A 50,575-nucleotide genomic window follows, 5' to 3' on the forward strand; every position below is an offset into this window, starting at 1 on the left:
CCGCCACCCGTGTTCGGATCCGACGGCGGCGGGCCGCCACCCGTGTTCGGATCCGACGGCGGCGGGCCGCCACCCGTGTTCGGATCCGATGGCGGCGGGCCCGGAAGGGAGACGCAGTTCGACCTGCCGGACTCGGCCGCGCCGTTGATCGCGGTCACGCAGAACTCGAAGTTCCAGTAGCCGGGGAACAGGAAAGCGATGCCCCGGCCGGTGTCCTCGGTGACGTACTCGTCGGACGTGAAGGCGCCGCCCTCGGTGACGTTCCGTACCCAGACTCGGTATCCGGCGGTCTCCTTCGAGCCCTTCCAGTCCAGCTGGACGGTCGTGGCATCGACGGCCCTGATCTTGAGGTCCGTCGGCGTGGGCGGCGTGCCTGCACCGACGGTGACCGAGCGGGCCACGCCGGGCATGCCGCCGCCCGCCCCGTTCCAGGTGACCACCGCGACGAGGTAGTGGTGGCCGGGTTTCAGATCGTCGATGTGCGCCGACCTCCCCTTGACCGCCGTGCCCTGGAAGAACGCGCCGGGGGTGTCCTTGTCCCAAAGGATGATCTCGTAGCGGTCGATCGTGTCCGTGTACGGGCCCTTCGGGGCGTCCCAGGACACGTCGACGCCTGTGGCGGTGGGACGGCTGACGATCTTCTCGGGTGGGGCCGCGGTCCTGGGGTCCGCGACCGCGCTGACCGTCGGAGACCACGCGGACGTGCCGTCGTCACCGTTGTCGGTGCGGACCTGGTACTCCCACTTCCAACCGTCCATGGTCCAGGTCGTGTCGAAACGGTTCGTCGCGACCGGCAGCTCGCTCCACACGGCGTTGCCCGCGATCCGGCTGCGGACGGTGTAGCCGTGGGCGCCGAAGACCGGCTGCCAGGTCACCTTGATCCCGCTCGGGACGGCCTCGGCGACGAGACCGGACACGGCGGGCGTCGGCCGGGCCGGGACCGTACGGGGAGCGTCGGGGACGAAGCTTCCGATCCCGAAGCGCCGGTGCAGGGTCTGCTCGAAGGCCCGCGCTATCTGGAACTCGCCCAGGGCGTTGGGGTGCAGACCGTCGTACGCCGCCGGACACGCCTTGGGGGCACAGTCGTACGAGCCTGCCCAGCCGACCGACTCCACCGGGGAGGTGAGGGTGCTCCAGGACGGGATCGCCCTGGCGAGCATGTCGTTGTATGTGGCGGTCGTGACGGGCAGGTCCTCACGGCCCCCGATGGCGGACCGCTGGGGGACGTTGGCCACGGCGAACCGCAGGTCGGGTTTGGCGGCGCGCGCGTTGTCGACCAGGGTCTTCACGCTGTCGAGCGTGCCCTGGGCGCCGCTGACGAACCACCCCATGTCGTTGAACCCGAGGCCGACGAGCAGCAGATCGGGCCTGTACTGCGTGACCATCGAGCCGATCAGCTTCTTGTCCTGGGCCGCCTGGCGCCCCCAGACCGCGAAGTGGTCGCTGTCGAAGCCCTCGTCCACCCCGGCGGCGTACCGGCCCGAGACGGGCAGGTTCTCGCCGGAGGGGTGGGTGGGCTCGCCCTGGAGCGGCGGCACGGGGGGACCGACGGGGTCGGAATGGCTCTTGGTCCCCTTGTACGGGCCGACGAAATCGACCTCGACGCGCTGGCTCCTGAACCACTGCCACAGCCGGTAGCGCCAGGTCCAGTCGCCTTCGTCACCCTGGGACATGGAGTCGCCCACGACCATCACCCGCAGGGGCGTGGCGGTCCCGCCGATCCCGCGGAGCCGTTCGAGGGCCTCCAGGAGCTTCGGGCCCATGCCCTCCATGCTGCCGGCCATGAACGTGAGCACGTCGCCGAAGGCCTTGATCCTGGTGGCGAAGTGCCGCAGGGAGACCTGCACCCGCGTGATCAGGGAGGTGGTGCCGGCAGCGGCCCAGTTCATCAGCTGTCCGGCGAAGGCCCCGCCGACCGCGCCCCACATCGCGACGGCCAACGCCTCCTTCCAGACCTCGGCCTCGCCGAGCGACCTGCCGTCGAAGTAGGCGTTCATCAGCTCGCCGACGAGCGCGCCGAGCGCGCCGCCCACGGCTCCGCACACCGGGGCGGCCGCGGGCGCCCCCACGTTGAAGGCGAGCAGGCACACCGCCGAGGACGCGATGGTGATGCCCAGAGAGACGCCGGCGGCGATCCACTTCTGCCACCAGTTCGCCGCGGTGCCGATGTCGCCCGCCGGGGCAATCAGTACGAGGCTGTCGTCGACGGCGTACACCTGCCCGTCGAAGTCGGGGCCTCCTCCCTGGGGCGGGTAAACCCCTACGCTGTCGCGCTGGGCGCGCTTGGTGAACGACTCCGCCAGGCTCATTCCCGCGCGCTGGTCGGCACGCGTCTCCTCGACCAGCGTCCTGGTCAGGTCGCGCGCCTGTTGGCGGCGTTCCGGCACGTGGAAGTCGAAGGCCATGACGAGGTCGTCGTCGCTCTTCGCGAGCGGGCGAAGGGCCCCCGCGTCCTGCGCGCAGCCCATGCGCAGGGTCACGGGCCCACCGTCGCCGGAATCGGCGGTGAAGGAAGTGGCGTGCGTGGCGCACGCCTTGACCGGCGCGGCCTCGGTGCCCCGGGCCGCGGCGGGTTCGGCGGCCGTGGTGAACATCAACGCCAGTGAGACCAGCAGAACCAGTAATCCTTCGCTCACAGAGCGTCGCGCCCAGCGTCTCTTCCGTAACGCTCCTGAAGTGCGCACGTCGGCGCTCCCTTCGAATTCCTTGAGGCGGACTCCTACAGGCGCGTGAACAGCGCTTTTCACGGGCGCCGCCCGGCCGCGGGTCCTGTATCGACAACGCTGTCGATCTTTCCGCGAGAGCGGGCCGCCTCACAACGAGCTCCGAGTGCAAGAATGAGGGCAGCACCGGGCGCGCTCAGACCTCCAGGAAGCGCGAGAGCGCCTCCTTCAGGACCTCCGCCCCGACCCTCTGGTCAGGCTTCAGAGAGATCGACCGCAGGCTGTCCGCTCAGGTCACGCGCGGGGCTTCTTCCGGTACGCGGCCAGCAGGAGGAGGGTTGTCCGCAGGCTCAGATCCAAGCCAACTTCCCCTTGGTCGGAACAGAGTGAGTCGGAGGCCAGTTCCGCGGCCGGCCCCGGCAACGGCGTCGCAGGGAACCCCGCCGTGAAACTCTTCGAAAGTCCCGCTGGGCGAGGACTTCCTCGCCCAGACACTGCACCGCGAACTCCGCCACGTACCCGGCGCCCTCGATGTAGCCGGACTGATGGCCTGGGACGACCTCCCAACATCCTCGGCAGCCACCGGCTGGAACCGCCGCTCATGCGGCTGTCCCGTGACGGAGAGACGCTGCTGGTCGGCGGCTACACCCCGCCGGTGGCCACGCGCCGCCACACGGTGTGGCACCGCCGCACCCGCTCCCTGCACGTCACCTGCGGCCTGCAGACCCACACCGCGACCGGACCTGATGGCGTGGTTGTCCGAGCAGCTGATCACGATCACGTGTCCGAGATCACGGGGAAACTTCGTCGCCACCGTCGCCCCGTACATCGGTCAATCCGTCCTGCGCGACCGCATCAGAGGATTCGCCGATGGGCGGCCGTCCAGCCCTTCGCCGGGCCGTGAGGGACTCCCAATCTCATCGACATTGATCAAGCCGCAGGGCTATGCAGTGACTCCCGAAGCCGTCCCGTCCGGGAGATCGTGATGCCGGTCCAGGACAAACCGGTCGCCGCAACCTCGGGGGACCGGCCCCGATCGCTGTCTTCGACATACCGGGGATCAGCGAAGCCGCCTACTCCGCTAGCATAGTCGAGCTCATGACAATAATCTTTAAATATACAAATCGGCTTAAAAATTGAAATCTAGGATAATGCGAGATTCCTCGCGAATAGGTGACAGCCTTCGGGCGGTTCCATGGCGTCAACCACGCAGCATGTTGCGGGTCGTCGTGACCGTGGTGGGCCTTGGATTGCTTATCGCACTGGAGATCGCCTCGCGTCGATACGGCGAGCGGGGGCCGATCACCGACCAGGTGCGAGAGGTGATCTTCGCCCCCAGGTCGGGAACCGTGCTGTACGCCAGCATGGCGTTGATGATGGTGGTGCTCACCTGGCGCCAGCGGCTCATCGCGCTCGGCGCGGCGATCGGCATCGACGTCGTCTTCTGGCTCGTGCGACGGGCTGTCGGCGCCGAGATGATGTTCGGCAACGGCGCATTGTGCGTGACATTGGCCTGCGGTGTCATCGCCGTCACGCGCCGAACCGGCCAGGACCGTGTCCTGCTGCTGAAAGGCGTGGGACTGGCCCTGCTACTGGTGGCCGGCCGCAAGACCGGCTACGCCTGGCTGCTGATCACGTCCAAGACCCGCCCGACGGTGTTGGACCAGTACGTGGCCACCGCCGATCACGCCTTGGGCAACCCGTCGTGGCTGGCGGGCCGGATCGTCGCGGCCACCGGCACGGTCGGCGCCCACATTCTCGAATGGGTCTACATCCAGCTCGCGGTTGCGGCGGTCGCGGTTGCGCTGTATCAACTGCGCCATGTGGCGGTCGAGCGCCGCTTCCCGGGCCATCATCTGGTGCGCACGTTCCTGGTCATCGGCCTGCTGGGGCCCGGCATCTACATGATCTTCCCGGTGGTCGGACCAGTCTTCGCCTACGGTGCCGACGGGGGGCACTGGGCCGTGGCCAACCTGTGGCCGGACACGCCGCCGCCGGTCGGCACTCCGCAGCCGATGCATTTCGACGAGACCACCCCGCGCAACTGCATGCCCAGTCTGCACACGGCATGGGCCACCGCGATCTTCATCCATGCCCTAAGGGGCCCATGGGTGTTGCGATTCGCAGGCGCGTTCTGGCTGATCGCCACGCTGGGCGCAACCCTGGGCTTCGGCTACCACTACGGGGCGGACATCATCGCCGGTGTGGTGTTCACCCTCACGATCGATATGGCGCTGTGCTCGCTCGACCGCGGCTGGGACCGGTCGGCGAAGCGGTTCGTCGTCTACGGCGCGGCGGTCTTCACCGCCCTCTTGGCGTCCTACCGCTGTCTGTCGAGGGAGATGGCCGCCCATCCGTGGGTCTTCGGCCCACTGCTCATGCTGGCATTGGCCTCAGTGGTCTACGGCTATGCGCGGATCACCAGGCTGTCTGAACTGACGGCCGTACCGGCCCACCCGCCAAAACCGCGACGCGAGGCACAGCCCGAACCGGTCTGATCCGATGTGCGACCGGAGGAGCGAGACACGGCATCTCAGTCAGGCTCCAGCCAGGCAGCGGGGGCGGTCGGCTGTGTCTCGTCGGCCATGGCTGGGTCAGCCGTACGGACCCAACCGGGCACGTGCTGTGGATCTCGCCGGCCTTTGCCGGGCCGGTGCCACGACCTGCCCGCGGCCCGCACTCATCGGATCATCCGGATCTGCGAACGGCAGGGCGTCCCCATCCTGGCCGACCGCGCCTACACGGGCGCCGGACCCTGGGTCGCCACCGGGCGCAGACGCCCACCCGGCGGGCAGCTGACCCCGCCAGAACGGACGGTCACCGTGCACTGGCCACGTCCCGAGCGCCCGTCGAACGCGGAATGGCACGCCTCAAGTCCTGGCGGATCTTCAAAAGATCGCGATGCAGTCCGAATCGAATGACGTCAATCGCCAAGGCCGTCCTCACCCTGGAGAGGCAGCGCTGAAAACGCTCATGGCCATCGACCACAGGACGACGGCTTCGCCGGTGTCGGTGCGCCGCTCGTAGTCCCGGACCAGGCGCCGGCTGCGCAGGCGCCAGGCGAAGGATCTTTCCACGACCCAGCGGCGGGGTCGCTGCGGCGGACGATCTCGAGGGCAACGCCGAGCTGTGCCGCACTCCAGTCGAACGAGATGACCGGTATAACCGCCGTCGGCCCAGACCCGCGCCGGTCGGCCGAAGAGGGACTTGGCCGCCAGCAGCAGGACGCATCCCCTGCTCAGCCGTGGCCAGGCTGGTCCACCAGCAGGGCGGCTCAGGCCGCGGGATGCCGGGAAGGCTGAGGGGAACATCATGGTGGGGCGGGGGAGGGGCGGCCGGCCCGGGAAAAAGCTCCGGCCGATGAGAGCGCGGAGGTGAAGGCGCTCGCCGAGTTCCTGCGCGTGCAAGTCGACGCCAGTGGCAAGACCCTGGCCGTTCTCGCCAGCGAGATCCAGATCTGCAGAACCCAGATCAGCGAACGGCTGGGAGGGAAAGTCCCTGACGTGAGCTTCGTAGTGGCTCTTCTCGACGCGACGATCCGCGAGCCACGGCTGCGAGAGCATCGTCTGAAAGCAGCGCGGTGCCTTCGCGGCTCCTGCGGTGGGGTTGATCGTTGTCGGAAGCGTTTCACGTGTTGGCATCGGTCTTGGAGCGAGGAGCACTCGTTTCATCAGGAGTGCGAAGCCGGCTCGGCCGAACATCTGGCGTTTGAGCATCTTGATGCGGTTTACGTGCCCGTCCACGACGCCCGAGTTGTAGGGCAGCGTGAGCGCGGTGGTGACCGCGGCGCGGTCGCGATCGATGCCGGCGGCGAGGGTGTGGAGACCGGGTAGGTCGTCCTGGTGGACTGCGTCGAGCCACTCGGGCAGCCGTTGGCCCTGTCGCCCGGTGAGGATCTGGGCGAGGGAGCGGACATGTCCGGTGAGGGCTTCCCCTTCGGGACAGCGGCTCATGACGGCCTTGAGCCGGAGTTGTTCGACCTCGGAGAGGGAGTCGGGTGGCGCAGGATCCGGCTGGCGACGGTTCGGGGTGAGGGCGGGGGTGCGGTGCGCGGATCGGCCGAAAGACGTTTGGTGCGGAAGTGGGCGCGAACTCGCTGGTAGCTGCCGGTGTAGCCGAGTGGCACGATCTCCTCCCATGCCCTCCAGGTGTTGGTGCAGCCCTGGTTCCAGCGGTCGTCCAGGTAGGGCCTGTGCTCGTCGAGGACGGAGGGGCGGCCCTGCCACTGGCCGTGGAAGGTCATCCCGAGCTGGCGTTGGATCGCACGGCGGCTGTGGCCGGCCGCCAGCAAAGCGTGGACAGCGGCATGGTTGGCCCGGGTTCTGTCGGCGAACCGGTGGCCCGTCGGCCACGGTGAGCCAGTAGGGTCAGCTGGTTCTTCCGGTTCCTTGACCTGCCGGGGCGGCTCGGGCGCAGTGCCACGCAGGCAGCCCCGATGGTCGGCGACACACCGTTCAGCGGCTTCGCTGAGGTTGTGTCACAGGTGCCAGCGGTCCGCGACCTGCACAGCCTGCGGTGCCCCGACGGTGGCGCCTTCGGCGAAGAACGGAGCCCGGTCCCGGCAGACGACCTCGATCCCTGGCCTCTCGGCCAGCCAGGCGGCCAGGTTCGATGCCTCCCGGTCCGGCAGCAGGTCCACCGGCCGTCGCGTCTCGACGTCGACCAGCACCGTGCCGTAGTGCCGGCCTTTGCGCGTCGCGTACTCCTCGACGCCGACCACTCTCGGGGCTGGCAGATTCGGTTCGGGCAGCGCCTCGACGAGCCGCAGCACCGTGCTGCGGCTGACGGACAACGACACCCTCGCCCCCCGCGACCGCTCCCCAAGATCTGTGCCAGAAGCCCTTGGAGATCAACGAAGCCAGTCGGGGGTCACGCCCGGTGGCGTGCCCACCAGATGCTGAACGCGGTGACGGTCACTGTCGCGGCGAGGATCACCCCGGCTGTTGCCCCCTGCATGGGCCAGAAATGGGAGGCTGGGTGGTACTGGACCCACACGCCCACGACGTCGTGCGCTTTGAGGCAGTGGGCCGAGGCTTCGGTCTGGTCGCCGCAGGCACTGGAGGTGAAGTGGTGTCCCGAGGAGGTGAGATAGCCGGAATCGACGTCCCATGAGCTGTAGGGCTTGCTGGGCAGGTCCAGGGGCCACCCGTGCGGGATGAATTCGCCCAGCGGAGCGGCGGAGCCGTCGAAGTCGGCCGTGACCTGGTGGGCGGTGTCCTCGCGGACGGGCCACAGATGAGGCCGCAGGACGTTGAGAGCCAGCCAGCCCGCGACACTGACCGCGCTGGTGACCACCATGGACGCCACCGTACGGCGCAGGACCATGCCCGTCGCCGCACCCACGACCAGAGCGAGCAGCGACAGCGCGACGGGGACAACGCCGACGATGTTGAACGGTGGCGACTGGTACCAGTACATCCCATGCAGCAAGGTGTCCGCCGGCCTCCACCACCAGGTGTAGAGCGCCGAGAGAATACCGGTGCCGATCAGCGTGACCAGAGCGGGCACGCCGAGCTTGAACACGATCCAGCGGGTGCGGCTTACGGACTGCGAGCAGGACAGCTCGTACGTGCCGTTCTCCAGCTCGCGGGCGATCAAGGGGCCGCCGAGGAAGACGCCGATGAGGAGGGGGACGAAGGAGACCAGCAGGCCGGTGTAGTGCATGACCGGGTAGAACCGGCTCCGGAAGGCGTTCGTCCCCTCACACCGGGTTTCCGGGGCGTCGTAGACGCAGCCGGCCAGGTGGTGGGCGTCGATGTAGGCGAGCATGGCGGAGCGCTGCGACACGACGAAGACGGCGAACGCCGCGAGTAGTCCTATGCCGGTCCAGAAGGCGGAGCGGTGCTGACGCCAGGTCAGCCAGGTCAGCCCTGACAAGTGCGGGCCGCGACGGCGCACGCCGACTGCGCGGGTGATTGCGGTGGCGGTCATGCGACGTCCTGACTCGCGCCGAGGCGCGCGCTGGGGGTGAGCAGGGGCGGAACGCCGGAGGCGCCCAGGTAGGCGATCAGCAGTTCCTCCAGGCTCGGCTCGTGCTGGACCCACTGGTCCGCCACAGGACCCCGTGGGCGGATCAGAGCGGTGAGCTGACTTCCCGTCGTGTCCCTCGACACGACCGTGTGCAGCGCGAGATCAGCGGGCAGGCCCTCGCCCGCGTGATGTCCCACGAGCAGCGTGTGGGAGGCGAGGATCGTGTCGACGTCACCGGCGAGTCGCACCTGGCCACCGGTCACCGTGACCAGGTAGTCGCACACGTTTTCCATCTCAGAGACCAAATGTGTCGCCATCAGTACCGTCGTGCCGTGCTCGGCCACCTCACTCATCAGCGCGCCCGTGATCTCGTGGCGTACGAGAGGATCCAGGTCCGACATCGGTTCGTCCAGCAGCAGGAGCCGAGGCCGCTTGCCGAAGGCGAGGGCCAGTGCGACGCGCGTGCGCTGCCCTCCCGAGAGGCTGCCGACCCCGGCGTGCAGCGGTATGTCGCCCTGACGTACCAGCCGCTCCGCTCTTGCCTGGTCCCATCCGGGGTTCAGCTCCCGCCCCGTCCTCAGCATTTCTTCGACGGTGAAGCCCGGGTAGAGCGGTTTCCTCTGCCCGAGGAACGCCACACGACTGCGGCTGGCCGGCGACTTGGGGGAGTCGCCGAAGATCCGGAGTTGACCGCAGGTGGGATCCATCAGGTCAGCGGCCAGGGACAGCAAAGTCGTCTTACCCGCGCCATTGGGGCCCACCAGAGCGCATATCCGCCCGGCGGGCACACGGAAGTCGCAGTCGCGCAGCGCCCAGTTCCGACGAAACCGGCGCCCCAGCCCCCGAGCTTCGAGCGCCGGTGTCTCCCGGCCCTCCGCAGCGCTCTGGTGCGATGCCAGGCCTGTGGTGGAGCCTTCGTGTAGGGGGTTCACCCTGCGTCCTCCGTATGCGTCATGTCGTCCACTTCTCCTGCCGTGGTGTCCTGCGCCGCCAGGAAGGTCTCCCCCTGTGGCGCCGGCGTCCGGGAAAAGGCCCCGTACTCCTCGATGAGGGCCGTGAACATGGCGGTCACGTCCTCGCGGTCGAGTCCGGTCGCGTGAGCCTCCCGCAGCCACGTCCACAGCCCCGCGCGCAGGGCTGAGTCAGACGCCGTTTCAGGCCGTGAGAGCGAGCGGACCACGAACGTCCCGGCCCCCCGCCGCGACTCGACCAGCCCCTCAAGCTCCAGTTCCCGATAGGCCTTGTGCACGGTGTTGGGATTGATCGCGGTGGTAGCCACGACCTCCCGCGCCGTGGGCAGCCGACTCCCGGCGACCAGCACGCCCAGCCGCATCGCCTGCTTGGTCTGCTGAACGATCTGCATGTACGCGGTCACGCCGCTGCGTCGGTCGATGCGGTACCGCACCACAGGAATTCACCTTCTACTAGTGAACTAGTAGAAGCAGGTTGGCGGTTGGTCACAGCAATGTCAAACCAGCGCGTACCGGAGGGACCCCCAGCAGCCGAAAGGAAAGGAGATGGCGTGAACGGACGAACGGGGGAGACGGAACGCGCCAACCCCTCGAACGCCCCCGTGCGGGCTCCTGCCGATGCCGAGAGCTCCAGTCGACTCGTCGGCCGAATTTTCGAGGAGGCGACCCTACGGGCACGGAGGGACCGTCCCGGAGCAGATCGGACAGCGACGCGGCGAGGACGGTGACGTCATACCGGACGGCGGCGCGGCGGGGGCACAGTGGCGTCGTGCCGGAAGCCGGACGGCGCCAGATCACGGGCAGTCGCGTGCAGGGCCCTGCTCGGGGGCCCGGGAGGCGTGGGACGCTGCGAAGCGTCGACCACATGTTCGCCACGGCCGCTGAGCGGGAACAGGTCTCTGTGCCGTCTCTCACGGCGGGGACGCACGAGAGCGAGGTCTGATGCTCCGACTTCCCAGAGATTGGATGAGGATCTGCAACTACCGGGTCCTCGCTGGGGCCCAGGTTCTGCTGGTGCTGGGGCTTTTCATCGCCCTGCCATTGTGGGGCATTTTCGAGTTTTATGACTGGCTTCGGTCAGCCGCGCCTGACCCCGGCACCCCCTCTGCCCCCTATGACCCTAATGTTGTCTATATCCCGCCGGCATCGATAGGTAGGTCCTACGGCAGGCCTTGACGCCCCGTCGGTCAGAGGCCGTACACCTGCGCGGCGAAGGGAGCGGGGAACCGAGACCAAGTCACCCCCCGCTTACCAGCGCATCATTCTGTTTGAACCGGCAGTCCGATGCGCAAGCACCGCACGCCCTGCCCGACGCTGTTCTTGCTCGCGCTGCCGTACGCCGACCGGTGCGGATCCGCGACGAGTGGCGCCCGGAGGGCAGGTGACGAACCATCCGACGTCCCGCTCGCCACCTCGCCGCGCGGGGCGCTTCTGCTTCCCGAGACGGGCCGGTCCGCAGCCGCGGGATCGTGCAGGCCATCACCCGCCGCGGCACCCGACACGGAACCGGCCTGGGCACCTACCGACGGGTGGTCGAACGCCCCTTCGCCTGCCTCCACGGCTTCCAACGACTGCGCATCCGCTGGGAACGCCGAGCCGACATCCACGAAGCCTTCCTCGTCGTAACCTGCCGAGAAGCAGCGTCCGGGGAGCGGTCAGAGGGCCGCTGAACGCGCCGACGACCGCCTCCGTCGTGCCGCGCGTCTTGTACTTCTGCCAGCCCCGCACCGAAGGGTGGTAGGGGTCGTTCAGCCTTTGGAAGACGATGCCTTGTGTACAGCCGGTCAGTGGCCTGATAGTCCGCTGCCGTGATCAGCAGGTGCAGGGTCCGGTCGACCCTTGAGGCGTGGGAGTCCCCGCAGGGGGGACCGAACCGTGCTCAGGCCGAGGTGCTTGGCACCAACTGGTTCTTCGGAGCAGCGTGGTCAGCCGGCGGTTGCCTCAGAGCGAGGGTGATCAGCAGAGCGAACGCGGTGAGGGCGGTGATGGTGCGCAGGTTGTTGAACAGCTCCCAGCGCTGCAGGATCTCCGCGTGGTCGGCCGACGCCGAGGTGAGCGCCCATTCTTTGATCTGGCCGTTGATCGGCACATTGCCGAGCCGGGTTATCAGGAAGGACACGAAGGTCAGCAGGCCTGCCGAACCCGCGATCAGCCGGGCGCGGCCGCGTGTCAGAGTCGCCAGAGTGAGGGAGCTCAGCGTCGAGACGGCCATCGCCGCCTGCATGGTGATGCCGTTCATCTTCATCAGCTCGGCGTGGAATGACAGCCGCATGTCGAGGGGTACGGCGTTGAAGGTGGGAACGAGGTTGGCCGCGCCGTAGCCGAATGCGCCGGCGAGGAGGCCGGTGGCAAGGAGGGCGAGCCCCTGGAGGAGTCTGATGCGCATGTTCGTTGGCTCCGTGAATGGGTGCGTGTGGGGCCAGGGCTGGTCGAGACACCTGAGCCTTGACGGTTCTGCGGCGGTCCGGTGAAGGATCCGGATGACTTCAACGGCACTGGCTTTTGCGGGACGGCGTAGAGCGGGGAGGCGTAGGGCGGGGCGGGGTTGCTTCCTGCGGTGTCGTCGTCGGCCGGCAGGGCATCCAGGTGACCGCCCGGGGAATGCCGCCGTCACGCCTGCGCAGCGAGGAAGCGGTCGCTCAGCTCGCCGTGGAGGTGCCCTGGGGGGTGCCGTCGGCCGTAGGCGAGCAGGAGGAGGTCCTGTGCGGCGCCGGACAGCGGCGTTCCGGTACCGAAGGACCAGTCGAGGTCGTCGGCGCGGAGTTCGATGCCGCCCAGGTCGGCTCCGAAGAGCGTAAGGGTCCTGGCGTCGACGCTCTCCAGGAGGATGCGCACGCGATCCTCGGGAACCCGGCGACCCAGGCCCAGCGCGACGGTGATGTCCAGGCCGTGAATCACATCGTGGCCCAAGGCCGCCTCGATCCCGCCGACCGGCGGCCTCCAGGGATGATCCGCGTTGTCACGGAGCAATGCGGCCAGCTCACGCGTCGAATGGGCGGCCGCGTCCTTGTGGGCGCATCGATCGGTCATCCGGTGGAGGCTGCCTCGCGATCTGACCAGTTCCCACGCGATCTTGGAGAGCGAATACCGAAACCCCGTCGTCATGTGGGCCGCGACCTCCCGTACCCGCCATCCCCCGCACAGGGTCGGCGCATCCCATTCCTCGGCCGACAGGCCGTCCAGCATGGCTGCCAGCTCCCGGCGTTCGCCTGCGATTGCGGCTCTGGTCTCCGCCGCTGGTCTGCGGTGCCTCGTGTTCCCCATGGCGTCAAGGCTGTCGGCAGCCCGATCATAAGTCCAAGAGTTTGCATGTCTCGCAACTAGAATGATCAGTTATGGACATTCGGCAGCTGCGGTACTTCGTCACGGTCGCGGAGGAAGCCAACTTCACCCGCGCCGCCGCACGTCTGCACCTCGCACAGCCGGGCGTGAGTGCCCAAGTCCGGCAGCTCGAAAAGGAACTCGGGCACCGGCTGCTCGACCGCTCCGGCCGGTCGGTGACCCTGACGGAGGTGGGCGAGGCCGTACTGCCGTACGCGCGGGCCGCGATCACCGCCGTCGAAGCGGTACGCCAGACCGCGGAGGAGTTCACCGGGCTGCTGCGCGGCCAGGTCGCGATCGGGCTGGTCTCGGGCGCGGCCGCAGCCGCCCCTGAGTTCGACCTGGCCGCTGTTCTGGCCGGCTTCCACGAAGACCACCCCCGGGTCGAGATCGCCCTGACCGAGGACACCTCGGAGCGGATGCTCACCTCGCTGCACCGGGGCGAACTCGACATCGCCGTGATCGGACTCGCCGACGATCAACCCCCACCGGGCATCTCCCTCCAGGTCCTGGTCGACGAACCCCTGGTCGCAGCCGTCGCCCCGGACGACCCCGCCCTCACACCCCCGGACCGCACGAGCATTGCGCTGGCCGAGCTCCGAGATCGCCCGCTGATCAGCCTGCCACGTGGCACAGGCATCCGTGGAGTACTCGACCGCGCGTGCGCGCAGGCCGGGTTCCAGCCCCGCATCGCCTTCGAGGCAGCCGCCCCGCCGTTCCTCGCACAGCTCGCCGCCCGCGGCCTGGGCGTGGCGGTGGTTCCGGCCCTGCCCGCCGGCGCGGCCTCAGCCTTCGGGCTGCGGACGCTGGAGATCACCGAACCGCAGCTACGCGGCCGGGTCGCTCTGACCTGGCGGACGAACGGCCCCTCCAGCCCCGCAGCCACCGTCCTCCTGGACCTGCTGCGGACCACTCTCACCGCCCCAGGAACCGACTGACCGGCCGAGTCAAACAGCGAGCAACGACAAATCGGCAGACCCGTGGCATGACAGCCCGAACGTCATCTCCCCGCACGGTCAAATGGACTACTGCAAGCCCTGTCTGCAAGACGCCTTCCCTCCCGACCGATGCCCACGTCAGCCACTCCCGCACCGCGTCCGCCTCGGTGGTCGATGGCCACAGTACCCATGGCGTGGACAGCCGCCGTTCGGCGAACACGGACTCCACGAACCAGGTCTCGTCATGGCGGGAGGCGAGCGACGCGTCGACCGGCGGGGCGGGGGAGAACGTCCGGCGCGATTCCTCGAAGGTCGGTGCCCATCGCTCCGTACGGTCGTTGACGCGCATCTGCGAGCAGTTCGGCCGGAGCTCCCGGGGTGGGCGACCCCCGCAGGGCGTTGACAGTGGGCGGGTGTTCCAGGCAACCGTAACGACTGCGAGCGCGGTAGCTGGGCGGCGCGGGAGCCGCGTCGACCATGAACGCAAGTGCTGCCCTGGAAGAACACGTCCTCCCGGGCCTTTGCATCCGTCCGGGTCAGTCGTGGTGGCGGCGGGGCCGGGCTCCGGCGAGGGTGGGGTGGTGTTCGACGTATTTGTCGGCGCCCGTCCCGTCCCCTGTTCCAAGGAGCACTGCCATGTCCGATCGCAATACCCTCATCCGCAGCCTGCACGATGTGGGTCTGGCAGCCTGGTTCGGGGGCTCGCTCATGGGTGCGGTCGGTCTCAACGGGGCAGCGAGGGATCAAAGCGAGACGGCCCAGGCCAGGGCGCGGATCGCCTCGTCGGGGTGGGCGAAGTGGACGCCGGTCAACGCCGCGGCCATCGGCGCGCACCTGTTCGGCGGCGGCGGACTGCTTGCCGTGAACGCTCACCGGGTCGCCGTCCAGAAGGGCGTGGGGGCCTCCACCACGGCCAAGACCCTCGTCACCGCTGCGGCCCTGGCCGCCACTGCCTACGCCCGAGTTCTGGGCAAGAAGGTGGAGCTGGCTTCCTCCTCCGACCCGCAGGACGCCGAAAAGGCTGCCCGGCACCCCATCGACCTCGACGACGCCCAGCGGCACCTGGCCTTCGCGCAGTGGGCCGTGCCGGCCCTGACCGGGTGCCTGGTGGTACTCAACGCCCTGCACGGTGAGCAGCAGCGTCCCGAGGAGCAGTTGCCCGGCGTGTGGGAGCGGGCCCGCTCAGCCGCTACCCCCTTCATCCCGCAGCACTCTTGAGGGATCTGCTCGCTCCGCGTGGGGGGCCTGTCGATCAACTCGGAATCGAGCCCGGACTGTCTCCCACCGGGGAAGCAGGCCGTGTGGTAGGCGATGGACGAGGACTGTAGTCCCAGGTGGCCGGCGGAGGCGGCAGCACTACGCCGCGCCAGCACTGTCGCCCCGCAGTCTAGGCGTCGCGTGCCTGCGGGAGGGGCGCCGCGGCCTGGTGGAGGCTGGTGAGCGCCTGCCGGTAGAGGTGATCAGCCCGGTCTCGGCGTAGTTCAGACCCAGGGCCCGCGTCGCCCTGTCCGACAGGCCCAGCACCACCCCCGCCCGCCGCTGAGCGAAGAGTCCGGCCGAGCGCGAAATCGTGCGCTTCGCCCCGAGCGACTATGGAGATTGGCCGGTGAACATGGTCGGGCGGCGAGGGGAGCCCCCGACCACGCTGCCGCTGACGGAGTTCCTCGGCTGGTCAGTCGGTCACTGGGTCAAGATCGCCCTCCGCCTGGTGCTCCTGGCGTCACGAGTTCCGTTGAAGTGATCGACTGACCGGTGCGTATCTGGCGAAGGCGACTTTCAGTGGGCGTTCGCATAGCGTTTTTTCGGTATGCGAATTTTGTCCATGCCCTGCTTTGGGCGTCTTCTCCGGGTAGAAGCTATTCGTGCCCCGCAGAGCCAAGCACTCGACTGTCCGTCTCGTGCGCCTTCGTACCCGAAAACCCGTCTGATTTGGAAACACCACAAAATCGCCCGAGTTCCAGCGGAACCCACCCCCTCCGCCATACTCATGATCACGCTACGCCGTGAGCGAGCGCAAGCCGCACCCCAGTGACCTGTCCGACGCCCGATGGGCCCTGATTGAGTTGACGTTGACGGCCTGGAGAAAGGCCCGCCTCGAACGCCGACCGACGGGACAGCCGGCCAAAGTCGAACTGCGCGACGTATTCGATGCACTCCTCTGCATCAACCGCACCGGAATCCCCTGGAAGTACCTCCCGCACGACTTACCGGGCCACGGCACCGTCTACTTCTACTACGCCGTCTGGCGCGACGAGGGAATCCCCGCACAGCTCAACTACCACCTGACCGGCCTGGCCCGCGTCAAGGACGGCCGCAAGCCCGAACCGACCGCCTCCGTGATCGACATCCAGAGCGTGAAGACCTCCACCAACGTACCCCTGACCAGCCAGGGAACCGACGCCGCCAAGAAGATCGCCGGCAGGAAACGCGGCATCCTCACCGACACCATCGGCCTCATCCTCGCCGTGACCGTCACTGCCGCCAGCCTCTCGGAAAACGCCCTGGGAATACGCCTCCTCGACCAGGCGAAGGAGAAGCACCCAACCATCTCCAAGAGTTGGGTCGACACCGGCTTCAAAAATGCCGTCATCGAACACGGTGCCCGCCTCGGAATCGACGTGGAAGTAGTCAACAGAAACCCGCCCGCAGGTGGAGCACGGCGGCAAGGACCTGGTCGGGGAAGGCGAGCGGGGGCGGGCGGCCGGGCTGGGGATCGCCGTCCGGGGCCAAAGCCTGCGCGAGGGCGCCCAGTTGCTGTGGTGACATTCCGGTCAGGGTGGGGTCTGCCAGCAGGGTCTGGTCCCATTTCAGGGTCGGCGTCTGCGGGGCCTTGGTCCTCGGGAGGGCCGGGCGTGGCTGCGGGTGCAGGGTGTAGTTCCAGTCGCCGTGGAAGGTGTGCCGGGTCAGCGGCAGGGCGGCCATGTCCGCGTCATCGATGTGGACCCCGGTCGGGTAAGCGTTGGTGTCGAGCTCTGCCCTCACCCGCAGTCCGGTGCGGGTGGTGGTCGCGGCGATGGACTGGACGATGACTTCGTGGCTGGTCAGCGGGCGGCCGCGCCAGTTCATGGTGATGTGGGAGAAGAGCCGGTGCTCGATCTTGTTCCACTTCGACGTTCCCGGCGGCAGATGACGAACACAGTGATGGTCAGCCCCGTTTCCGCGGCGAGCGTGGCTAGTTCGAGTTTCCAGGCCCGGGTGCGGTAGCCGTTGGAGCCGCCCGCGTCCGCGGTGATCAGGAGTCGTGTCGCGCCTGGGTAGGTGTTCGTGCCCTGGTCGTGCCACCAGCGGCGGGTCGATTCCACCGCGAACGCGGCGGTGTGGTGGTCGGTGCCGACGTTGACCCAGCCGGTGTCCGCCGCGAGATCGTAGATGCCATAGGGGACGGCTTTGCCCAGCTGTGGGTCGGCGAAGTCATGGACGTTCACCCGTACCGGATCGGCCGCGGGCAGCCACTGCCGTCCGCTGTTCTTGAACGCGCCGACGAGCTCCTTCTTCTTGGTGTCCACGCTGATCACCGGCTGACCAGTGTCCCGGTGCACGCGGGCCTGCTCGTTGAGATACCGGAACTGGGCATCCCGGTCCGGATGCTGGCTGCCCTCGATGGTCTTGGCGTTGGCCTGCAGACTGAAGCCCTCCTCACGCAACAGGACGGCGACCGTGTCGGCACTGACCCGGTGTCCGGCTCGGGTCAGCTCCCGCGCGAGAGCGCGGGTCGGCTTCACCGTCCACCGCAGCGGCGACATCGGATCACCCCGCATGTCCGGCTCGACCAGCGCCAACAGTGCCGCCGCAGCCCCGGATCCAGATCCGCGGCCCGCTTGCGGCCTCCACCCGGACGCCGCACCCGCCCCAGGGGCTCCTCGCCGGCCTCCAGCTCGGAGACACCTTTGCGGACCGTGGTCTCACTGACCGCGGCCGCTCGCGCGACGGCCCGAACGCCGCCATGCCCCAGAGCACGCGCCTCTGCGGCCACCAGCAACCGCCGTTGCCGCTCGTCCAGATGCGGAAGCAACACCGCCAGCTTCAGAGCGAGTGGTCACGTGTCGCGTCCGGGATGCGCATACCACACCAACGACCGTCAGAACGGGAAGTAACACCTTGATTCCCTGCAAGCCCTTAGTACTCCAGTCGTAGATCGCGACCTGACGCGGTGTCATTCATCGAGGGCGAGTCGGGTTCGGTAGTGGTGCCAGCGGGCTCGGGCCTGGTGTTGTCGTCGCCAGTCGGACCAGTTCAGATGCCGGGCGATCCGGGCGCGCATTGCCGGCGGCGGCAGGTCGCGGATGGGCGTGGTGAGCAGGTGAAACAGTCGCTGGGCCTCGGGGACGGTCAGCGCGATCGCGCCGCAATCGGCTGGCGGGTCCTGGTCGGGATCGTCGGGCAGGATGGGGGTGGGGTGACTGGTCTTGTCGATGGCCGCGAGCACGGCGAGCAGGGCGAGGGCCGCCATGGCCATGGTGACGTGGCGTTTCCACGCCGGGTAGCGCCTGACCTGGGTCTGGTCGAGTGAGACGGTGGTTTTCGAGTCCTGGAAGTCGTCCTCCACCTTCCATCTCATCCCGGCGATCTTGATCAGGTCGGTCAGGGGGCAGGGATGCCCCTCGGGTGCGTACGCATAGAGGTACGCGATCGCGCGCCGGTCGGCGATGGAGCGACGGATGAGCAGCCATCGGCGTGGGTGGTCGGTGGCGATCCACGCCCAGTCGTAATAGCGAGGGCCCTTCGCGCCCGCTCCACACGAGCGGCGGTTCCATCCGTCCGGCTCGACCAGGTGCAGCGCCTGGTCAGGGTGCATGCGCCCGCCGCCGGAGGTGGTGAACTGGTGGTCGACGGGCACCGCGAACACATAGCCGATGCTGACGCCTTCCAAGAACTCGCGCAATTCCCGGCTGCGTCCGTACACCTCGTCCCCGGTCGCACACTTTGGTCTGATCCCGGCGGCCAGCGCCCGTTTCGTCTGCGCGAGGGCGAGCGCCGGCTTGGTGGCGAATGCGTGATCCTTAGGGAAACCCGCCGTCGCCATCCGCGCCGGATCGGCGAACCAGTCGGCCTGTACGTACAGGTCCCGGTCGATCAGGGCGTGGCCCCGCTTGGTCGCGTACGTCGTGTACACCGCGACGATCACGTTCTCGACCCGGCCCATCGTGCCGGAGTACTGCCGACCTACGGCCGCAGTCTTCGTCCCCTTCTTCGCCTGACCCGTCTCGTCGAAGATCAGGACTCCGCCGTCGGCGCCGATGTGCCGGGTCAGGAACGCGCGCACCACGTCTCTTGCGGTGTCCTCCTCCCAGCGGGCGCGTTCGAGCAGGTGGTGCAGGCGATACGGCCGGTCCAGGCCGACTGCCTCCGCGATCGACCAGCAGTTGCCCGCAATGCCCGGCGTCAGTAACCCGCGCAGATACAACACGCCGTTGGCCCGCAGGGCGCGGCGGCGGTAGACCGGCGCGAGGTCTGCGGCGAGTTCGGCGAATACCGTTTCCATCCCGGGATCTGCACTGCGGCGCGGTGCAGATCCCGAGCCGTGGGCATCGTGTGCGGGGCCGGTCACTTCCGATACCGCTGGGCCACTGCCGTGAAGGCGGCCTTGGGTTCCCATTCCATGTCGGGGTAGGTCTGCCCCCGGCGCCCTTCGAGGAGTTTGACGATGCCCAGGCCGGCCCGGTCCAAGTCGTCCCGGGGGTCGCCGTCCGGGCGGTGCGGGTAGCCGGGCAAGGCGAACAGGAACACGAACGCGCTGTCCACGCCCTCGGTGTCGAAGATCTCCAGCAGTTCGCTCAGATATGCGGCCTGGCCGGCTTCGTCGCGCTCGTATATGCCGTTCAGCCGTACAGGGGCCTTGGTCTGCGGGTCGTGCTCGACCACTTCCAGCACGCGCCCGCCGCGGTCTCCCGCGCCGCGGTAGGCCGCGGTGCCGAACCCGGTGATGGCGAGCGGCTTCGGGCCTTGGGCCAGGGTGCGCACCGCGTCCCGGAACCGGTCGGCGACCTCGGCGGAGCGGATCAGCTCGTACGTCACGATGTCGAAGGGGGTCCAGTCGACCTGCTCGAACTGAATGGATGCGTAGGTGAGCTTGCCCTGGAAGCGCTCGCGGACCGTGGTCGCGGCGTCGTGGAGGAATGTGTTGATGTGCACGCCGAGTTCGCGCATCGCTTCGGCCCGCCGCTCGGGTTGGCTCATCAGCTGTTCGACCCGTTCCTCGGGGCCTTCTCCGGGCAGGAACCCGCGGTTCATCACGCTCAGTTCGACCCCTGCGACGAATACGACTGCGGCCCCCTGCCGCCGGAGCCGTTCCGCTCGCTCGGCGCAGTCGCGGAAGAGCGTGAGGATCTGCTCCGGGTCCAGTTCCAGCGGATAGGGCGAGAACCAGACCTCCAGGCCGAGCTCGGCGGCGGCGCCGGCGGCCAGCTCCATTCGGTCCGGGTCGCCGCCGATGATCTGGATCGCGTTGCAGTGCAGGTCGTCGCGGATGATGGCGAGCTCGCGCCGGACCACCGCGGGGTCGAAGTGCTCGCGGGATATCTGGCCGTGCACGACGAATCCGGTGTCGTAGGTCATTCCTCTTGCTCGCATGGTGACGTCCTCTCTGTCGGTCTCGGGCGGGTCGAGGCTGACAGGGAAAGTGCGTGCACGCAAGTTTGCGTGCACGCACTCATGCATGGGACACTGGCACCGTGACGACACCACCGCCAGGGCTGCGGGAGCGGAAGAAGCAGGCCACGCGTGAGGCGCTACGCGAAGCGGCCCTGCGCCTGGCCGTGGAGCGCGGACCGGACCAGGTGCGGGTCGAGGACATCGCCGAGGCCGCCGGGGTCTCGCCGCGCACCTACAACAACTACTTCGCCAGCCGCGAGCAGGCGATCGTCTCCGCTGTTACCGCGGACCGGGAGGCACGGATCGCGGCGGCGGTCACGGCCCGGCCCGCAGGAGTGCACCTGGCCGACGCCGTCACCGAAGCAGTGGTCGAGCAGTACACGAACACCGGCGAGCGCGAACAGCAGGCGCTGCTGCTAATCACCACCAGGACCGCGCTGCGCGACGCATTCCTCGACACCACCGCCGACATCGAGCCCCCTCTCACGGCGGTGATCGCCGAACGCCTAGGTGACACCGGAGCGCACACAGCCCGCGTTCTCGCGGCAAGCGTGGCCGCGGCGGTTCGCATCGCGCTGGAAGGCTGGCTCCGGCCGACCGGGAACGCAGAGGCCGCCGACAGTTTCGGCGCCGGAGGACTCGTCGTGCCCTCCGGCTCACTGCCCGACCAGCTCCGCGCGGCCCTGGCCCCGCTCGCGCCCGCGTTCGACGCCGCCGAGCGACGCACCCAACTGTGAAGCCGACCCCACTGGGGCATCCGCTGGACAAACAGTAGATCCGGAACATGCCGATGCACCCGGCCGCCATCATCCTCGTCGACCGAGTCAACATAGATGACACCGCGTCAGGTCGCGATCTACGACTGGAGTATTAGGTCTGCCCCCAGTTGAGCCTTCATGGTGAAGAGGTACGTCACCGCGCAGGGAGATCTGGGCCGCGGCGCGGCAGGGTCCGGCGGGGGAGAGCCGGTCAGTGAAACCCGTCGGGCTCAAGCCGACGGCGGCCCGAGCGAACAGACCAAGCCAATGGCATTACGTGGTCTGGCGGTGGCGAAAGGCGCTGTGTGATTCTTGGCCCCGCGGAGCAGTCTCCGTAACGGGGAGGGAACATGGCTGAATCGAGCGATGTCGTCCGGCTACGAGACCCGCATACGGAATCCCGGCACGACCGCATGAAGTGCGCACGGCTATGGGTGACCGCCACGGATTCCCTTGCACGGGGATTTGAGCCGATTGCCCATCCCTCCCTACGGCCCGCCGAGCGTCGCGTACCGGATGACGGGCTGGCCCACTTCACCCGGGCCTTCCCGCACAACACAGCGCTGTCCGCTTGTTCTTGAGGCGTACGAATTCGGCACCTGACCGAAAATCGCCCGCCGTTATGCCTCGGTCGAGGGCGAGCGGACGCCTGCGAGGACCGGACCGCCGGCACTCGACTCCGCTCGTGCATCACACCATCCCCCACGCCCATCGGAGAGTCGCCATGCGTGCACTACCCCATTTATCCCTCGCCGCCTCGACTGCCGCGATCGCCGCTGTGTCCGACGACCCGGTGTGGGCGCTGCGGGGCGACGCCGAGGCCACACACCTCCAGGCCATCGCGCAGTGTCGACGCCGACGGTGGGTGCTCAGGTGTCCGACTCCCTGCTGACCAGGCACGTCCCGGCAGGGCGGCGGCTGCGATGCCCCGAGGAGCAGTGGGAGCTGGCCCTGGGGCAGCCGCATGCGTCGCTAGGACCGGGGGTGTTCTGCTACCGGGGATTCCGGTTCGCGCCAGGGCCGGTCCGCAGACGTCTGGAGATCCCGTGCGGGCTGGCGACCCTGGTCCTCGGCTTCGGCGAAGCCCTGCGGATCTCACCCGTGGGTGCGGCGCATCGGACCCGCACGGTCGTATCCCTGCTGAGCCCGCCCACTACGCGCCCAGCGCTGGGCGAGCACCACGGAGGGATCCGTGGCGTCGAGGTGATGCTCGCGCCGTGGGCGGCCTTCGAGCTGTTCGGTGTGGCCCTCGGGGACTTGCCCGAGCCCGGGGTGGAGCTCTCCGAGCTGCTCGGTGTCCGGGTCGATCACTTGGCGGAGCAGCTCGCACGGGCCTCGGGGTGGTCCTCCCGATTCGCCGTGGTCGACCAGTTCCTGCTGCGCTGCCGCGAGGGCGGCCCCCGTGCGGCCGCTCGGGTGGTCGAGGCCTGGCAGCGGCTGGAACGTTCCCACGGCCGCCTGAAGATCACCGCCTTGGCCGAAAGTCTCGTCTGGAGCCAGCGCCAGCTCGAGCGCGGGTTCGCGGAACAGCTCGGGCTGACTCCCAAACGGCTGGCCCGCGTGCTGCGTTTGCAGCACGCGGCGGCGCTGCTCACGGCCGGCCGCAGTCCCGGTGAGGCCGCGTCCAGCTGCGGGTTCTGCGATCAGGCGCATCTGACACGGGAGTTCACCGCGCTGACCGGACGCCCGCCGCTACGTTTTCTCGCCGAATATCAGAGTGGGGGAGGGGGTGTCGACCGGATGGCCAGTCGCATTACCAGCATTCTGCAAGAAGGCTGAATCCCGCGCAGCGGTCTCACTCGCCCCGAATGGGCGGGAATCCGCTGCAGCGTTGCGTCCCGTACCTGCCGTGCATGTCGAAAAAATCCAATGTCGATTTCCTTCAATACCGGCCGACCGACCGAATGCCAAGGTCGCTCATCCGACGAACGTCGGGCCGATTGACCTAGAGGGGAGAGTGACATGCTTCGCATGCTGGAATCTGCAGGGCAGGCCCTGCTCGAGCGATTTGTGCCCAAGATTTCCGCTTCGGCGCAGGTCGGGCCGCAGGGCTGCTGGAACGCGTGCTGGCAGTGCAACGTGGCCAACCATTACCAGAACGTGAACACCTGGTGCCGCTACAACGCTCCGTGCTGTGGCACCGCCGGCGGTTACCTGAACTGCTACTGCTGACCGTGCTCGTGGGGCCCGGGGCGTCGGCGTCGGGCCCCGCTCCACAGCGTCCGGGCGGGGGCGAAGGCCCCCTGCGCAGGACGGATGCGCCGGCCCACTCGACCTAGCAACTCTGGGGGATCGTGGAGCCTTATCTCTCGACCTGGATCAGGTGTCTGATCGGTCTGGTCTTCCTGGTATCCGCGGTGAGCAAGGTCCGTGGCCGCCAGTCCTTCGTCGACTTCGCCGCGGCGGTCGAGGCACTGGCCCCCGTGCCCGGGGCGCGCAGGCTGCTGGCTCCCGCTGTGGTGGCTCTGGAGTTCGCTGTATGCGGGCTGCTGATCGCGCCACTGCCCGGGGCGTTCCGGTACGGCGCCTGGCTCGCGACGGGTCTGCTGCTCGCCTTCGCTGTCGGTATCGCGTTCGCCGTATGGCGGGGTCAGGCCACGGCCTGCCGCTGCTTCGGGGCTTCCGCGACACCCGTCAGCGGTTGGCAGGCGGTACGCAACCTGGCACTGGCCGTCCCGGCCGGTGTCGCGGCCCTGGTCGGTCCGGGCTCCGGCGGCACCACCGGCGCAGTCGCCCTGACGATCGTGATCGGGCTCGTGTGCGGCGCACTCTTCACCGTGCTCGACGAACTCGTGGAGCTCTTTTTGCCGGGTACGGGCACCGCCGCGTCGCCCGCCACCATGCCCACCACCATCCGACAGGAGAAACACCGTGCCCCTCGTGATCGCCGCCCTCGTCTTCGTCGGGGCGTTGTGCATCCTCAACCTCGTGCTGAGCCTCGGCATCATCAAGCGCCTGCGGGACCAGGCCGAGATCCTCAACCGCGACGGCAGCTCTAACCCGCCCGTCTCGGTCGGCATGGGTGACGAGATCGGCGAGTTCACCACCCTCACCCTGGACGCCGAGCCGGTGGACGACGCGAGTCTGCGGCACGGCGACACCCTCGTCGCCTTCTTCTCGCCGAGCTGCCGCCCGTGCCAGGAGAAGCTGCCGAAGTTCGTCGACTTCGCCCCTTCGTTCCCCGGCGGCCGGGACAAGGTGCTCGCCGTCGTCGTGGGCGAGCCGGAGGAGGCCGCCGACATGCTGGAGCGGCTGCGTCCGGTGGCCCGGGTGGTACGCGAGTCCACCACCGAGAAGGGGGAGATGAGCAAGGCCTTCGACCTCCAGGGATTCCCTGCCGTGCTGGTCGTCTCGCCCAGCCCCGAGTACGGCCGCCCCGTCGTCACCGCCGACAACATCGACCTCGACGTACCGGTGCCGGCCCGGTGAGATCGCTCCGCCGACGCGTACCGGCTTCCTCGGAGATCGGGACCGGGACCGGGCACACACGCTCCGCGCGCCGGCGCGTCACCGCCGCCGTCGTCCTGTGTGCCACTGCGGCGCCCTGGGCCTCGGTCGGTTACGCGACGCTCACCCTCACGTCCGGCCTGGTACCGGTGCTGATCGCGTGGATGACGAAGCTCCTGATTGACGGATTGACGCACGACGCGGATCTGCGGACGCTGCTCATCCCCGCGCTCGGTTACGTGCTGGCGGCCATCATCGTGGGCATCGGCCCGCTGGCCGCCCGCTATCTGCGGGGGGTGGTGGACCGTGAGGTGGGGCTGCTGGCCCAGGACCGGCTCTTCACCGCTGTGGGCCGCCACCCCGGCCTGGGACGGCTGGAGGATCCGGCCTTCCTGGACCGCCTGCGGGTGGCCCAGGACGTGGGCAGGACGGTCGCGGGCCAGCTCGCGGACGCGGCGCTGTCCGCGGGCCGCTCCCTGCTGACCGTCACGGGGTTCATGGTGTCGCTGGTGGCGCTCAACCCGGTGATGGCGCTCGTCGTTCTCGCGGCGGGCGTGCCCTCGCTCGTGGCCCAGCTCGCCCTGTCCCGGCACCAGGCCCGTGCCGTGCTCGAAGTGGGCAGGATCGAGCGCAGGGAGGACTTCTACGCCCGGTTGATCGCCGCACCCACCGCGGCGAAGGAGATCCGGCTCTTCGCGATCGGTGACTTCCTGCGGTCGCGGGTGCTGGCCGAGCGGCGGGCGGCCAACGCCGTCACCCAGTCCGTGGACGCACGCCAGACCAAAGTGCAGAGCGTCCTGGAAGTGCTGTCCTGCCTCGTCTCCGGAGCCGGTCTGGTGTGGGCGGTGTTCGCGGCCCACACCGGCGACCTCACAGTCGGCGGGGTCACGATGTTCGTGGCGGCGGTCGATGGTGTGCAGGGCTCGCTCGGCAGCCTGTTGATCCAGCTCGCGGCGTCCCAGCGCGCGCTGCTCATGTTCGACCACTACCTGGAGGTCGTCGAGGCCGAACCCGACCTTCCCGTGGCCGCTGAGCCGGTGCCGCTGAACCCCCTGCGACACGGAATCGAACTGCGCGACGTCTGGTTCCGCTACGCCCCGGACCATGACTGGGTGCTGCGCGGCCTGAACCTGTTCATCCCGCACGGCGGTTCCCTGGCCCTGGTCGGCCTGAACGGTGCCGGCAAGTCCACGCTCGTCAAGCTGCTGTGCCGCTTCTACGATCCCACGCACGGCGCCGTGCTGTGGGACGGAGTCGACCTGCGCGACGCCGATCCGGTGGAGCTGCGCGCACGGATGAGCACGCTCTTCCAGGACTTCCAGCACTACGACATGACCGCTGCCGAGAACATCGGACTCGGTGACCTGCGGCTGCTGGAGGAACGCGACCGGATCGAGGCCGCGGCGGCCAAGGCGGGCATGCACGAGAAACTCGCCCAACTGCCCCAGGGATACGACACGATGCTCTCGCGCACCTTCCACCACGACGTTCCCGCAGAGGAACACCGGCCAGGAACGCTGCTCTCGGGCGGCCAGCACCAACGCCTGGCCCTGGCCCGGGCCTTCATCCGCGAAGGACGCGACCTGATGATCCTCGACGAACCCTCCGCGGGACTGGACGCCGAGGCGGAGCACGAGATCCACCTCTCGATCCGCCGCCACCGGGCAGACCGCACCAGCTTGTTGATCTCACACCGGCTCAGCGCCGTGCGCGACGCGCACCGGATCGCCGTACTCGGCGACGGCCAGGTGAAGGAGGAAGGCAGCCACCGCGAACTGCTCGGGTCTGGGGGCGAGTACGCGCGCCTGTTCGCCCTCCAGGCCGACGGGTACACGGACGACGGGCATGGCCCGGGCACCGTCGGTCCGGCCGACCCGGTGGAAGCGGCGGCCGGACGATGATCGCGGACCGCGCCGCGGTCGTCACCGCCGCGCTCACCCGCCGTCTGGTGGCCGTCACCGTGGACGGAGTCAGCATGGAACCGGCCTACCGGGACCGTGACCAGGTGCTGGCAATCCGGGGCACGCGGCTCAAGGTCGGCAGGGTGGTGGTCGTCGAGTCCCCGTTCGGCACCAGCGGCTGGAGACAGCGGGCGCTCGCGGCGAAGGCGGCCCCGTCCCTCGTGTCCCAGCGCCGGTGGATGATCAAGCGTGTCGTGGCCCTGCCCGGGGACCCCGTCCCGCGCCGGGACGTCCCGACACTCGCCGACGTGGCCGAGGACCGGGTACCGAACGGCATGGCCGTACTGCTGGGCGACAACCAGTCGGCGAGCTTCGACTCCCGGGCGTTCGGCTATTTCCCCCTCGAACGGATCCTGGGCGTGGTGCGAGTCGCCGTACGTTCACGGAACGGCTCGCCGGGTTCACGGGAGCCGTCGGGACCCGTGGGGGCCGTCTGACCGGGGCGAGTTCAGGAAGCGCGAGGGAAGGCCTCTCGTACATCCCCGACACCAGGGAGGAAGGGGCATGGGATTCGACCTGCACATCGAGTGCCAGCCAGCAGAGGGCGAGGCCAACTGCGAGGCCGCGCATGCGGTGGCTCACGGCATAGCGCACTACGACTGACCAGCGATTCCCCCGTCGTCTCAGGACACGTTCCTGCACCTGAGTCCCAACTCCCATGGCATTTCCCAGGGCCGGGTCCGGCCCATGCTGGAAGATGGGGATGTGCTGCCCTACGTCTATCGCGTCACCAAGTACGACCCCGCCGACCGTGATGAACACGGTCACTACGGTGGCCCCGAGGACACGGTCAGCGATCATGGCCAGGTCGAGGCGGCCTGTCTTCAAGCGGTCGAGGCCTTTGCAATGAGCACCGGAATCGATCACCTGGACGTTCGCGAGCCGAAGCTCCCGTCCCCCATGCACTTCGGCGTCGAGCAGCCGCTGGAGGGCTTCGGGCTCGACGGACTCTTCCCGACCGGCGCATCTGGCTTCCACGACGGGACAGAGGTGCCCCTCGACATCGCGCGGGACTGTAAACAGCTTTTGTTAGAGCCAGTAAGCGGCTCCTGGAAGTCCGCCCTCGAAGGCGAGATCACCGACCACCTCGGCTATGACAAGCACGACCCTGCCGGGAAGAACGGCGGCGACAGCCGCAACGGGACCCGGGCCAAGACCGTCCTGACGGACGTCGGCCCGGTCGAGATAGCTGTGCCCCGCGACCGCGAGGGCAGCTTCGAGCCGAAGATCGTCAAGAAGCGGCAGAAGCGCCTGTCCGGCGTGGACGAGATGGTGATCTCGCTGTCCGCAAAGGGACTGACGCCCGGTGAGGTCCAGGCCCATCTGGCCGAGGTCTATGGCGCCGAAGGATCCCGCCAGACCATCTCCACGATCACCGACAAGGTCATGGACGGCATGGCCGAGTGGCAGAACAGGCCCCTCGACCCGGTCCATTCCACCGCCGGAAACCTGGACCATGTCCCGGACCTCGCGGCCCCCACCGGTGTTGTCCAGTACCGGCACGACTGGCCGACGCACCAGGGCGCGAGCGGGCCCCGCCCGGACTCCGGGCTGCCGGACGTCGACCTCATGCGCGCGTTCGGCGGGAGGCGAACGGCTTCCTGCGTCCCCACCCCGGTCCCCTGCAACAGTCCATCGCCGCAAGGACAACAGCACGATGTGCGCTGGCGCCTCTGGGAGCCCGCCCGCTACCTGGCGGCCGAAACGCCACGGCTGTCGGCTACCGGTCAGTGACCTGCCGGGGAAGCGGCTGACGGCCGAGGTCGGCGACGACGGCAGTTGTCCGGCTGGCAGCTTGCCTGACCTGCCGCAATGCGCCGCCACGGGGAAAGCGGGGCCGTTTTCGTCGCTGCGCCGACTTGGTCCGGATATCTGACGCAGACTGCGTGTACCCGCCTCGCAGCATGGCCCATGGCCGAGTCCGGTACGCGGTGACAGCAACGGAGAACCAGATGAAGGCCCGCCAATCAGCAGCCCCGCCGACGCCAGCGCCCGTTCCAGCGGATGAGCAGCCCGTTGATGCCCTCTCCGGCCGCTACCGGTTGGGCGTGAGAATCGGATCGGGAGGCATGGCCGACGTGTACGAGGGTGTTGACACGCGCCTTCGGCGGTCCGTGGCCGTCAAGGTGTTCCGGCCGGGCCCGGACCCGCAGACGGAGGACCGTCTCACCGCGGAGGCCGTCCTTTTGGCCCGCCTGCAGCACCCGGGACTGGTCACTGTCTACGACGCCGGCCGCCACGACGACCGCACCTACCTGGTCATGCAACTGATCAAGGGTCCCACGTTGCGCAGCCTTTTGGCCTGTGGAGCGCTGCCTGAGCGGCGTGTGGTAGATGTGGGTGCCGCCCTCGCGCGGGTGCTGGCGTATGTCCACCGGGCCGGCGTCGTGCACCGTGACATCAAACCGTCGAACATCCTCCTCGACGCGGCCGGTGCTCCTCACCTGGCTGATTTCGGCATCGCGCGCCTGGCCAACGCCACCCGCCATACGGCACCGGACGTGCTGATAGGCACCGCCGCCTATCTGGCACCGGAGCAGGTTGAGGGCAGGCAGATCGGGCCGGCCGCCGACGTCTATGCGCTCGGCCTGGTCCTGCTGGAGTGCTTGAAAGGCGAACTGGAATACCAGGGCACCCCGTTGGAAGCGACAGTCGCCCGCCTGCACCGCCCACCCGAAGTCCCCACCTGGCTCCCCTCGGAACTCGCGGCCCTGCTGCGGGCCATGACCGCCCAGGACCCGGAGGCCCGCCCGGACGCCGAGCAGTGCGCGCAAGCCCTCGCCTCCCGGCACGCCGGACCTGATCCATACCCGCTGACGCCCTCGGCACCCTCCGAGGCACGCCTTCCGACGCTGCCTCGGGAGGCGGCAGTCACCCGGCGCAACCTCCCCGGCGGCACTCGCCACAGCCGTCGCCTGGCAGCGGGCGCGGCCCTGGCCCTCTCCGTGGCCCTGGGCGCGACTCTTGCCGTCCCATCGAGCACTAGCGGGAGCGATGACCGGGAAGCAGCGACGCCCGCCGAAACTCCCGCGCACCCGCCTTCCGGTACGGCGACTGCCAAGAGCGGGCCCGGTGCCCTCCCACCCACGCGGTCTCACGGCGCTCAGCCCCCCTCTAGGGCATTCGGTGCGTCCCACCCTGCGGCTCCGGCAACGGGATCTCATACCCAGCCCGTCTCTAGGACACTCGGCGCTTCTTATCCGGCAGCTGCCCCGAGCTCGGGCCGCAGCGCCTCTGCACCGCCCGCGAGCCCCAGGCCGCCCGGATCGGCGTCACCGCCGCCACGATCCGCGCCGACCGCAGCCGGGGCCGCCGGCCCGAGCCGGACGACACCTGCGGCGGCGCCAACCGCTGGTACGGCGTCCCCGTCACCAAGGTTCTCGAAGGGCGGCGCCGCTACCGGCGCACCGCCCAGCCCAAGCCCGACGCAGTAGAGGCCGAGGACCAAACCCGCCGTGCCGTCACATGCTCAACCTTCTGATAGGGCTTGGTCAGGTCCGTATGGGTGTGGGTATGTCGCGGTGGCAGGTGGGGCAGGCGCCGGCCCGGGCGGCGAGAAGGGTCTGGAGTTCTCGGACGGCTTGGTAGAGGCTCAGACCTGCGCCGCGTCTTTCGGGTCTCGTGCCAGTCGTTGCAGGGTGCTCGCCGCGGCGGCGAACGCGAAGACGCCCGACCCGGTGTCCTGCCAGCTGACGGGGAAGACGGCGAGGGGCGCGTCCGTGAAAACTGGTCGCCGTGAGCAGCACGCAGGATGGGGTTCCCGGCGATCGGACCGGCCGCGGCTGCCAACGCACCGGTGACGATGACGGTCGGACGGCGCCGCCGCGTGGCGCCCGCCAGCAGCGCGGATGCGGCGATCGGGGACAGCGCGGCTCCGTAGCCGATCTGGCCCCAGTCGGTCAGGGCGTTTCCTCCCCGGCCCGGTGCTCCATCGTGCCCTTGCAAGGTTATGAGGGGGTGAGGGGGAGGTCGTCCGTATAGGCGTTGACGGGTGGGAAGACGTGGCGGATGGTTCGGACGTCCAGGGCGGCTTCAGCTGTCTTGGTGCCGAGTCTGCCTCTGGGGTGCCAGGTGCCGGTCACTGTCAGCCAGCTGTCGGCGGGTGGGGCGGTGGTGGTGTACATGCGGACCTTGACGGACTGTGAGTCCGCTGCGCAACAGGTGAAGATGATGCGGGTCAGATACCAGCCGTTGCCCCGTCCGGCCGGAGTGGCGAACCCTGTCATCTGGACGGTGCGGTTCTTGATGGCCAGAGCGCGGTCCTGTTGGACCCGACTGGTGAAGTCCGTGAGGGTCATGGGCAGCGGCGAGGTCGCGGGCAGCGGGTCGAAGCCCTTGTGTTCCTTGACCGTCTTGTCGTTCGAGCGTGCCGCCGTGTAGGCGCCCAGGGCCGGCGGCGCGTAGAAGAGGAGACTCAGCGCGGGCAGGAAAAGCAGCCACGCGATGCGGGGCGCGCGGCTGTGGTCGTGGCCGTGCGCACGGTCGGCGTGTGCGGTGTGTCCCCTGCCCGTAGCCGCCCCTGCCACAGCGAGCAGCAACAGCAGCACCCCGGAGATGATCAGTAGCGGGCGCAGGCCCTCCTTGACGTAGCGCAGGTAGAGGTCGGTGAAGAGAGCGGCGTGCAGCAGGCCGATGCCCGTCAGGGCCAGCAGGATCACCTGTACGTGACGTCTCACAGCAGCGCACCTGCGATCAGGGCGCTTGCGATGACCGCCACGACGGTGGTCGCGGTGCAGAAGCGCCAGGCGAAGGCCCGGCCGAAGGTGCCCGCCTGAAGGGCGATCAGTTTCAGGTCGACCATCGGGCCGACGACCATGAAGGCCAGCCGCGCGGTGGGCGAGAAGCCGGCGAGCGAGGCGGCGACGAAGGCGTCGGCCTCCGAGCAGACCGCCAGGACGACGGCGAGCCCGGCCAGGAACAGTACGGAGAGCCAAGGGGAGCCGGAGAAGGTATCCAGCACCGAGCGCGGCACCGCCACGTTGAAGGTGGCGGCGGCCATGGCGCCGAGCACGAGGAAGCCGCCTGCGTGCAGGAAGTCGTGCTGGAAGCCGAGCCGGAACTCGTTGAGGCGGCTGTGGCCGGCCTGATGGCCGGCATCGCGCGCGGCGGGCTGCAGCCACTTCGCACGCCCCAGCCAGAGCCAGAGCCAGCCCATCATGACGGCGGTGGCGAGCGAGGCGAGCAGCCGGGCGGCGACCATCGCGGGGTTGCCGGGGAAGGCGACGGCCGTGGCGGTGAGCACGATCGGATTGATCGCGGGCGCGGAGAGCAGGAAAGCGAAGGCGGCGGACGGGGTGACGCCCCGGCAGATCAGACTGCTCGCGACCGGCACCGAGGCGCACTCACAGCCCGGCAGCACCACCCCGGCAACGCCGGCCACCGGAACGGCGAGGGCGGGATGCCGGGGCAGCGCCTTGCTGAACAGGTCGGCCGGCACGAAGGCGTTGATCGCGCCGGACAGGGCCGTGCCCAGGAGGAGGAAGGGCAGCACCTGGACAGTGATGGCCAGGCAGACGGTGCGCCATGCGGCGAAGGCGGGCCGCTCCAGCCACTCCGCGCCGGTGAGCACGAGTACCGCGACCAGGCCGACGGCCGTCGCGCCTGCGAGGAGCAGCGGACCTGGCCCCGGTTGACGCGCCGGCGATCCGGCGGACGCCCTCGGCGCAGCCACCGAACCAACCATTTCATCCGTTTTCATATCTTTTACTCCGGATGTCGATGTCGTGGCCGAAGATAGGCCGGGGGCGCGTCCCCGGACGTGCGCACACGCCGTCGCACGCCAAGTGTGATCTTCGCGTCCGGCTGGGGGAGGGCGTCTCGGTGACCTGGTTGGGGGCAGGCGTAGTGGAGACCCTGGCCCCCATGCGGAGAAGCAGTGATGACGACCTCCCGTGCTCAGCGGCTCCCTGCAGGGGAAACGCGTGACGCCCGGCTGGCCCGTTTAGAGCAGGAAACACCCAGCTACGGCACGCCATCGACTCCCACGCCACGGTCGATCAGAACATCGGCGTCCTCATCGCCGCCCACCGGCTGCCGCCGGCCGCCGGGTTCGAGGTGCTGCGCGAGGTCTCCCAGCACCTCAACACCAAACTGCACACGGTCGCGGAAACCCTGATCCGCTGGGCATTGGGGCGCCATCCGCTGCCCGAACCGCTGGGCGAGGAACTGGACGCCGCGGTGCGACACCGCTCATGGCGCGATCCGCCGGAGCAGTACGGGTGAGTCGTCAGGCGTGGAGGGCCTGCTCGACGGTCGGATGGATGTCGATGAGGGTGTTGTCGAGGCCGACGAGCCGCAGCACCTGCATGACGGGTTCCCGGGCGCCGGCGAGGCGTAGCCATCGCCAGCTGCACAGGGTTCGTAGTGGAGCGCACCTTGAGGTTCCACAGCTCCGGGTCGTCGCTCAGACTGCACACCGCGACCGCCGGCGCGCGTGCCATCGGACCCTGGCCCCTTGCCGAGCGTCGATCCGAAGTTGCTACTCAGCCGATGAGGAAGGCGGGCAGGCGCTGGTTCACCACTTCGTCGCGGGGTAGGCAAAGACCGAATCGCTTCTCTATGAGCGCCAGTGTGTGGCGGTCGCGGTCGAGGTAGGACTCGCCTGTCGGTCGTGCGTACTCGCCGTCCGGGTGTAGCACCCCAGCCGCGATCAGCTCCGGCAGCAACAGGTCCGGCTGCTCACCCCATCGCCAGACTTCTTCGCCGATTCCGAAACTGCAGACTTCCACACCGTCTCTGGCATAGGAGAACATCGCTGGCGGATGGTCCGGGGAAGGATCCAGGTGGATGCCTTCCACGCCGTTCCGGGAGATCTCCGCCAGCCTGTCACCTCCGTCGCTCATCCCGTACTCAACGGCGAAGGACCAATCACCCCAGGCGCCGACCCGGACGACGTCATCGTCGTCAGTCGCCAGGTCCAGGACCAGGCTCCAGGCCTCGGTGTCCGTGATCGGTGACACGATGGATCCCGGCGTGCCGCCCATCCGTACGCCCAGCTCCTCCGGCTCGATGTCGCGGGCGAAGACGACGCCGTGCCGCCAGTTGTCCTGGTCCACAAGCCACTGAATGCCGTCACTCATGACGTCTCCCCCTCAGAGCACAGGATCACTCCGTCCGTGCCCACCAAAGTGATCAGGCTAGTGGACAGGAGCGACAGGGCTCCGGACGCGGACTGATCTCCCGGCCCCAGCAGGGCGATCAACCTTCGCTGTCACGAAAGACCCGGTCATCAGCCTTCGATGGCACGCGCTCAAGTTGTGCTGGCACAGGGCACCGGGGGAGGGCCTCGCCCGCGAGGAGATGACGCCGTGCTGACGCTGCCGATGACGCGCCCGGCACCCGGTCCGCACGGGCCACAACCTGGGACGTTCCCCACCGACCAGTAACCCCATGACGCTGATGACGCTGTCCCAGCCCATCTCTCTGAACGAAAGAGGAGGAGGAAGGAAGTAGAGACATGGCGCGCCAGAGCGTCATCAGCGTCCGCCGGCCGGCCCCCGGACGGTAGAAGCCCAGGTCAACACCAACGTGGGAGAGAACGGTGCAGCGTCATCCGGCCGCGTCATCGATTGTCCCGTGCCACTGGATCTCGACCGTTCGCCATCGGACTTCGACGGACGCGAGTTTGTGTCATCGGAGTTTGATCACCGCAGGTCAGCGACTCAGCGCGCCGAGTGCGCTGAGTCGCCGACCTGCACTTATGTGCAGTTCCTCGTAAACGTGCAGGTCATAGCCTTGCGATCGTCGTGCAGGCTGCTCGATTGGTGGGGACGGTGGGGTCAGGAAGGCTTGACCGCCGAGACCGGGGTGACGGTCACCTTGTTGTCGCACTCGGCCCACACCCCGTCGTTCAGGGCGACCTGGTGCTTCCCGGAGTGCGGCAGCCCGATGACCATCGTCGGATACGCCACCGGGTCCCTGCCCGACACACAGTAGCCGTCGGCCTCTCCCTGGACCTGGACGAAGGTCAGCTTCACCCACGCCCTGCCGTGCGGCCGGACCGTCACGGTGGCCGCCCTGCCGGTGCGGGTGACCTTGAGCGGGGTGTTGTGGGCGGGGGAGCCGTTGCCGGCGCCCGCGACCGTCGGATGGCCCTTCAGGACGCACGTCCTCCGGGAGACGTTGGTGAACTGCACGACCGCCGCCCCGGTCCCGGTCCCGACGGGCCGGTGGACGGCCTGCCGGGCGCTGACCTGGAGGGCGGAGGCCAGGCAGGCGGGTGGCGGGGTGGAGGTGGTGGTGCTCGCCGCCATGGCGGTGCCGGGCAGGATGCCGGTCACCGCCGCCGCGACGGCCGTGACCGCCGTCGTCGCCAGAGCCGCCCTGCGAATGCCGTTGCTGTGCCCCATGCTGTCGTCCCCCTGAGTCGTCTCGTCCGCGGGTTTCGGTCGTCGGTTGTTGCCCCGCGGTACGCGTGGTCGTGGTACGTGAGTGCAGACAGGGCGGGAGAGCGGCAGGGTTCCGTGCGGCGACTACTTGTGACGGAACGGTGACGACAGGCTGTACCCGTGCAGATGGCCGTCAGGGCAGACCGAAGCACCTCCAGCGCGCCACGGGTTCTACCACGCACCCGGCGCGCACCGAAGGTGCGCTGAGTCGCTGACCTGCGGCGATCAAACTCCGATGACACAAACTCGCGTCCGACAAAGTCCGACGGCAAACGGTCAAGATCCAGTGGCACGGGACACCGATGCGGCGCGCGTGTCCGGACATCGGACCTTGACCGTTTGCCGCTGAACTTGACCGATGGCCTGCGCGGCAGAGTCGGCTGAGGGCCCGGTGCACGAAGGGGGCCAGGATGAAGCCATGGACAACGAAGTGCCAGGCTGCGCCACACCCTGGTCCACGGTCATCAACGCGAGCAGCGGCGGAGCCGAGTGGGCGGTCACGGCCGAGGGCGGGATGCGCCTGGCCCAAGTTGCGGCGCAACGGGGCATCAAGTTGGTTCACGTGTCGAGCGACGCCGTGTTCTCCGGCCGCGACGACCTGTACGACGAGACGTTTCTACCCGACCCAGTGACACCGTACGGGGCCGCGAAGGCGGCGGCCGGAAGGCGGCGGCCGAGACGGCCGTGCGGCTCCTGAGCACGGGCACCGTCGTCGCACGGACCTCGCTGATCATCGGCCATGGCCGGTCCGAGAACGAACGCCTGGTGCACGCCCTGGCCGCCGGCACACGGGACGGGGCCCTGTTCACCGACGATGTCCGATGCCCAGTCCACGTCGGCGACCTGGCCGCCGCACTGTGGGAGCTCACCTTGTCCGATGCGGCCGGCGTCTTTCACCTCGCCGGCCCGGACGCCGTCACCCGCCACGTTCCCTGTCAAGTTCATCTGTTCAGGTTCTGTGGGGTGCTCTGGGGCCCGAGACGCATGTGACTGTGCAGCCGATCTGGCGGCTGAGCATCTGACCTGGCGGGTCTGATCAGCTCAGATGCCGGGCAGGGCGGCGGCCCCGTCGCTCCACTGCGCGGTCTTCACGTGCAGCCACGCCAGTGAGAGATGGCTCCGCTGTGCCGGAGCGCGCGAAAAGGTACCCAGCGCGACTGGGCTCACGGCCCCGGTACGGCACCGATCTGCTGCATCACCCCAAGGAGGTCGGGCTGGCCCCGTTCGCCGACGATCCGGCCGTCGGCCAGGTAGTAGAAGTTCATGGCCTGCACCGAGATCTTGTTGCCGCTCGCCGGGATCCCGAAGAATTCACCGTCGTGGGTTCCCCACATGGTGAACCGCGCGGCCACGGTGTCGCCTTCGGTGACCGTCTCCTCCAGCGTCCACTGGACGTCGGGGAAGGCGCTGCGCATCATCCCGAGGACTTCCATGTACCCATCGGGCCCCCGCAGCGGTTCCGGGTGGCTGGGTGCGTGGAACACCGCGTCCGGAGAAATGACCTCGCGGGCGAGGTCCTCGTTGCCCGTGTTGATGAACTCGATGAAACGGTTCATCACTGACTCGGTGGACTGCGATGGCATCTTGCTGTGCCCCTCTCCAGAGACGTGGAGTTCCTGGAAGAACCGGCGAGTTTCTTCTACGACAACGAGCGGCCCCTGCGTGCCGAGGAGGTCGCCGACCCCTACCGGCGGGGCATGCTGCTCACCGCCCGCGCCACCAGTCGCGCCGAACGGACCTGGCTGCGCGAGACCCTCGGGGAGGAACCGCCCGCATTCGACACCGGATGCACCGACAGCGAACCGCATGCGCCCGCCGCTCCCGCGAGCTGACTGTCCACGGAGGTACCCCCATGCTTGCATCCTGGTACGACGCCCAGGGCCCAGCCGCCGATGTCCTGCACGTCGGTGAACTCCCTGACCCCGTCCCCGGCCCCGGCGAGGTCCGCGTCCGCGTCACCGTCTCGGGCGTCAACCCCGGCGACACCAAGAAGCGGCGCGGCTGGCTCGGCTCGTCCATGCCCTTCCCGCGGGTGATCCCGCACAGCGACGGCGCCGGAGTCATCGACGCCGTGGGCGCCGGAGTCGACGCCCGCCGCGTCGGGCAACGAGTCTGGGTGTACGGGGCCCAGTCCTACCGCCCCTTCGGCACGGCCGCCCAGTGCACCGTCGTCCCTGCGGATCTGGCCGTCCCGCTACCCGACCACCTCAGCGACGAGCTGGGCGCGAGCCTCGGCATCCCCGGTATCACCGCCCACCGCACCGTCTTCGCCGACGGCCCGGTCGACGGCCGGCTGGTCCTGGTCCACGGAGTTCTAGGCGGCGTCGGCTCACTGGCCGCCCAGCTCGCCCACTGGGCCGGCGCCACCGTGATCGCCACCGTCCGCCGAACCGCGGACCTCGACCGCGTCGACCCGGCCGTCGTCGCCCACGCCGTCGCCCTGGACACCGGCGACCCCGCAGCGGCCATCCGCTCGTACGCGCCACGGGGCGTCGACCGCATCGCCGAGGTCACGCTGTCCGAGAACGCCGACCTCGACAACGCCGTCGCCGCCAACGAGGCCGTCATCGCCGCCTACGCCACCCGCGCGGACCGCACCGAGATCCCCTTCTGGCCTCTGCTGTTCAACAACGTCACCCTGCGGCTGCTCGGCAGCGACGACTTCCCTGCCGAGGCCAAGCGTCGGGCCGCCCGCGACCTCACCTCCGCAGCCGCCGTCGGCGCCCTCACCGTCGACGTCCGCGACCGCTACCCGCTGGACGACATCGCCAAGGCCCACGACCACGTCGACGCCGGCGGCGGCCACGGCCGCATCCTGCTCATCATCCCGTAGAAACGACCGGCTTCGCTGTCAACGCGGTTGCGCACTGGCATGGCGCCACAGACACCACCCTCATGTCCCACATCGCCATGGTCGTCGGCGACAACAGCGGTAACGCCCTGACCGGCAAAATCTGCCTGCCCAGCTCCGCCAGGTCAGGTGCTCAGTCCGCCAGATCGGCTGCTCAGTCTCAACGCAGAGGAGCCGCCCCGGTGTGAAGGTGGCCGGGGCGGCTCTGTAGGTGGAGTGCTCAGCGGTTCGGCGGTCGGAAAGGGACGACGTTGTCCGCGACGGGCTGTCAGCTTGCTGCAGACCTTCGCCGCATGGTCGCGGGAGACGCCGCCGCCCAGCGCTGGGCGATATAGGCCCGCCACACGTCGTCGGTGCAGTCGGTAAGACGGCTGAGGCGGCGCGCGTGCAGACCGTGATAGAAATCGGCCGCCCTGCGGGTCGGCATGGTCACCTCGATGTCCTTTGCCTCCCGGGCCCTTGCCTGCGCGGCCCGGATCAGTGCGGAACCCGTACCGCGGCCTCGCACGGACGCGTCCACGGTGAGTTCCAGCAGTTCGAGGATCATTCCGCCAGCGAAAAGGGTGGGCACGCGCAGCGCGAGAAGGTACCCGACCACGCGCGAGGCCTGCTCGGCGACCAGGAACTCGGCTCTGCCGTCTGCAGCGGTTTCGATGATCCGGGGGAACGTGACGTCGTCGAAGACCGCGCGGTCTGGCCCGTAGCTCGTCACGAATCCGCTCAGCAGACGGTAGACGTCATCGGCGTCCGAGGGTGCGGCGTCGCGGATGGTCATGCCGGCTCGTCCGCCGGGAGGCAGGCGATTGCGCCGTAGCGGCTGTCGGGACGGCGGCCATGAGCTCCGCCGTCTCGATCTCGATGCTGCTGTCGGGCCGGCCGCTGCCGCAGTGCACACGTCCCAGGCCGCTGACGGACTCGTCGAACACCACCACCGCAGCCCGATCCGCGGACACGGGGCACACCCCGCCCGGCTGCATCCCCGCCCGCGCCAGCCGCCCGGCGTCGGCGGGGGACAAGTCGCCCCGGCGGATCCCGGCTGCGCGGGCGAGGGCGCCGTACTGCAGCCGTGCATGGCCAGGCAGTGCTGCCAGCAGGAGACGGTCCTCGGGGGTGACAAACGCCAAGGTCTTGACCGTCCGCTCCAGTGGAACGCCCAACGCGGCGCACACCTCGAGGGGGCTGATCACGTCAGGGTGCTCATGCAGCCGGAAGGACGCATTAAGCGCCGCGAGGACCTCCGGCGGGCCAATGGGTGCGGGAACGGTCACCTCGCCCAGATTACCGTGCAGTGAACGAGAGTTGATCGCTGTTTGCGGAGCAGAAGTCGGCCACGCGGCTCAACCGGGGTTATGAGGTCTCCAGGCCGCCTGACGGTTGCATTGCCGGGCGGAGGAAAGTCCGGTCGAAGCGGCGGATGCAGCGGGTCTCCGTGCTCAGCTGCCAGAGCTGCTGAGCCTCCGGATCCTGCCGGATGGCAGCACGGTAGTCCTCGTAAGCAGCCAAGCTGGGAAAGGAGAACAGGGCGTAGGCGAGGTCGCTGGCTCCTTCGTGCGGCAAGAAGCAGCCGTGGTGCGTGCCGCCGAAGCGGGTAACGATCGGGATCCACCCCGTCACGTAGTTCTCGAACGCGACAGTCTGGCTGGGATCGATCTCGTAGCGCAGATGACAAGTGATCACGTGAACACTCTTCCTGGTCTGGTCGGTGCCCGGTCCGGATTGAGCGTTGCGTGCCTCGGCGCGGGCTGGCCGAGATGCAATCTTCATGGGTGGAGGGCCACCTGGCGGGGGTAGTGGCTTGCACGGGCGCGGGCTTGGTGGCGGCGGCGCCAGATCGATCAGTGAAGCCGGTGTGCCGCGTGGAGGACAGGCCGGACAACGAGTGTCGTGAAAGGGTGCTGGATCTCGTTGCAGGTCAGCGGGATCAGGCCGTCCGGGGCTGGGTCCTGAGCGCGTTCGGCGGCAGCGGCCGCGCCGAGGAAGGCGTGGGCGAGCATCGAGAGGGTGACCCAACGGTGCCAGGACGTCCAGCGTCTGACTTGGTGCTCGTCCAGTCCGGCCAGGCCCTTGCCGGATTGGAAGGTCTCCTCGACTGTATATCTGCGGCCGGCCACCCGTACCAGGGTGGACAGCGGTACTCGGTTCGCTGAGTAGCAGCGGTAGAAGGCGAGTTCACCCTTCCTCCGGTTGCGGCGGACGAGCAGATTGCGGTGACCGGGACGGTCGTCGCCGATCGTCCTCCCCGCGCCGCTGGCCAGCCTGGTCCACGAGCTCGTCGCGACCCGCCGCGGCAAGGCCAAGATCGGCACCCCGGAGGACGCCCCCTGGCTTTTCCCCGGAGGTCAGCCGGGACGCCCCCTCGGCGACGACCAGATCGGCCAGCGCCTCCACAAGATCGGGATCCGGCCCAAGCAGGACCGCTCCACCGCGCTGTTCACCCTCGCCACCGAAGTGCCCGCCGCGATCCTCGCCCGGATGCTCGGGGTCCACATCAAAGTGGCCGTCCAGTGGCAACAGGCATCCGCCGGGGACTGGGCCGCCGACGTCAGCCGGCGCAAGGACGGCACCATGTCCATGCGCGAGCCGTAACCGGCTCAGCTCAGGTGAGTGTCGGCGCAGAGCCCTTGGCGGCATGGTCGACCGCTGCCGCGGCCAGCGCCTGGATGATCGGGTGGGGCCGGGTGCCGTCTCCCGCGAGCTCCGGCTGGAACAAGGTGGCGAGGAAGAACGGGTGGTCCGGCAGCTCGGCAATGCGCACGTCGCCCGCCTCGTCGACGCCGCTGAAGCGCAGTCCGTGCGCACGCAGCACATCCAAATAGGCCGGGCTGGGGCCATACGAGCAGTGGTACCGCTCGACGGTCCGTTCAGCTCCCAGGACGCGCTCAGCCAACGATCCCGCCTCTACCTTGACCGCGCCTTCGTGACCGACCAGGGAGCATGCCAGCGGGACGATCAACAAGTCGTCCGCCTCCGGCTGGTTCTCCGCATGGGCAACGCCGGAGAGCCCGCACACGTCGCGCGCGAACTCCAGGACCGCGTGCTGGAAGCCACCACAGGTACCCAGAAACGGGATCCCCTGCTCACGCGCGGTGCGGGCCGCCGCGATCGCCCCGGCTTCGCTGTGATACGGGCTGCCGGGCACCAACCAGATGGCATCGAATCCGGTGAGGGCGTCGGCGGATTCTGCGTCCTGTGTCGGGATCCAGTACGCATCCAGGACCAGCTGGTCGCGCTGGGCCAGTGCGTCCAGAAGACCGGGGATACGGGCGTGGGCTCGCACGCTGGGCGAGCGGTGGCCCACCAGCGCGACACGGGCTGTCGAAATGTTCAAAGGTTCAGGCATGCGGACATCCTGCCCCGGCAACCGAGTCCAGCACCAACGATGATCTGTGGCCCTTCCATTAGCGATACTGATGGACATGGATCCGCACCTTCTCCGCACGTTCGTGGCCGTGGCACGCTGCGGTTCCTTCTCCGAGGCGGCCCGCGAACTGGGCTACACCCAGTCGGCGGTGTCCCAGCACATCGCCGCGCTCGAAAGCGACCTCGGAGCAGTCCTGCTGCAGCGGCGCCCGGTCTCTCCTACAGGCGTCGGCATCCGGCTGCTGGAGCACGCCGGGCCGCTGCTGCTGCGGCTGGACGCCGCCCGCGCGGACATTGCGCGCCTGACCGCAGCACCCGCCGCCCGCATCGTCATCGGCGTCTCACCGCTGGCCATGACGCCACAGCTCACCGGAACACTTGCCGACATGCGGCAAAAGCAGCCTCTTTGGGATGTGACGGTGCGTGTCCTTGGCCGCGCGGCCATCGCTCGCGAAGTCGCGAGCGCAGCCCTGGACCTCGGTCTGGTCGATGGTATGGCCGCTCCCAACGACCCACTCCACCTCCCCGACGTCGGCCCACTCACGGCGATGGCCATCACTGAGCAACCGCTGGCTCTCGCGCTGCCCGCTCAGCACCCGCTGGCCGGCCGGGCCAGCCTCCGCTTGGTTGATCTCGCCGACGCCCGATGGATCGACGCACCCGACACGGCCATCCCGCTGGCGCAGTTGCGCACCGCGAGCGGAGCCGGCGGCTACCGGGCATCCTTGCGCTACGAAGGAACCGACGTGCGCGGACTCCTCGCCCTCACTGCTGCCGGACAGGGACTCGCGCTACTGCCCCAGTCAACGATCGCCAACACGCCCGGCATCAACGCGGTCCCCGTCTCCGCACCACGACTGGTACACCGCACCGAGGCCCTGCACAGCAGCACGCTGGACGGTCCCCCTGCGCTCCTCGCCGCAGCCCTCACGGCGGCCACCGAATGACCGAGACGGAAGTCCCTCACCACCGCGCCGGACCGCCTCTCGCGGCCAGGCGTTCGGACAGTTCCAATACCCGACTTCACCATTAGTCTTCCTGAAACGAAAACGCGAAGCCGTCACCAAGCTCGCCGCCCACGTCGTCGACAACCACGGCCGCCCCAGGCCCAGCTCCGACACCACCTACGAACTGCGCTCCGTCGCGGTCCCCTACGGGGGCTGCACCGAACCCAGCAACGTCAAAGCCGCAGGCGGCTCCTGCCCTCATCCGCTTCCAGTGCGCCGGCTGCGGCTTCTACCGCCCCGACCCCTCCTACCTCCCGGCGATCGAACAGCACATCAACGAACTGCGCGCCGACCGTGAAACAGCCCAGGCCATGGACGCCGCCGAATTCGTCATCACCGCCTTCACCGCACAGATCACCGCCTACGAGCAGGTCACCGACCGCATGCAACGCCGCCTCGCCGCCCTCCCCGCCACAGAACGCCAGGAGATCGAGGAAGCCAGCGCCATCCTGCGCAAAGCCCGAGCCGGCAACACCCACACCCTGCTGCCGCTCACCACCGTGTCCAGGACCGACCCAGCATGAACCCCCGCGGCAACCCGCACACCCTCGCCCAGGCCCGCCGCCGCGCCAGCCTCGACAAACGCCAGCGAGCCCTGACTGCACTCACCAACCTGGAACAAGGCCGCGGTGAACTGGCGGCTGTTTATGCCCGCGTCCTGGGATCCCGCCTCCCCGGAGGCGGACCCGGACAAGGTCGCCCGCCGCAGTCGCTGCGGCATCCCCGCCCGGGTGGGGCATGTCGAGAAGTGGCAGCTGGCCCTGGACATGATCGACGAGACCCGCTCGTGGGGCATCGACGTCCCCCTGGTCGTCGCGGACGCCGGATACGGCGATGCCGCCGCCTTCCGCCACGGCCTGGAAGAACGCAACCTGCCCTACGCGGTGGGCATTTCCTCCCGCCACACCGCCCACCCGGCCCACGCCCGGCCCGTCCAGCCCGCCTGCGCGGGCACCGGCCGGCCACCGAGCATGCAGTATCCCGAGCCTGCTCAGACCATGAAGGGCCTGGTCATCGCGGCCGGGAGGACGGCCGCGAGACCGGTGTCCTGGCGAGAGGGCTCCCGGCCGGGCAAGGGCCGCAGCGGATTCAAGCGCATGTACTCGCGCTTCGTGGCCCTGCGCGTCCGCCCGGCCGGACGTGGCGTCCGCCAGGCCACCGACGGTCCCGAGCTGCCCGAACGCTGGCTGCTGGCCGAATGGCCGGCCACCGAACCCGAACCCGTGCAGTTCTGGCTCTCCAGCCTGCCGCTGGCGACCCTGGTCCGGCTGGTCAAGCTCCGCTGGCGCATCGAACACGACTACCGCGAGATGAAACAGGCCCTGGGCCTGGCCCACTTCGAAGGCCGCACCTGGTGCGGCTGGCACCACCACGTCACCCTCGTCTCCGTCGCCCACGCCTTCAACACCCTGCAACGACTGGCACGAGACCCAAAAGAAGCGGCGCAGGCCTGAGCCTCTACCAAGTCGTCCGAGAACTCCAGACCATCCTCGCCGCCTGGGTCGGCGCCTGTCCCACCTGCCACCGCGACATACCCACACCACTACGGACCTGACCAAGCCCTACTAGGTTCCGTGCCGAGGCGCGGGCCGAGGTGAGAAGGTGAGTGATCCCTGTGGAGGAACAGACGCCGGCCGAGCAGTCCCTGAGTCGCTCGTACGTCACCGCTGACAGGGTCCGTTTCGACGTCGTCTCGTTTTCGGTCGAGCACCGTCCCGGCCGCGGTATGACGTTGACGTACTCACTGACCGTAAGCCGTCAGGGCCACCCGGACGAGCGCTGGGTGGTCACCCTGCCCTGGGACGACAGGTCCTGGGCGGACGTGCTCACCTCGCCCGCGCCCCCTGCCGACCGGCTCCGGCAGCTTGTCCACCTCGTCCATGCGCATCTGGAGGAGTGGTGGGACACCAAGGGGCACAACCGGCGGTCGGCGAAGATGGGGCGGCGGCTCACCTGACCCGCTGCCGGTCCACGCTCCAGCACCTGGCCGCGGTCGCCGCCGGCCTCACTCACTGTGAACCCGGTCGGCGGCGCAGGTCAGCACGTGGGCGCTGTCTGCGGCCGTTACAGTAGCCGGCCGCGACGGCTGTCGACCGAGACAAAGGCAGACGCCGGATCGGCACCAGACGACAGTAACCTGACGACCTGGCGGACGACGTTCACGCCCTGTGCACTGTCGCCCTGGCCGAGCGGCGCAGCGGCCTCGTCGCCCCGGCCCCGACCCCACCAGGCTACGGTTTTCAAGGCGCAGCCGCCGCAACTTCGCGGGCCCCCGGCGATGGACGACGTTGTGACACTGGTCGGCGTCTCCAGCAGACGGTCTCCAGAGTGTCGAACGACCAGATGGGCCTTGGCCTGGTGCGCGCGCCCTGCACGAGACGGGCCGCCGGGTGGCGGTGGCCAGCGACGTCGCCGCCGGCCCGGGTGCCGGTGCTCGCCCTCGAGGGTAGGGCAGGGTGTGCCGCCGCTGCTTTTGCGCCAGCAGCGGTGGCATGCAGGAGGTTCCGGTCCAGGCAGCGACGCCGACCGGATGAGCCTGCCTGCACTGCCAGTCTGGGAGGCGGCACCGCCCGAAGCCAACGGTGCGCCGCCGAGCGAGGAGCACCCCATGTGGTCGGGTTGCTCACCCGTTGTGGGCGATGCCTGTAGGCGGGCCGCCGAGGTCCGCCACGATCCGCAGCGGCGCCGCCGCGCCGTCCTCGGACATCAGGGCCTGACCGAGGACGTCCTGGACGTCGTAGTCGATCTCGCCGTGGACGGTGACGACACGGATGCCGTCGACGACCGTGCGCTGCGCACGGAGCCGGTCTGGCCGGTCGGAGTTGGGGTTGTCGGTCACGGTCTCCTCGACTGCGCTGAAGGGCAGGTGACGGTTCTGTCCCACCGCCACGGCGGGCTACACGCCCGGTCCCGCGGACCCGGCCGGGCCGGCGCACGCCCGGACAGCCTGTACGGGCGACAGGGCGGATCAGGGGCGGGCGCTGGTGTAACGGGCAGTCGGTTCCCAGGCTTTCAGGACCGGGTCCATGCACCACTGGCACAGGGGGCTGCCGCCGTGGCCGTATTTCCAGGTCTTGCGCTGGCATGCGGAGCAGGGGCCGACCTGGCTTCCCAGGCAGACGAACGTCGACGGTTCAGGGTCGGTGACTGGAGGCGGGGGACCGCACGGGCCCGGGTGCGGAGGGAGAGAATTGCCCCGGGCATCGACGGTGGCGGCTCAGGCAGTGCCCTCGTTTGGCTTGTCGAGGATGGCCAACTCCTGCTCGGTCAGGCGCAGGCTTCCGGCGGCGATGTTCTCTGCGAGGTGTGCCGGGTTCGTGGTGCCGGGAATGGCCAGCACGTGCGGACCGCGGTGGAGGGTCCAGGCGAGCCGTATCTGAGCCGGCGTCGCATTATGGGCGCGGGCGATGGAGTGGACGCGCGCGTCGTGCTCTTGGCCTGCGGTTGCCTCGCGCCGCAGGCCAGAGACCGCGAAGAACGGGACGAAGGCGATGCCTTGCTCCCGGCACAGGTCCACCAGCCCGTTCTCGTCAGCGCGGCGCCAGTCCAGGCCGTAGGAGTTCTGCACGCAGACCACGGGCGCGATCGTTCGGGCCTCGGCCACGTGCTCAGGCCCGACAGCGGAGAGCCCGAGGTGACGGATCAGGCCGGCCTCGCGCAGTTCGGCGAGGGCTCCGAAGTGCTCGGCGATCGAGGCCGTGCCGGGGCCGTTGGCGCGCAGGTTCACCACGTCCAGGTGGTCTCGGCCGAGCTGGCGCAGGTTCTCCTCGACCTGGCCGCGCAGCTGATCAGGGCGGCCCATGCCGAGCCACTCGCCAGCCGGATTACGCGCCGGGCCGACCTTCGTGACCACGACCACGTCGCCGTACCAGGACGCGAGGGCGCGGTTGATGAGCTCGTTTGCGGACCGCGACGGCGAGAAGTAGAAGGCGGCCGTGTCGATGTGGTTGACACCCTGCTCGAACGCACTGTGCAGCAGACCGACGGCGAGATCGCGGTGGATCGGTGTGCCGTCGGAGTTGCCCATCATGCCGTTGCCTGTCAGCCGCAGCGCGCCGTAGCCGATGCGATTCACCTCCAGGTCCCCGAGCCTCCAGGTACCTGCCGTCGCTGCGTTCACCGTGCTCCTTCGCCCGTTGCTTCGTAGGTCCTGGAGTATGGCGCTGCCCTGTGCGCTGCGTCAGGTCAAAGGACTGGGCGAAACGTCACATCTCCATCGGGAACTCAGCGCCGCCGCAGAGCCGTTGAATCTTCCGAGAGAACGTGGGCCGGTTTGCCCCATGAAATCGGCGGCTGACCTCAAGGTTCGTCAGACGCCTTCCGCATTCCGAACGTGATCGTTTGGTTCGGGGTGGGTGGGCATGAACTCCGGCTGACGGAGGGAGGGATGGGCCTGGTTCGTCTGTTCGTCTTGCTCGTGGAGGTGGCTGGTGCCGTCGGTGCTCGGTCTGCTGGAGGCCCGGGAGAAGAAGGTCCGGGAAGAGGTCGCGCGGTTGCGGGAGGAGGCCGAGCGGGTGCAGGCCGCACTCGGCGAGGCGGAACGCGCGCTTCAGCGTCTTGCGGATGCTCGTGTGACGGTGGCCGAGGTGCTGGCCGAGCCTCCGCGTGCGGTCGTGGAGCCGGTGGGGAGCGCGGTGATGGGGGCCGTGGTGCCGCGACGGACCGAGGGAATGACGGCGTCGGCCCTGCCTGCGGACTACCAGCGGATCATTTCCGTGCTGGAGTCGGAGGCGGGCCGGGAAGGCATGCGGTGCCAGCAGCTGGCTGCGGCCCTGGGGCTTCAGGCGGTCCCGTCGAAGGTCGAGGGACTGCGGTAGAAGGCGAAACGCCTGGTGGAACGAGGCTGGGCGCTCCAGACGCGGCCGGGAGTGTTCACCCCGCTCGGGACGCCGGCCGGATGAAGGCACCGGGCCGGCGCCCGGCCAGGCGTCCGCTCATGAGCATGGTCATCGACCACAGCACCATGGCCTCGTGCATGACGGGCAGCGTCTCGTAGTCGCGCACCAGCCGACGCGAGCGCATCAGCCAGCTACGGGCTGGGGGGTTGCATCGCCGAGCGGGCGAGGCGGATGAGGCCGGATCGGATCCGTTGTTCGCCGAGTTCCGGCAGGAGTGCGGCCACGTGTTCGGCGGCCAGCGCGGCGAGCAGGGCGTGAGCGGTGTGTTCGGGGTCGGGTGTGGTGCCCAGCAGGATCGCTGTGTGGCGGTGCCAGAACCGGTAGGCCCCGATCCGGTACCGGGCGCCGACCGCGGCGGTCTCCGATGTGCGGATGAGAGCCAGGTTCTCCAGCAGGTAGTCGAGATAGGCGTCGACGAACGCGGTGAGCCGCTCCTCTGCGGCGGCTCCAGGGCCAAGCGGTGGTGGTCCGTGCAGGATCGCCTCTTGCAGCACGCGTTCTCGGGCGTCGAGGAGTGCGGCGGCGAGCCCGGACTTGTCGCCGAAGCGGCGGTACAGGGTGCCCTTGCCGACACCGGCGGCCTCGGCCACCTGGTCCATGGAGACCGCTTCCACCCCGTGCTCGGCGAACAGCCGCGCGGCCGCCTCCAGCACGGCGGCACGGTTGCGTGCCGAGCGTGCCTGCTCTTTGGGCGGCGGGGTGCGCAGGAGCTCCAGCAGCATTGCAGAATCGGACTGCGGTCCGTTATTGTCGTGAGCCACGACCGGACTATAGTCCGATTCTTGAAAGGCAGGGACATGACCGCACTCATCACACGAGACAAGCTCAAGGCAGCCATGGACGCGGGCAGCGTGACCGTCGTCGACACTCTGGGCGGCGAGTATTACGCCAAGCAGCACCTGCCCAGTGCACTCGAACTGGTCCTGGCCGACGTCGACGCCCAGGCGTCCGCCCTGCTCCCCGACCGCGACGCCGCGATCGTCACCTACTGCTCCAACCCGGCGTGCCCCAACAGTGGGCAGGTCGCCGACCGGCTGACCGCTCTCGGATACACCAATGTCCGCAAGTACCGTGAGGGCATCCAGGACTGGGTGGAGGCGGGCCTTCCCACCGAGTCCGCCTGACCCCACCCCGGGGGAGCGCAGCCCGAGAAGCCCTGCCCTCCCCCGGACAGCCACGCATCCATGCACCATGCCGGGTCGACAAGGCCGCCGAGCACCCCAGTGACGGACAGGCAGCGTGGATGGCGTGGGCCGCGTTCGACGCAGCCTGTCAACGGCCTCAATCAAGAGGCTGACATTCCGTGATCACTTGGAAGGTTCGTGCCCGTACTGCCGGCATGGCTGACCCAACCACTGTGGGACCAATTCGCCGCCCTGCTTCCGGAGCGGCCGCGCTATCACCCGGACCATCCCCTGCGCTGCCACCGCCCGCGCACCGCGGCCTGCACGGCCGGATCGCGCACAAAGGCGAGAAGGCACCGATCCAGGCGAGCCAGAGGTGGCACGTGGAGCGCACCCACGCCTGGCAGAACGCCTTCCACCGCCTCGCCCGCTGCTACGAGCGCCGGGCCACCGTCATCGACGCCTTCTTCGACCTCGCCGACACGATCATCACCGTGCGTAGCCTCATCCGACAGGCATGGACGACTCACCGCTGGAACGAACGCCCGCACCGCCGTCCATGACACACGCCTATCTGCGCGACCTCTTAGCCGCGGCGATCGGGAACACGGACGGCCGGCGGGCCAAGGAGATGTACAACTGCAGTACCAACGTGCACGCTGGCGGTGTCCCGTTCGAGCGAAGGGCTGAGCTGTGCCCGACCGACCTGAAATCGTCTGCATCTGCGGCTCTACCCGGTTCGTGGACGAGATGCGTGCGGTGAATCGCGATCTGACCCTCGCCGGGGTCATTGTTGGCTCTTCACAATCCAGGGTGTAGTCGTGGTCTGAAGCCGCCGGTTGCTAGGACTTGTCCGGGCGATCACGTGCGAAGCCAGAGGATGAGGGCTGCCGCGGTGGCCGTGCCGAGGTAGACATAGCCGCGCTTGTCATAGCGGGTGGCCACCGCCCGGTGCTGTTTCAGCCGGTTGATCGCCCGCTCGACGGTGTTGCGCTTCTTGTACCGTTCTTCGTCGAAGCCGGGTGGCCGTCCGCCGTGTGAGCCTTTGCGGAGGCGGGCGGCCTGGCTGTCGGTCTTTTCCGGGATGGTGTGCCGGATGCCCCGGCGCCGGAGGTACTCGCGGCAGGCTCGGTTGCTGTAGGCCTTGTCGGCGGCGATGCTGTCGGGCTTTTTGCGGGGCCTGCCCGGCCCGGGTCTCGGGACTCGGATCTTCTCCAGCACCAGTTGGAACTGCGTGCAGTCAGCCCGCTGACCGGGTGTGACGACCAGGGACAGTGGGCGGCAGCGGCCGTCCGCGCTCAGGTGGAGCTTGGTGGTGAACCCGCCGCGCGAGCGGCCCAGGCCCTCGCCTCCTGCACCACCTCCACCAGGCGGGCGACGAGGCTCTGCCACGGCGTTTCGCCCTGGTGTTCGTTCGGTTCTGCCCCTTTGGAGGCGGGGGCTGGCGGTGGTTCGGTGCGGGCGCCGGCCGCGTGCTGATGGGCGCGGACGATGGTGGAATCGACCGAGACATCCCGGTCGATCCCGCCCGCGGCGTCGGCCGCGGCCTGGACCTGCTGGAGCAGACGCTCCCAAGTTCCGTCGGCCGACCACAGCCGGTGACGTTCATAGACGGTCTTCCAGGGCCCGAATCGTTCAGGCAGGTCACGCCACTGCACGCCGGTCCGCACCCGGTGCAGAATCCCGTCGATCACTTGCCGGTGGTCCCGCCACCGGCCACAACGCCTGTTACTGACAGGCAGGAACGGCCGCAGCCGTTCCCACTCCGCATCCGTCAAGTCACCCCGCCCCATGACTGACACAACGAGCCAACAGTCAGACAGTCACATGATCGGGCGGACAAGTCCTAGCAGGGCAAACTCGCCCACACCCCGCGCACCGAGGGGAACTGGAATCGCGTCAGAACAGCGGACGCGTAGGTGAGCGGGTCATCTGCTCTCAGCTGCGATCGACTGGGCGTTGTAGGCCATGACAGCCTGCCGGAGAGTGGAGGTTTTGAAGCCGAGCACCCGCGGCTGGTCGGGACGGATGCGAACCATGCCCTTGTCAGGTCGAGTCACGCCCACATGCGTCAGCAGCCTGACGAGTTGGCCGGCCATATCGGAGGTGTCACGGAAGACCGGCGTCTGCTGTTGCAGAGCGGTGAACAGCGCCTGACTGGATACCACCTCCTCCTCATGCGCGCGGGCAATGTCGTAGGCGCGCAGGAGGAGATCAGGAACACGGGCGTCGTCGCTCCCCTTTGAGGCAAGGGGGCGCCCGGCTCGCATGTAAGTGAGCGGTTCGTGAGTCTTTGAGTGGGTCTGCTGTCGCCTGATGGTGTGGCGG

The 50,575-nt window shown here is 68.9% G+C and carries 42 protein-coding genes and 14 pseudogenes; 28 read left to right on the forward strand and 28 right to left on the reverse strand.

Annotation, left to right across the window (positions count from 1 at the left end):
• The coding region (locus ACFVYK_RS15140) for a fibronectin type III domain-containing protein (RefSeq protein WP_389773392.1) at positions 1–2,636 on the reverse strand (2,636 nt) is incomplete at its 3' end.
• A gap of 1,241 nt (positions 2,637–3,877) precedes the next feature.
• Here ACFVYK_RS15140 and ACFVYK_RS15145 point away from each other — a divergent pair.
• Both ACFVYK_RS15145 and ACFVYK_RS15150 read left to right on the forward strand, forming a co-directional pair.
• Positions 3,878–5,161 carry a phosphatase PAP2 family protein gene (locus tag ACFVYK_RS15145; protein WP_389773395.1) on the forward strand — a complete coding sequence of 428 codons (1,284 nt, stop codon included), beginning with the start codon at positions 3,878–3,880 and terminating at the stop codon, positions 5,159–5,161.
• Between the two features lie 104 nt (positions 5,162–5,265).
• Positions 5,266–5,628 (forward strand): annotated as a pseudogene (locus ACFVYK_RS15150) (transposase family protein); the annotation flags it as partial.
• On the opposite strand, the pseudogene ACFVYK_RS15155 reads toward ACFVYK_RS15150, so the two are convergent.
• The 6 genes and pseudogenes from ACFVYK_RS15155 to ACFVYK_RS15180 form a co-directional block, all read right to left on the reverse strand.
• Positions 5,606–5,755: pseudogene (locus tag ACFVYK_RS15155) on the reverse strand (IS5/IS1182 family transposase); the annotation flags it as partial. The pseudogenes ACFVYK_RS15150 and ACFVYK_RS15155 overlap by 23 nt on opposite strands.
• A gap of 857 nt (positions 5,756–6,612) precedes the next feature.
• Positions 6,613–6,906, reverse strand: coding sequence for a hypothetical protein (locus tag ACFVYK_RS15160; RefSeq protein WP_389773398.1), 294 nt, complete (start codon positions 6,904–6,906; stop codon positions 6,613–6,615).
• Between the two features lie 234 nt (positions 6,907–7,140).
• Positions 7,141–7,461, reverse strand: a complete 321-nt coding sequence (locus ACFVYK_RS15165) for a transposase (RefSeq protein WP_389773401.1) — start codon at positions 7,459–7,461, stop codon at positions 7,141–7,143.
• Between the two features lie 71 nt (positions 7,462–7,532).
• Positions 7,533–8,594: an ABC transporter permease gene (locus ACFVYK_RS15170; protein WP_389773404.1), complete on the reverse strand. Its 1,062-nt coding sequence runs from the start codon at positions 8,592–8,594 to the stop codon at positions 7,533–7,535.
• Complete coding sequence (locus ACFVYK_RS15175; protein WP_389773512.1) at positions 8,591–9,472, reverse strand: ABC transporter ATP-binding protein; 882 nt, start codon at positions 9,470–9,472, stop codon at positions 8,591–8,593. The genes ACFVYK_RS15170 and ACFVYK_RS15175 overlap by 4 nt, the downstream gene beginning before the upstream one ends.
• Positions 9,473–9,561: 89 nt before the next feature.
• Positions 9,562–10,038: a GntR family transcriptional regulator gene (locus ACFVYK_RS15180; protein WP_389773407.1), complete on the reverse strand. Its 477-nt coding sequence runs from the start codon at positions 10,036–10,038 to the stop codon at positions 9,562–9,564.
• Positions 10,039–10,989: 951 nt separating this feature from the next.
• On the opposite strand from ACFVYK_RS15180, the pseudogene ACFVYK_RS15185 reads away from it, so the two are divergent.
• Positions 10,990–11,274 (forward strand): annotated as a pseudogene (locus ACFVYK_RS15185) (hypothetical protein); the annotation flags it as partial.
• 209 nt (positions 11,275–11,483) lie between these two features.
• Here the strand turns inward: ACFVYK_RS15185 and ACFVYK_RS15190 are convergent.
• The gene (locus ACFVYK_RS15190; protein WP_389773410.1) at positions 11,484–11,990 is read right to left on the reverse strand and encodes an anthrone oxygenase family protein; all 507 of its coding nucleotides are present in this window, start codon (positions 11,988–11,990) and stop codon (positions 11,484–11,486) included.
• A gap of 224 nt (positions 11,991–12,214) precedes the next feature.
• Complete coding sequence (locus ACFVYK_RS15195) at positions 12,215–12,868, reverse strand: maleylpyruvate isomerase family mycothiol-dependent enzyme (RefSeq protein WP_389773413.1); 654 nt, start codon at positions 12,866–12,868, stop codon at positions 12,215–12,217.
• A 71-nt stretch (positions 12,869–12,939) separates the two neighbouring features.
• On the opposite strand from ACFVYK_RS15195, the gene ACFVYK_RS15200 reads away from it, so the two are divergent.
• The 3 genes and pseudogenes from ACFVYK_RS15200 to ACFVYK_RS15210 all read left to right on the forward strand — a co-directional run.
• Positions 12,940–13,863: a LysR family transcriptional regulator gene (locus tag ACFVYK_RS15200; protein WP_389773416.1), complete on the forward strand. Its 924-nt coding sequence runs from the start codon at positions 12,940–12,942 to the stop codon at positions 13,861–13,863.
• Between the two features lie 636 nt (positions 13,864–14,499).
• Positions 14,500–15,081, forward strand: a complete 582-nt coding sequence (locus tag ACFVYK_RS15205; RefSeq protein ID WP_389773418.1) for a hypothetical protein — start codon at positions 14,500–14,502, stop codon at positions 15,079–15,081.
• Between the two features lie 785 nt (positions 15,082–15,866).
• Positions 15,867–16,517: pseudogene (locus ACFVYK_RS15210) on the forward strand (transposase); the annotation flags it as partial.
• On the opposite strand, the pseudogene ACFVYK_RS15215 reads toward ACFVYK_RS15210, so the two are convergent.
• From ACFVYK_RS15215 to ACFVYK_RS15225, 3 genes and pseudogenes are all read right to left on the reverse strand, one after another.
• Positions 16,507–17,925 (reverse strand): annotated as a pseudogene (locus tag ACFVYK_RS15215) (ISAzo13 family transposase); the annotation flags it as partial. The pseudogenes ACFVYK_RS15210 and ACFVYK_RS15215 sit on opposite strands and share 11 nt — an antisense overlap.
• A 91-nt stretch (positions 17,926–18,016) precedes the next feature.
• Positions 18,017–19,411, reverse strand: a complete 1,395-nt coding sequence (locus tag ACFVYK_RS15220) for an IS701 family transposase (protein WP_389773420.1) — start codon at positions 19,409–19,411, stop codon at positions 18,017–18,019.
• Positions 19,408–20,418, reverse strand: coding sequence for a hypothetical protein (locus ACFVYK_RS15225; RefSeq protein WP_389773515.1), 1,011 nt, complete (start codon positions 20,416–20,418; stop codon positions 19,408–19,410). Before ACFVYK_RS15225 ends, ACFVYK_RS15220 begins: the two co-directional genes overlap by 4 nt.
• Positions 20,419–20,534: 116 nt before the next feature.
• On the opposite strand from ACFVYK_RS15225, the gene ACFVYK_RS15230 reads away from it, so the two are divergent.
• From ACFVYK_RS15230 to ACFVYK_RS15270, 9 genes and pseudogenes are all read left to right on the forward strand, one after another.
• Positions 20,535–21,191 (forward strand): TetR/AcrR family transcriptional regulator, encoded by a 657-nt coding sequence (locus ACFVYK_RS15230; protein ID WP_389773423.1) that lies wholly within the window; start codon positions 20,535–20,537, stop codon positions 21,189–21,191.
• A gap of 894 nt (positions 21,192–22,085) precedes the next feature.
• Positions 22,086–22,991 carry a helix-turn-helix domain-containing protein gene (locus ACFVYK_RS15235; RefSeq protein WP_389773425.1) on the forward strand — a complete coding sequence of 302 codons (906 nt, stop codon included), beginning with the start codon at positions 22,086–22,088 and terminating at the stop codon, positions 22,989–22,991.
• A 183-nt stretch (positions 22,992–23,174) separates the two neighbouring features.
• A complete protein-coding gene (locus ACFVYK_RS15240; protein ID WP_389773428.1) occupies positions 23,175–23,384 on the forward strand; it encodes a hypothetical protein in 210 nt (69 codons plus the stop codon).
• Positions 23,385–23,506: 122 nt separating this feature from the next.
• A complete protein-coding gene (locus ACFVYK_RS15245; protein WP_389773431.1) occupies positions 23,507–24,211 on the forward strand; it encodes a MauE/DoxX family redox-associated membrane protein in 705 nt (234 codons plus the stop codon).
• On the forward strand, positions 24,141–24,641 hold the full coding sequence (locus tag ACFVYK_RS15250; RefSeq protein WP_389773434.1) for a TlpA disulfide reductase family protein: 501 nt from the start codon (positions 24,141–24,143) through the stop codon (positions 24,639–24,641). Before ACFVYK_RS15245 ends, ACFVYK_RS15250 begins: the two co-directional genes overlap by 71 nt.
• 182 nt (positions 24,642–24,823) lie before the next feature.
• Positions 24,824–26,560, forward strand: a complete 1,737-nt coding sequence (locus ACFVYK_RS15255) for an ABC transporter ATP-binding protein (RefSeq protein WP_389773437.1) — start codon at positions 24,824–24,826, stop codon at positions 26,558–26,560.
• Positions 26,557–27,057, forward strand: a complete 501-nt coding sequence (locus ACFVYK_RS15260) for a S26 family signal peptidase (protein WP_389773440.1) — start codon at positions 26,557–26,559, stop codon at positions 27,055–27,057. Before ACFVYK_RS15255 ends, ACFVYK_RS15260 begins: the two co-directional genes overlap by 4 nt.
• A gap of 463 nt (positions 27,058–27,520) precedes the next feature.
• Positions 27,521–28,057, forward strand: a pseudogene (locus ACFVYK_RS15265) (transposase); the annotation flags it as partial.
• A 632-nt stretch (positions 28,058–28,689) separates the two neighbouring features.
• Entirely contained in the window at positions 28,690–30,054 is a 1,365-nt protein-coding gene (locus tag ACFVYK_RS15270) for a protein kinase (protein WP_389773443.1), read from the forward strand.
• Between the two features lie 513 nt (positions 30,055–30,567).
• Here ACFVYK_RS15270 and ACFVYK_RS15275 read toward each other — a convergent pair.
• A complete protein-coding gene (locus tag ACFVYK_RS15275) occupies positions 30,568–31,296 on the reverse strand; it encodes a TIGR03943 family putative permease subunit (protein ID WP_389773445.1) in 729 nt (242 codons plus the stop codon).
• Positions 31,293–32,303 (reverse strand): permease, encoded by a 1,011-nt coding sequence (locus ACFVYK_RS15280; protein WP_389773518.1) that lies wholly within the window; start codon positions 32,301–32,303, stop codon positions 31,293–31,295. Before ACFVYK_RS15280 ends, ACFVYK_RS15275 begins: the two co-directional genes overlap by 4 nt.
• A gap of 287 nt (positions 32,304–32,590) precedes the next feature.
• On the opposite strand from ACFVYK_RS15280, the pseudogene ACFVYK_RS15285 reads away from it, so the two are divergent.
• Positions 32,591–32,842 (forward strand): annotated as a pseudogene (locus ACFVYK_RS15285) (ANTAR domain-containing protein); the annotation flags it as partial.
• Between the two features lie 260 nt (positions 32,843–33,102).
• Here the strand turns inward: ACFVYK_RS15285 and ACFVYK_RS15290 are convergent.
• Positions 33,103–33,699, reverse strand: a complete 597-nt coding sequence (locus ACFVYK_RS15290; protein ID WP_389773448.1) for a hypothetical protein — start codon at positions 33,697–33,699, stop codon at positions 33,103–33,105.
• A 699-nt stretch (positions 33,700–34,398) separates the two neighbouring features.
• On the reverse strand, positions 34,399–34,968 hold the full coding sequence (locus tag ACFVYK_RS15295; RefSeq protein ID WP_389773451.1) for a DUF4232 domain-containing protein: 570 nt from the start codon (positions 34,966–34,968) through the stop codon (positions 34,399–34,401).
• 499 nt (positions 34,969–35,467) lie between these two features.
• On the opposite strand from ACFVYK_RS15295, the pseudogene ACFVYK_RS15300 reads away from it, so the two are divergent.
• Positions 35,468–35,934 (forward strand): annotated as a pseudogene (locus ACFVYK_RS15300) (sugar nucleotide-binding protein); the annotation flags it as partial.
• Between the two features lie 236 nt (positions 35,935–36,170).
• Here ACFVYK_RS15300 and ACFVYK_RS15305 read toward each other — a convergent pair.
• On the reverse strand, positions 36,171–36,563 hold the full coding sequence (locus ACFVYK_RS15305) for an ester cyclase (protein WP_389773454.1): 393 nt from the start codon (positions 36,561–36,563) through the stop codon (positions 36,171–36,173).
• Between the two features lie 39 nt (positions 36,564–36,602).
• On the opposite strand from ACFVYK_RS15305, the pseudogene ACFVYK_RS15310 reads away from it, so the two are divergent.
• Positions 36,603–36,839 (forward strand): annotated as a pseudogene (locus ACFVYK_RS15310) (PadR family transcriptional regulator); the annotation flags it as partial.
• A 20-nt stretch (positions 36,840–36,859) separates the two neighbouring features.
• Positions 36,860–37,840, forward strand: coding sequence for an NADPH:quinone reductase (locus ACFVYK_RS15315; RefSeq protein WP_389773457.1), 981 nt, complete (start codon positions 36,860–36,862; stop codon positions 37,838–37,840).
• Between the two features lie 286 nt (positions 37,841–38,126).
• On the opposite strand, the gene ACFVYK_RS15320 is transcribed toward ACFVYK_RS15315, so the two are convergent.
• The 4 genes and pseudogenes from ACFVYK_RS15320 to ACFVYK_RS15335 all read right to left on the reverse strand — a co-directional run.
• On the reverse strand, positions 38,127–38,633 hold the full coding sequence (locus tag ACFVYK_RS15320; RefSeq protein WP_389773460.1) for a GNAT family N-acetyltransferase: 507 nt from the start codon (positions 38,631–38,633) through the stop codon (positions 38,127–38,129).
• Entirely contained in the window at positions 38,596–39,126 is a 531-nt protein-coding gene (locus tag ACFVYK_RS15325; protein ID WP_389773463.1) for an aminoacyl-tRNA deacylase, read from the reverse strand. Before ACFVYK_RS15325 ends, ACFVYK_RS15320 begins: the two co-directional genes overlap by 38 nt.
• Before the next feature lie 79 nt (positions 39,127–39,205).
• Positions 39,206–39,622, reverse strand: a complete 417-nt coding sequence (locus ACFVYK_RS15330) for an NIPSNAP family protein (protein WP_389773466.1) — start codon at positions 39,620–39,622, stop codon at positions 39,206–39,208.
• Positions 39,619–40,149 (reverse strand): annotated as a pseudogene (locus ACFVYK_RS15335) (IS701 family transposase); the annotation flags it as partial. The pseudogene ACFVYK_RS15335 and the gene ACFVYK_RS15330, both read right to left, overlap by 4 nt.
• Positions 40,150–40,306: 157 nt before the next feature.
• On the opposite strand from ACFVYK_RS15335, the gene ACFVYK_RS15340 reads away from it, so the two are divergent.
• Positions 40,307–40,444 carry a hypothetical protein gene (locus tag ACFVYK_RS15340; protein WP_389773468.1) on the forward strand — a complete coding sequence of 46 codons (138 nt, stop codon included), beginning with the start codon at positions 40,307–40,309 and terminating at the stop codon, positions 40,442–40,444.
• Positions 40,445–40,454: 10 nt separating this feature from the next.
• Here the strand turns inward: ACFVYK_RS15340 and ACFVYK_RS15345 are convergent, their stop codons facing one another.
• Positions 40,455–41,198, reverse strand: a complete 744-nt coding sequence (locus ACFVYK_RS15345) for a hypothetical protein (protein ID WP_389773471.1) — start codon at positions 41,196–41,198, stop codon at positions 40,455–40,457.
• A gap of 76 nt (positions 41,199–41,274) precedes the next feature.
• Here ACFVYK_RS15345 and ACFVYK_RS15350 point away from each other — a divergent pair, with 76 nt between their 5' ends.
• The 4 genes and pseudogenes from ACFVYK_RS15350 to ACFVYK_RS15365 all read left to right on the forward strand — a co-directional run bounded on the left by ACFVYK_RS15350 (position 41,275) and on the right by ACFVYK_RS15365 (position 44,182).
• Positions 41,275–42,165: a LysR family transcriptional regulator gene (locus ACFVYK_RS15350; protein WP_389773474.1), complete on the forward strand. Its 891-nt coding sequence runs from the start codon at positions 41,275–41,277 to the stop codon at positions 42,163–42,165.
• 371 nt (positions 42,166–42,536) lie between these two features.
• Positions 42,537–42,749: a hypothetical protein gene (locus ACFVYK_RS15355; protein WP_389773477.1), complete on the forward strand. Its 213-nt coding sequence runs from the start codon at positions 42,537–42,539 to the stop codon at positions 42,747–42,749.
• 99 nt (positions 42,750–42,848) lie between these two features.
• Positions 42,849–43,679: pseudogene (locus ACFVYK_RS15360) on the forward strand (IS701 family transposase); the annotation flags it as partial.
• Between the two features lie 161 nt (positions 43,680–43,840).
• Positions 43,841–44,182 carry a hypothetical protein gene (locus ACFVYK_RS15365; protein WP_389773479.1) on the forward strand — a complete coding sequence of 114 codons (342 nt, stop codon included), beginning with the start codon at positions 43,841–43,843 and terminating at the stop codon, positions 44,180–44,182.
• 666 nt (positions 44,183–44,848) lie between these two features.
• On the opposite strand, the gene ACFVYK_RS15370 is transcribed toward ACFVYK_RS15365, so the two are convergent.
• Together ACFVYK_RS15370 and ACFVYK_RS15375 are read right to left on the reverse strand one after the other, a co-directional pair.
• Positions 44,849–45,064 carry a hypothetical protein gene (locus ACFVYK_RS15370; protein ID WP_389773482.1) on the reverse strand — a complete coding sequence of 72 codons (216 nt, stop codon included), beginning with the start codon at positions 45,062–45,064 and terminating at the stop codon, positions 44,849–44,851.
• Between the two features lie 378 nt (positions 45,065–45,442).
• Positions 45,443–46,345 carry an aldo/keto reductase gene (locus ACFVYK_RS15375; RefSeq protein WP_389773485.1) on the reverse strand — a complete coding sequence of 301 codons (903 nt, stop codon included), beginning with the start codon at positions 46,343–46,345 and terminating at the stop codon, positions 45,443–45,445.
• Between the two features lie 310 nt (positions 46,346–46,655).
• On the opposite strand from ACFVYK_RS15375, the gene ACFVYK_RS15380 reads away from it, so the two are divergent.
• Positions 46,656–47,042, forward strand: a complete 387-nt coding sequence (locus ACFVYK_RS15380) for a hypothetical protein (protein ID WP_389773487.1) — start codon at positions 46,656–46,658, stop codon at positions 47,040–47,042.
• A gap of 55 nt (positions 47,043–47,097) precedes the next feature.
• Here ACFVYK_RS15380 and ACFVYK_RS15385 read toward each other — a convergent pair whose 3' ends face one another.
• Together ACFVYK_RS15385 and ACFVYK_RS15390 are read right to left on the reverse strand one after the other, a co-directional pair.
• Positions 47,098–47,247: a hypothetical protein gene (locus tag ACFVYK_RS15385; protein WP_389773490.1), complete on the reverse strand. Its 150-nt coding sequence runs from the start codon at positions 47,245–47,247 to the stop codon at positions 47,098–47,100.
• 7 nt (positions 47,248–47,254) lie between these two features.
• Positions 47,255–47,884, reverse strand: a complete 630-nt coding sequence (locus tag ACFVYK_RS15390) for a TetR/AcrR family transcriptional regulator (protein WP_389773494.1) — start codon at positions 47,882–47,884, stop codon at positions 47,255–47,257.
• A 36-nt stretch (positions 47,885–47,920) separates the two neighbouring features.
• Here ACFVYK_RS15390 and ACFVYK_RS15395 point away from each other — a divergent pair, with 36 nt between their 5' ends.
• The 3 genes and pseudogenes from ACFVYK_RS15395 to ACFVYK_RS15405 form a co-directional block, all read left to right on the forward strand.
• Positions 47,921–48,247 carry a rhodanese-like domain-containing protein gene (locus ACFVYK_RS15395; RefSeq protein ID WP_389773497.1) on the forward strand — a complete coding sequence of 109 codons (327 nt, stop codon included), beginning with the start codon at positions 47,921–47,923 and terminating at the stop codon, positions 48,245–48,247.
• 198 nt (positions 48,248–48,445) lie between these two features.
• Positions 48,446–48,559 (forward strand): annotated as a pseudogene (locus ACFVYK_RS15400) (IS5/IS1182 family transposase); the annotation flags it as partial.
• Positions 48,560–48,561: 2 nt separating this feature from the next.
• Positions 48,562–48,810 (forward strand): annotated as a pseudogene (locus ACFVYK_RS15405) (IS5/IS1182 family transposase); the annotation flags it as partial.
• A gap of 298 nt (positions 48,811–49,108) precedes the next feature.
• On the opposite strand, the pseudogene ACFVYK_RS15410 reads toward ACFVYK_RS15405, so the two are convergent.
• Positions 49,109–50,040 (reverse strand): annotated as a pseudogene (locus ACFVYK_RS15410) (IS5 family transposase).
• Positions 50,041–50,175: 135 nt separating this feature from the next.
• The coding region (locus ACFVYK_RS15415; protein ID WP_389773499.1) for a hypothetical protein at positions 50,176–50,575 on the reverse strand (400 nt) is incomplete at its 5' end.

It is taken from the genome of Streptomyces sp. NPDC058291 (genome assembly GCF_042880855.1).
Lineage (GTDB): Bacteria > Actinomycetota > Actinomycetes > Streptomycetales > Streptomycetaceae > Streptomyces.

Bases quoted from the DNA above. Each gene is read 5' to 3' on its own strand.
- ACFVYK_RS15395 (WP_389773497.1), top strand. From the start codon at position 47,921: ATGACCGCACTCATCACACGAGACAAGCTCAAGGCAGCCATGGACGCG.
- ACFVYK_RS15170 (WP_389773404.1), bottom strand. From the start codon at position 8,594: ATGACCGCCACCGCAATCACCCGCGCAGTCGGCGTGCGCCGTCGCGGC.
- ACFVYK_RS15320 (WP_389773460.1), bottom strand. From the start codon at position 38,633: ATGACCATCCGCGACGCCGCACCCTCGGACGCCGATGACGTCTACCGT.
- ACFVYK_RS15190 (WP_389773410.1), bottom strand. From the start codon at position 11,990: ATGCGCATCAGACTCCTCCAGGGGCTCGCCCTCCTTGCCACCGGCCTC.
- ACFVYK_RS15295 (WP_389773451.1), bottom strand. From the start codon at position 34,968: ATGGGGCACAGCAACGGCATTCGCAGGGCGGCTCTGGCGACGACGGCG.
- ACFVYK_RS15195 (WP_389773413.1), bottom strand. From the start codon at position 12,868: ATGGGGAACACGAGGCACCGCAGACCAGCGGCGGAGACCAGAGCCGCA.
- ACFVYK_RS15225 (WP_389773515.1), bottom strand. From the start codon at position 20,418: ATGACCTACGACACCGGATTCGTCGTGCACGGCCAGATATCCCGCGAG.
- ACFVYK_RS15255 (WP_389773437.1), top strand. From the start codon at position 24,824: ATGACGAAGCTCCTGATTGACGGATTGACGCACGACGCGGATCTGCGG.
- ACFVYK_RS15345 (WP_389773471.1), bottom strand. From the start codon at position 41,198: ATGCCTGAACCTTTGAACATTTCGACAGCCCGTGTCGCGCTGGTGGGC.
- ACFVYK_RS15355 (WP_389773477.1), top strand. From the start codon at position 42,537: ATGGACGCCGCCGAATTCGTCATCACCGCCTTCACCGCACAGATCACC.
- ACFVYK_RS15270 (WP_389773443.1), top strand. From the start codon at position 28,690: ATGGCCGACGTGTACGAGGGTGTTGACACGCGCCTTCGGCGGTCCGTG.
- ACFVYK_RS15160 (WP_389773398.1), bottom strand. From the start codon at position 6,906: ATGACCTTCCACGGCCAGTGGCAGGGCCGCCCCTCCGTCCTCGACGAG.
- ACFVYK_RS15145 (WP_389773395.1), top strand. From the start codon at position 3,878: ATGTTGCGGGTCGTCGTGACCGTGGTGGGCCTTGGATTGCTTATCGCA.
- ACFVYK_RS15290 (WP_389773448.1), bottom strand. From the start codon at position 33,699: ATGAGTGACGGCATTCAGTGGCTTGTGGACCAGGACAACTGGCGGCAC.
- ACFVYK_RS15240 (WP_389773428.1), top strand. From the start codon at position 23,175: ATGCTTCGCATGCTGGAATCTGCAGGGCAGGCCCTGCTCGAGCGATTT.
- ACFVYK_RS15315 (WP_389773457.1), top strand. From the start codon at position 36,860: ATGCTTGCATCCTGGTACGACGCCCAGGGCCCAGCCGCCGATGTCCTG.
- ACFVYK_RS15260 (WP_389773440.1), top strand. From the start codon at position 26,557: ATGATCGCGGACCGCGCCGCGGTCGTCACCGCCGCGCTCACCCGCCGT.
- ACFVYK_RS15280 (WP_389773518.1), bottom strand. From the start codon at position 32,303: ATGGTTGGTTCGGTGGCTGCGCCGAGGGCGTCCGCCGGATCGCCGGCG.
- ACFVYK_RS15200 (WP_389773416.1), top strand. From the start codon at position 12,940: ATGGACATTCGGCAGCTGCGGTACTTCGTCACGGTCGCGGAGGAAGCC.
- ACFVYK_RS15205 (WP_389773418.1), top strand. From the start codon at position 14,500: ATGTCCGATCGCAATACCCTCATCCGCAGCCTGCACGATGTGGGTCTG.
- ACFVYK_RS15330 (WP_389773466.1), bottom strand. From the start codon at position 39,622: ATGAAGATTGCATCTCGGCCAGCCCGCGCCGAGGCACGCAACGCTCAA.
- ACFVYK_RS15385 (WP_389773490.1), bottom strand. From the start codon at position 47,247: ATGCGCTCGCGTCGGCTGGTGCGCGACTACGAGACGCTGCCCGTCATG.
- ACFVYK_RS15350 (WP_389773474.1), top strand. From the start codon at position 41,275: ATGGATCCGCACCTTCTCCGCACGTTCGTGGCCGTGGCACGCTGCGGT.
- ACFVYK_RS15305 (WP_389773454.1), bottom strand. From the start codon at position 36,563: ATGAACCGTTTCATCGAGTTCATCAACACGGGCAACGAGGACCTCGCC.